The organism is Staphylococcus lugdunensis (assembly GCF_002901705.1).
Lineage (GTDB): Bacteria > Bacillota > Bacilli > Staphylococcales > Staphylococcaceae > Staphylococcus > Staphylococcus lugdunensis.
On sequence record NZ_PPPV01000016.1, the window covers coordinates 682,062 to 739,732 of the forward strand.

Sequence of the window (57,671 nt, forward strand, 5' to 3'; positions counted from 1 at the left end):
ACCTAAAATATAATTATGGCCCAAACTCTATATTTTAAAATCAGACATTTGTCCTGAATTATATTGATGACTTTTTATAAAAAGAGACAATCTTTCAAATTATCAACGCGATGATTGTTAGTACACCAACAACAAGCGCTATGATTACAGCTTTAACATACTGCTTATCAAACACTTCAGATATAATCCATAATAACATGCTAACAAATACAAAGTACATATTATACTGAGTATTAATGATATGATGGTTTACCGATATTCCAGCTATAAAATTGATGATATCACACAAAACCACAGCACTGATGATGATAACCGCTAATATCAATAATAAACTACTAATAATCGATCTACGTCGCTCACTCAAAATAACACTCCTTTTATGATGTTATTATTTCTTTTATAAATATAATTTCACTTTGTTACTCAATTAATCAGCGAAAATAATAATGATTGCTAACACAATCATTATTATACTTAACACCACAGCTTGAGTCTGACGCTGTATAATATTAATACTAACTTCAGCAAGCATGCCAATGATAAACAATACATATGCAAAATGATAAAATGGACGACCACCTACAATAAAATGGGCAATGATACTGATTAATAATGTTAAGACAGCTAACCCGACAAAGACAATCATAATGATATGCAGTACAGTTAATAATTTGGGATGTTGTTCTTTATTAAAAATAATATCACCTTTCCTAAGAATGTTTTTAACATCGCTACAATGATTGACCATTATTACATGATTTAATTGTTACTGTTCTGTTTTTACACCAGCACGCTGTCTAAGCTCAATTTCTATTTCTTCTAAGCTACGGCCTCTTGTTTCTGGCAAGAACTTAATAACAAAGATTAAGGCTACAACGCCAATTGCCGCAAAGATTAAGAATACCCATTCAACATCTAATGCTGCATTAATCATTGGGAACAATTGTGCCACGATAAGCGTACCAATATTCAATACTAAGGTTGCAATCCCTGTTGCAGCACCACGTGCACGCGTTGGGAATAATTCTGGTAACATTACCCATAACACTGGTCCCCAAGACGCACCGAAGAATACAATAAAGAGTGATAAGCAAACAATAATAATCCATGCAGATGATTGAATGCCTAACGTCCAAATCAAGATTGCCATAATTACTAAAGAAGCCACCATACCGATATTACCGACAACCAATAATTTTTTACGATCTATTTTATCGACAATAAATAATGCCAGAACTGTTACAAGCACATTTACTACACCAATGCCTACAGAACCTAAGATTGACGCTGATTCTCCAAAGCCAGCTTTTGTTAAAATAGGTGATGCATAGAAGATAACAGCATTAATACCAATAAACTGTTGTAAGATAGCAAACGTACAACCGATGATTAACGTCGGTCTTAACCATTTAGATTTTAATACCGACCAACTACTCTCCGTCTTTTCAGCAAGTTCTTTCATTTCTTTAATCTCACGGTCGATTTCTTCATCACTATATGTAATTTGCATTACGTGACGCGCTGCTTTTTCTGTTTTATTTTCTAATAGCCATCTTGGGCTTTCCGGCATAAAAGCAATACCTATTAATAAAATAATAGATGGTACCACTGCAAGTCCAAGCATCCAGCGCCATGCGCCCATATCTGCAAAGCCATAGCTTACTAAATAAGCTGCCAAAATGCCGATTGTAATCATCAGTTGGTTCAATGAACCCAATGAACCACGTAGTTCTGTTGGTGCTAATTCAGATAAATACACTGGCACTGTTGCCATTGAACCCCCTACAGCTAGGCCTATGACAATTCGTCCAAGAACTAATATCGTAACATTAGGCGCAATTGCTAAAATAAATGCACCTAATGCGAAGATAATCGCAATAAATAGTACTAAACGACGTCGTCCAATCTTATCTGATAGCGGCCCGCTACTACCTGCACCAATAACGGCACCAAACAGCATAGATGACACAACTAAACCACTTTGAAAGCTTGTTAACGGAATATCTTTAGGGATATAGGTTAAAGCACCTGAAATAATCCCATTATCGTAACCATAAAGTAAACCACCTAGCGCACCTATAATAAAAATTAAATATTTTTTAATATTCATGTAATTATCCACCTTTTTTAAAACTTATGTATATTATAAGCTCTGACTCCATATGATTCAATTTACTTCACTCATCACTATTATCGACTTTCACTATTTTTACAGCGAACTCTATTCATTGAGATAGACGTTTAAAATGAGCCTCCATTTTTCCTATAGCTTCTTGTGCTCCTATTCGTGTAGTCGCAAACTTAAACGTGCCATTTAATGTTACGAGTGTTAACGAAATATCTGGCGCAAATAACGTTGTATCCCCAAAGTATCGTCGTAATCTTACTTTATCAACATGTTTGTAATACCCTGTATATTGTTGGTTACCAATAATGAATTCGTAACGTTCATGTCCATATTGGTACAATGTAACTTCTTTTTCAAAGATTTTATTGTGTAAACCTTTAAATAAACTATATGAAACAACAAGCGCAATACCCCCACTAGCCACAAAGCTATATTGCCCAGTTATTATCGCTGAAAGAAACCCAAAAATGACAATAAACACGACTAAACCACATATAAACAAAATAACGCCAACTATAAATGGGAAAATGATATTTGACGTATATTTTAATATTTCATTATCAATAATTGTTACTTTAGCATGTGTATTATCTTGATGTATTGCATGGTTAAATTCCATGTATTCACTACCTTTACATATTTTGTAAACGCTACAATCTATTTAATATCCTACAAATAAAGCGATAGACATTGCTATGGCACATATTAACACCCAAATCACAATCAACTTCCAAGCAAATTTAATCCATTGTCCATAAGAGATACGCCCTACTGCTAATGCCCCCATCAAAATAGCAGATGTTGGAAAAAGCACATTGCTAATCGCATCACCATATTGGAAAGCTAATACCGTCAATTGGCGGTTGATGTGTAATAAGTCAGAGATAGGGACCATCAGTGGCATCGTTGTTAATGCCTGACCTGAACCTGATGGTATAAAGAAATTAAGCATAAATTGTAATATAAACATAGCAATAATAACGAACGACGCGGGTACATCAGCTAATAGTGATGTCATGCCGTGAACAATCGTATCGATAATCTTGCCATTTTCTAAAATAACGACGATACCTTTAGCAAAGCCCACAACCAACGCGCCAAACAGAATACTTTGCATGCCTTCAATTAAAGCATCAAATGTCCCATTTAGTCCTAAGCCAGAAATAAGACCAGCTAATATACCTGCGAGTAAAAAGTTAGCACTCATTTCACCAAACGTCCATTCAAACTTAAAAATTCCGACAACATTCAAAATAATTGCTCCAAGCATAAGTGCCAAACTTATCACTTGTCTCGGCGTAAAATGCTGGTATTGAATATCTTCTTTCATTGTCCCCTCTTGCTGTTCTAACTCATAAACAAGACTTTTCGTATGATCTTGTTTAACTTTACGTGCATATAACATCACTGTTGTAATGGCTGCAATTAAGATAAAAATGTAAATAATCGAACGTAAGCCCCAACCAGAGAACATTGGTAATTCAGCGACTGTTTGTGCCACACCGACCGTAAAAGGATTAAGCATGCCACCAATAAAACCACTAGCAGCACCCAAGATGACCATTGCAGCACCTGTCATAGCATCATACCCCAAAGTTCTAGCGATTAAAATACCTAAAGGAACAAAAATAATGGTTTCTTCTGCTAAGCCAATTGAAAACCCTAAAATTGAAAAGATTGTCATCGTTAAAGGAATCATCAATATTTTTGCATTCCCTAATGCACGCATCGCTTTGTTCACACCATTTTCAAACGAACCCGTTTTATGTACAATCCCAAATGCGCCACCTACGAGAAAAATATAAAATACAATTTCTGCCCCGCTTACTAAGCCCTCTGGTATAGCTCTAAATATATCTAGAAATGACGTTGCCGCATGCGGTACATGATGATATGTACCATCTACAACTAACGTCTGCCCACCTTTTTTGTGACGTTCATACTCTCCTGAAGGTATGATAAATGTCATAATCCAAGCAATGGTAATAATGATCATTAATAATGCATATGTATGTGGCGTTTTAAACTTTAATTTCCGTTTCGGTCGTTTATTGTACCCGCGTGCCATAACGTTTGTCTTCCTTCCTCAACCAGGTTTATTTTATATGTTGTTTTCATATTTTATCATATACCCTTATTCTAGCCGGTTAACATACCCTTTATTAATTCTAAATTTTATCTTGTTCATTAAAACAAATGATTGCTACAATTCAAATATACGATGCAATTTAGTAAGTATATAAATTTTTCATATATACAATGAGATTAAACACACTATATTAAAGTACATCTAGGACATAAAGTTCTTGGACAAATTAAAAAGGCAATTCCCATTGAAATAATTATAGAAACTGCCTTATTTTTAAAGCATTTAAAGGTAAAATTACATGTTAATACGTAGTATTTATGGCGAGACTCCTGAGGGAGCAGTGCCAGTCGAATACAGGGGTCCCAACAAAGAAGCATTTCGCCAAGCAAAGCAAGTTGGGGTGGGCCCCAACAGATAGGTTTTCAAAAAGAAAGCCATCGGACAAAGCAAGTTGGGGTGACTGAGACGGCACCCTAGGAAAGCGAAGCCATTCAATACGAAGTATTGTGAAAACTGTAACATTTTACACCTTATTATTATTTACTATTCAGACCTACTACAAATATAACTGCTACCATCACAATAAATCAGTTACTTAATTAGATAGCAAAATAATCCATATTGAAATTAACAGTTTAATAGAAACTATACATACTACGATAAACTACGCCATACAACACATTTTGATTTGTAGTTTTTATGTTTAAGTTTACATAAATGGGTTAAGTCAATAGTGACAATGTTTTTAAATTAATCGCATTTCGATACATTTTAGTGTACAAAGTTTAGAACATGTGATACATTATTTATATCAAATATACAAAATATATTAAAATAAAATTAGGAGGTATTTATTTATGACTCAATTTAATTTCGATAAAGTACACAGCAGTATTGAATTTCAAATCAAACATTTAATGGTATCAAAAGTAAAAGGAACATTTAATGACATCGATGTAACCGTTGAAGGTGACATTAATAATCTTAGCTCATTAAAAGCAACTGCTACAATTGACCCTAAATCTATAGATACAAAAAATGAAGATAGAGATAACCACTTAAGATCAGGTGATTTCTTCGCAACGGATGAATATGACAAAATCACTTTTGTAACTAAAGAAGTGAAAGACGATAAAGTTGTCGGTGATTTAACAATTAAAGGCGAAACACACGAAGAAACATTCGATTTAGAATTTAATGGCGTAAGTAAAAATCCTATGAACGGTGAACAAGTTACTGGCTTTGTGGTTTCTGGTAAAATTGATAGAGAAAAATATGGCGTTAGCTTTAACCAAGCTTTAGAAACTGGTGGCGTTATGTTAGGTAAAGAAGTGAAATTCGAAGCGTCAGCAGAGTTTAGTATTCAAGAGTAATTCAGTCATAAACATTTTATAAACTGAGATAACATCTCAATAGTATGTTTAGTTTGGTATATGCGTATATCCCAATAATAGATGGACTTGTTTTTAATAATTAATAAAAATTTTAACACTAAATAAAGCTATCGCTTGTGACACACTTCTCACAAACGATAGCTTTGACTTTTATCTATATATCGAAGTTACACATTTTTCTTTTTAAAAACAAAAACTAATAATACTAAGAAAATAACGATATAAACAATATTACCAATAAACAATTCATGTAATTCTAAGTGACTCATTTCCTTAAAATCATTATCTACAATTTGTTGAGGTAACATAATCATATTTAGCGGATTCCATTTAAACCATTCCCATTTGCCATTAAAATATGTTAATAATGCTGCGACAAATGACATTACAAAATAAAAAAAGATGCCTATAGTAATCGAAAGTGTCGGACCTTTCATCGCACATGAAATCAGTAAAGTCAAACTTAGCACAAGCCACATGGTTACAAAATCAGCTACTGCTAAAAGTAACATTTCATTTAACAGTGGTGGCTGACTACCGTGTGGAGCCAATAAATCAATATCATTAAAGCTAATAGCATATAGGAGTAACGTCACAGCAATGACCCCAATAAAGCAGATAAGTGAATATATTACTAATGTAATAACCTTACTAATAACAATGCTCGTACGTGAATAATTACGGTACAATACATTTTTAATTGTTTCATAATGAAATTCCATTGAAATAATCGTACTTGCTTGTACAATCATTAAAATGACCACCCAATAAAATCCTGAAAAACCACCTTGAATAAGGCCTTCGCTAGACATGATATCACTATTTTGGGAAATGAAAAGTAATGTAAACATTATTGCAATAATAACGATTGGCCAAATCCACGTCGATTTCTTTTTACTTAATTTGAAACATTCTTGTTTAATTAAAGAACCCATATTATGCGTCGCCCTCCTTATCAATAATGTCTAAGAGCACCGTTTCAAAATTTTCAGCATCATGTTGCTCAATTTCTTCCCGCGTTGTTTCTTTAACGATTTTACCTTCATCAATAATTAAAATAGCATCTGTTATCTTTACTAATTCGCTTAGCATATGACTGGAAATTAAGAACGTAATACCTTGCTGTGCTTTATCTAAAATAAGATTACGCACATCTCTAACTGCTCTAGGATCTAAACCATTCATAGGTTCATCCAATATAATCAGCTTTGGGTCATTTAAAAAAGCAATTGCGATGCCGAGCTTTTGTTTCATACCTAGTGAATATGTTTTGGCCTTATTATGTATATAATCTTTCATTTTCAGTTTAGTGACAATATCATCAATATCTGAATTATCCTTCGATTCATTTAACAATTTTAAATTATCGTATCCAGACATAAATGGGTAGACTCCAGGGCTTTCAATTAAAGCACCTATACTGCTTCTTTTACTGCCACTATCAACGACTTTATAGTGCCCTTTTTGGTAATTTGAATATCCAAGTATGACTTTCATTAACGACGTTTTACCTGCGCCATTCGCACCAACAAGGCCTACAATTTCACCCTTTTCCAAGTTAAAAGAAACATCTTGGAGAATCGTTTTCGAATTTATTTTCTTCGATATGTTATCTACTGTTAAAACGCTCACTCTGTCATCTCCTCCATTGAATAATAAGTAACACTTTAAGCCAATTCTCATATCATCATTTGCCACGTCTAAATAAAAAGTGATACAGTACGACCATAACATATAATATGTATTAAATTAATAATTAATTGTATATTTAAGGTTAATTTAAGAAAAATTATTTAAACCAAATACAACTATGTCATTTTACAATTTTTGTAATCGTTTGCAATTTTTGTAACTATTTTGTAATATGAAGGTGTAATAATTGCTATATCAAATTTAAGGAGTGAACGAACATGAATAAAATGACAAAGTTAGTATTATCTAGTACCCTTGTTTTCGGTTCTGTCCTCGGCGTAAATGCGATTAGTACGAATGCTCAACATGTATCCCATGCAGCAATAACTCCATATTATACTTATCATGGATATGCAGGTTATAACCCTAGTTTCTTGTTAACTCATGAGTTCAAAAATGGTATAAAATATAAAAATATTACCTTTAACGGCAAAAAAATTGTACCAACAAAAGGAACTAAAACTGTAAAGCTTTATGATCAAACCTTTTCTGGAGTTACTAAATCAGGTAAAAGTGCTTCAACCGTCTCATTTGATGTAACAGGTAAACTCACAACAGCACAACTCAAAAATGCTTACGGTAAAGCTTTAAAAAAGGTCGGTCCACCGAAACCTAGTAAAAAAGTAAAAGCAGTCTATGATTATCGACCATCTCTGGAGACACCACGTGTCTTATTTACCGTAAACCATAACAACAGAGTTACACATGTCGATATTACTTATGGTAGCATTGGTTATTAACCATCACCTCAATATATGTTTTATAATCAATAACTACTGACAAATGACGCGCGCTTACCCTCTCTGAGAATAAGCGCGCGTTCAATTTTTATTGTTAGTGACCATGCACAGTACGCGCACACAACCCGAAGTCTGACTTAATATTTTGTTAACCGTATATTATACGTATACTAAACCATTTCTGCTGTGTGCTTTTTTATTCATCTTTAAGGTGTTTTACATTTTTAAATCCTTGTCGATAGGAAGCCAATTCTTCCATAATCGCATACCAATCCGTACCAACTTTTTTTATTGTCTGCTGTATTAACTCATCTTGTGCTTTGTTTAAAGTTGCAATCAAGGCTTCACCTTCTTCAGTTGTATAAAGTTGTTTCACACGCCGGTCGTGTTTAGAAGGTTGTTCAAAAATTAATTGTTTATCTTTTAACTTTTTCAGTGTCGCATGTGAACCTTGCTTAGAAATTTCTAATGTCTGCAATAATTCTTTTATGGTAATACCGGGCAATTTATTAATAAAGAAAAGAAATCTATGGTGTTGCCGACTCATACCATATTGTTCGATAATTTCATTTGCAGTTAATGTGAAGGTTTTGTAGGCAAAATAAAATAACATGTGTTCATAATCATTTTTGTTCATCATTTTTACGTCACTTTCTATAAAGTAGAATAACGTCATTATAGTAAACTTTTGGTCTCACGTCATTAAAGTTCGAAATATTTTCGATAGGTCAATTATGTTGACCTATCAATAAAAAAGTATTATCATTCAAAGTGTAGAAAAAAGAGATAAAGGTGGAATGAATTATGAAACAACGTGTAGGACAATATTTAATGGACGCAATTTATCAAGCTGGTGCAGATAGAGTATTTGGTGTTCCAGGTGACTTTAATCTGGCATTTTTAGATGACATTGTTGCTCATGAACATTTGCAATGGGTTGGCAATACAAATGAACTCAATGCGAGTTATGCTGCAGATGGTTATGCCCGCCTCAAAGGTGTAAGCGCTTTAGTAACTACTTTTGGCGTTGGTGAACTTAGTGCTGTTAATGGCATTGCCGGTTCTTATGCGGAGCGTGTGCCTGTCATTGCCATTACAGGTGCGCCAACACGTGCCGTAGAACAAGCCAAAAAATATGTCCACCATTCATTAGGTGAAGGTACTTTTGATGATTATCAAAAAATGTTTTCACATATTACAACTGCACAAGGTTACATTACACCAGAGAACGCGACAACTGAAATACCAAGATTAATTAATGTTTCCCTTCAAGAGCGTCGACCTGTTCACATCCATTTACCAATTGATGTAGCTATGACAGAAATTGAAGTTACAGAACCATTTAAACTTCAAAATCCAAAACAACATGATGTTTCAGAATACATTAAACTCATTCAACAAAAACTACAATCCGCTTCAAACCCTGTCATTATTGCAGGTCATGAAATCAATAGTTTCCATCTTCATGATGCGCTTGAACAACTCGTGAATCAGACCAACATTCCTGTCGCTCAATTATCTTTAGGTAAAGGCGCTTTTAATGAAGAAAACCCTCATTACCTTGGTATTTTTGACGGTAAATTTGCTGAAGATAATGTACGTGACTATGTAAATAACAGTGATGCGATATTAAATATAGGTGCTAAACTTACGGATTCAGCAACAGGCGGTTTCTCTTACGACTTTGACATTGAAGATGTCGTCATGATTAATCATCACAATTTCAAACTAGGAGATACTCAAAATAACGAGGTCTCATTGCCTGATATGTTACATGGGCTATTAGAGATGGATTACCATAACAAAGGTACGTATTCATCATATGTAAGACCTAAAGCACATTCTTACACATTATCAGATGAGCCACTTACACAAGAAACATACTTTAATATGATTCAAGACTTCTTACAGCCTGATGATGTTTTACTTGCAGAGCAAGGCACATCTTTCTTTGGTGCTTACGACTTAGCATTATATAAAAATGTTGACTTTATCGGCCAACCGCTTTGGGGTTCTATTGGTTATACTTTGCCCGCTACAATAGGTAGTCAAATGGCTGATACAACGCGTAGAAATATCTTACTTATTGGTGATGGTTCTCTACAATTAACGGTTCAAGGTTTATCAACGATGATTCGTAACCAGTTAAAACCAATCATTTTTGTAATCAACAATGATGGTTATACTGTAGAACGTCTTATTCATGGCATGAAAGCACCTTATAATGATATCCATATGTGGGACTACAAAGCCTTACCAGCAGTGTTTGGTGGCGATAATGTAGCCATACATGATGTACACACTTCAAATGATTTAAAACGAACATTTGATGAGATAAATGCAGAAAGTGATGTCATGCATTATGTCGAAGTTACAATGGCAGCTGAGGATGCGCCTGAAAAACTTGCGAACATTGCAGAAGCTTTCGCCTCACAAAATAAATAAGCTAAATATAAAACAGTTTGAGCCATAATTATGTTTTAGGCTATAAACGATATATATTGGTAGTAGTTGACTGGATTGAAAATAAGCCTTATCCCAAGCTTTTTCAATCCAGTCAACCTTGCCGGGGCGGGACTATGAATTCATAGTCCCGCCCCCTTTTTCACGTGAAACAGTGAATAACTTTATTTATTATGTTAAAGAGAGATGCTGTGCTTCAAATTGTTGAATCACATAAGGGTCATGAGAAATAATCAGCAATTGTATATCCGTAAGTGATTGCAACATTTGTAAAATTAAGTCTTCATTAACAACATCTAAATTCGTTGTCGCTTCATCTAAAATCAATAGTTTAGGTTGAATGATTAACGCTTTGGCAATCCATACGCGCTGAAATTGACCACCACTCAATGTGGATACACGCTGTTGTAGCAATTGTGAAGATAATTGACATTGCGATAAAACGTTATCAACACGTGAAGCATGTAACGTCTTTGGTATACCAAACCGTTTTAACGGCTCGGTTAATACCGCTTCAACGGTTTGTCGTGGATCCATACTTGTACGCTGATATTGTGGCACATATTGAATATCACGCATCCATTGTTTCGTTTTGTAATCATGCATTAACCTTCCATCTAATCTTAAAGAACCGGTATATTGTTTATCTAATCCTGCAATTATATGTGCTAATGTCGATTTCCCACATCCGCTTGGTCCACTGATAATAAGATTCCCTTGTGCTAAATCAAAAGAAATATCTTCCAATATTATGCGCCCTTGTATCGTTTTATTAATATGATCAACCTGTAGCATAAGCTTCCCTCCGCTCTGCTGTACGAATCAGTGTTTGTGTATAGTGTCGCTCAGGATGATGCATCACCTGTTGCGCCTGCCCACTTTCAATAATTTGACCATGTTGCATAATACTGACATGCGTAGCGTAATCTTTTACTAAGCTCAAGTCATGTGTCACAAAAATAACCGTCATCTTTCTTTCTGAAATAATATGCATTAACTGCTGCATAAACTTAGTACGATTTTGCACATCCAAGGCACTTGTCGGCTCATCTAAAATCAAACATTGTGGATTACGAATTAATGACAGTATAAATGCCACGCGTTGAGCCATACCGCCACTTAGTTCGAACGGATAGTATTGTAAAAGTTGTTCAGGTTGTTCTAAACCTAAACGTGTCATCATTGTTTTTACCTCTTGATATTGTTCTGCTCGTGATAGTGTTGATTTTTTTGCATCATATAACATTGCAATATGCTGCTTGATTGTAATATTTTGAAACAAATTACTATTAGCATCTTGAAACATGGCATCGGCATGTAGTAAATCAATGTCCACATTACCTTGATATGTCAACTGATCATCAGTCATGTGTAAAATACTGCGAACCAATAGCGATTTACCACTACCACTTTCACCAACAATACAATGAAAACTGTACCGTTCTACCTCAAGCGATAACGATGAAATCAAGGTTTTATCTTTATGATAGATACTCAATGACTTAACTTGTATTATTCGATCTACTTGATGATTTTGTTGTTGATGATTTGAAATAATAAGGCATAACCTCCTAACAAAATACCAGGGAAGAAGAATAACCATGGTGCAATCGTTAAATAACTTTTACCGTCAAATAAAATAGTGCCAAGTTCGGGAATAGGCGGTTTAACACCTAAACCTAAAAAAGCTAATCCTGAAATACTCAGCATTATTTTTCCAAAATCTGCCGTTACTAACGCCATAATTTTACTTAATAAATGTGGTAACATATGCGCATACAGCGTTTGAACGTTAGAATTACCACTTAAAACTGCGTATTGAATAAATGGTTCTTTTTGAATATCACGTGTAAGATTACGAAAATAACGTAAATAGCGCCCTAGCCAGCCTATAACTAATGCACATAATAACCCAATCATTGAATCACTAACTAGCCCTAAAATAACGAGCGCAATAATGAATGAGGGTATTGCTAATAATAAGTCAGCTACGAACATACATAGTTTGTCGAACCAACGTCCCATTAGGCCTGCCATCATGCCAAAAATCAAACCTATACTGACACTTAAAACCACTACGACGACGGTTAAACCTAAAGTAACACCACTTCCTATAATCATACGTGTAAACATATCTCTGCCTAACTGATCGGTTCCCAATAAATGTTGCAAAGAAGGCGGCGCTAAGTGTTCACTAGGTTTACTATTCCACCCAAAAACAGCAATATACAGTGCTCCTATGAGACTGACACCTATGATCCTCCATTGCCAATTAACATGTGAATATTTCATCGTGCACCTCTCACTTTTGATTTATTAGCACGCAATCGCTGAATTCGAGGATCACTTTTTAATATCAATATATCTCCCAAATAATTAAGCAACATAATGACGACAATAATCAACATAATAATGCCTTGAATAAGTGGATAATCTCGTTGATTAATTGCTGTAATTAGCAGTTTTCCTAATCCCGACATACTAAAGATCACTTCTAAGATTACAGCTCTACTAAACAAATGAATAATACTATTGACGACAATCGTCATCAATGGCGCGAAGATAACTTTAAATTGGCAATAAATACGTGCCTTCCAAGTTGCTTGTCGTAACTTTATTAATTGGTAGGTATCATCCTGTCTAGTCTGCGCAATAAGATGCGCTGTCATCAATAAGAGATGACTTCCTTCTACTATAATCATGATGCCAACAGGCAATAGGTAATTTTGCCAAGATGCACTACCTACAAAAGGAAGTAACTGCCATTTGACACCCATATAATAAATAGCGACAATGGCTATCCAATATTCTGGCATCGATGTTATCACCTGGGAAATATAGCGTAAGCTTTGTGCTATACGAGCATGTGGCAGCATACCAACGCAGTAGCCTAATCCTACCCCTAAAGGTAACATGAGTACTGTAGCCCAACTCATTAATATCCATGTAGGTTTAAGTGCATTAGCAATGAGATTCATAACAGGTTCTTGCGTACTAAAGCTATACCCCAAGTCCCCAATTAATGCATGACCTAACCAATCCAAATAGCGCAACAAAATATGGCGTCCTAACCCCAAATGATGTTGTGCCATATCAATTTGTTGTTGTGTCATTTGAGTATAGCCATGGCGTTGTAAATATAAAATGGCTGGGTTACCTGCCGTTTGTTCTACTAAAATAAAAATGATAAGCGAACTTACAATAAGATAACCAAATAATTTATATGTACGCTGCCACATTATTGATTAACTTCCAGCTTTTTATAGTCTACAGGTGCATCCGTTAGACCTGAAAATTTAAAGGACTTTATTTTGTCACTTGTTACGAATGTTTCGTTTGGATACGCGATAGGCACACCATAATATTGTTGATTAAAGTGCTTAAAGATATGATTAAAAGCCTTTTTTTGTGATTGCTTATCTATTTCTTTAGGAAATGCTTCTAACTGTTGCGTTAAGACTTTATCATTAGCTAAAACGCCTGGTTTATCGCCATTATTTTTAAACACTGAGTTCATGAAGTTATATGGCATTAATGCATCCGAATACGTGCGATAGAAAATCAAATCATAATCTTTCTTTGTCCATAAAGTATCGTAATACGATTGGGCATCTAAGTGCTTAATATTTACTTTAACTCCAACCGCTTTAAGATTGGCTTGAACTTGTTCAGCTTTATCTTTCCAATTCGGAAATTCTGCAGTTTGAATCACTAGATTAAATGTTAATACTTGACCATCTTTTTCATACATGCCTTGCTTGTTGCGATGATAGCCTGCCTGTTCAAATGCGTGTTGTGCCGCTTTTTTATCAAAACGATGTTGCTGTTGATTTTGCGCCGTTACATATTGTACATCTCGTTGAAATAGGCCTTTTAATGGTTGAGATGATAGCGCTTTTGTCTGAATACTTTCACTAATAGCTTGTCTTAAATCTTTATGTTGCAATTGTTTATTTTCTGGATTAAAAGCCATAAAATGGCTGACTGTACTAGGATTTTCTGATACCGATAACTTTTGGGTAGATTTTGCTTGTTTAATTTGTGCATCAGTCAACATACCCAAGGCACCGCCAGTAATATCAACTGCCCCACTTTGAATAGCAGATTGACGAGCATCACCATCTTCAATTGTTTGGAAGACTAAATCATAATTTAGTGGTTTATTGCCTTTAAAATAAGGATTAGGTTTTAACGTTGTTTTTTCTTTGCCAGCGTCTCCTATTTTAAACGCACCCGTACCAATCGCTTCTTTAAATTGACCTGTTACCTTGCCGTCTTTTACCGCGTGTGGACTCATAATTCGTAATGGCCTTACTTGTGTCAATTCATTCAACACTTGGTTAGATGGTGTCTTGAGGTTGATTTCAACTGTATGTTTATTTTTAACGACGACACTTTTTAATTGTTGGAGTGTTTCAACTGTCGTCTCTTTATTCATTGCTTTGGCACGTTCAATTGAGAATTTTACCGCTTGTGCATCAAAGTCACTACCATCAGAGAATTTAACGCCTTTTTTCAAATGGAAACGATAAGTTTTACCCCCATCTTTAACCTCCCATTTTTGTGCTAATCCAGGTTTAAATGTTTTCTTTTTATCATACTGCACAAGGGCATCATACACAGCACTATAAACTGGCATTGCAGCATCATAGCCTTGTGCATCCAGCTTCGCAGCTTTTGCTTCAGTTGGCAATGACAACGTGACTTGTTTATGATTGTGCTGTGATTGCGAACAACCAGATGTTAATATTAATGCCCCAGTTACTAAAGCACATAATTGTCGTTTCATCATAATGACTATCCTTCTTTCACTGTTGCTTTAATCACGTAAGATTCTTGGAAAAGTGTACGCAAATAGTCACTCGGCGATAAATAAAAATCACTATAATGGGTTAAATCTATTTCGTCTGGCACCATTTCCCTCTTTACGCTAACTTGAAAGCCTTCCTGAACAAAACTGTCCACAATGTGTTTGAGCGAATGATTTTGTGAAGGCGTTACGCCATATGTATTAATGACTTGTGCCATATAATCACAACTTGGATTATCGGTTAAATCTGCAAACGTAGCATAGTAAACACCTTGAGGCTTTAATACGCGTTTTAACTCTTTTGCGTGTTGGGGAATATCATCGATAAGATACAATACAGACGTACTAATCGCTGTATCAAACTGTAGGCCAGTATCACTTGGCATATCGGTTAAGACATACGATAATGGTAAGTCTCCTTTTAGCAATTCTGCTTTCTGCAAAGATTTTCGAGCTAAGTCAATGCCTACACCTTGCTTGAATGGAACCTTTTGATATAGTTGTCGTAAAAAGCCACCTTGATTACACCCAAAATCTAAAATCGTTTTTCCAATAATATCTTCTTTAGCGATGACATCAATTGTTCTATCCCAAGCATCATGATGATCACGTGCCATCGTGTCATCATCTTCTTGTCCTTTATGCCACCACTGTTCATAACTGTTTTTCATATTCTTCTCCTTAATATTTCTTAATCGTAATTATTACGTTTTGTATTGTACTACAGTTTTCAATGAATAACAATGTCAAAATGGACTGACTAAATACAATTTATGTTGTCTAAATTTAATTAACATTTGTTCAAATGATGGGCAAGGCCTTTCTTAAATTATTAAAAATTATTTTAGATATATAAATGATACTAGAGTTAAATTGAATAGTCATTTATATAAATTAAGATTTTCTTTGTATACGAAATTTAATAAAAGTGTTACCTTTTAAAAACATCAATGGTATACTATTTTCGAAAACACATAAATAATACTACTTTAATACGATTTATTGTTTTCAGTCTTACATCATTCTATATAAGTTGGGGAGGATATATGAAGAGATTATTTAGTTTATTGCTCATTTCATCATTAGTACTTACAGCATGTGGATCAAAATCGCATTCAGAATCAAATAGTTCTGAGAAAAAATCATCTGAAAGCAAGTCGGCTACTGACAAATCAGAATCAGTTGATTCTTGTTTAGAAAAAGCCAAAAACAAACCTACAGCTAAATTCAAAGATAATAAATTTACATCAAATAAATTTGATATTGAAATTAAGGAAACAAAGGTTGTTAAACCAGATAAATATGCAGATAGTAAAAATCCTAATTTAGCCATTGTCTATAAGGTCAAAAATAAATCTAGCGAAAAAATTACGGCTAGTACGGCTTTTATTGAAGCATTTGACGTCTATAATGACACGAAAAACGTTCAAAAACGTTTAGAGACCGGTTTAGCTGAAGACTCAGACTTGTACAAAAAGTACGGCGAGGATATGCGCAATAACATTAACAAAGATGGTGAAGTAACAGGTGTGAGATTCTTTGAAATTAAAGATGACAAAAAACCTATTACGATTGAAGCCAAAAATCCTGATGGTTATACTACCAAGGAAATAGGCAAAAAAATCATTAAATTAGAACATTAATATAAGCTATTTAGGAGGCGCACAATGTCAAAAAAACTTAAAATTATTATTTCAGCAGTAGTGATATTGCTTATCGTTGCAGGTATTGGATTTGGTGCATATAAAATTTTTTCAAACACACCAAAAAATACATACTTACTGAGCGAACAAAAAACAGCAAAAAAATTCCAAAATTATTTTAATGACCGTTTTGATAATGAAGTTAAATTCCAAGAAAAGATGAAGGATAATTCTTATTTATCAAACATGTCATTGAGTGCAGATGCTTCTAAAGAACTCATTGAAAGTATGGGATTGCCTAAATCAGTCATTGATGCAACAAAAATTACAGCTTCTATTGGTCATGACGATAAAAATACTAAATCATTAATCAAAGTAAATCCTACAATTGCAGATAAAGAAGTGGGTAATTTCCAATGGGCTGCAGATAAGAATTTCCAATACTTTACAGCGCCATTATTTAAAGGTGACTACAAAGTTAAAAATTCTGAGTTAGTGAAACAATATGCAGAAATATCTGGAGAAGATGAAGAGCAGCTTAAATCATCAGGAGTGACGAATCAAAGTTTAAATCTAAATACACTTTTAGGTTCGACACAAACACAACAAAAAGATTTGGATACAATTATTAAACGCTATACAGATATTGTCTTTGATCATTTAAAAGATGATAACTTTAAAAAAGAAGGCAAAGAAGAAGTTAAAGTCGACGGTGAGACAGAAAAAGCAAACAAAGTCACATTAAAATTAGACCGTGCTGATACTAAAAAACTTACTTTAGCCATCCTTAAAAAAGCTAAAGATGATAAAGAACTACAATCACTTGTGAAAAATCAAATGTCTAAAGATGAATACAAAAAACAAATTGAAGATGCACTCAAAAAAGCCGAAGATGCAAAAGAAAAAGAATTTATTGAATTCACATCCACAATTTACGAAAAACATCATGAAATCTTAAAACGTGACATTACATTAACAGATAAAGATAACAAAAAAGTAAAAATCGTTGGTAACAATAGCATCACTGATGACAAACTTGCATTAGATTATAAATTCACTACTGACGATGGTTCATTCTCATTAAAAGGTAAATCTACTGGTAAAGACGATAACTATAAAGATAAATACGATGCTACATTCGATAACAACTACAATAAATCTACATTGACATTTGAAAACAAAGAAAAACAAGACGGTACAAAACGTCATGATAAAGGTACAATCACATTTGACAATGCTGGAACTAAACAAGACTTTACTTTTGACAACAGCTTAGATACAGATGTGAAAAATAACCAACAAAAACAAAAATTAACAGTTGGTATCAAACTTCAAGACGAGCCAATTAACTTTATTTTAAACAGTGATACGAAGTTAAAAGCAGACATCAGCTTTGATACGGATAAAGCCAAAGATATTGGTGAACTTTCATCTAAAGAACTTGACAAATTAGATAAAGAAATAAGCAAAAATGGCGAAAAACTATTAGAATCTATCATTAAAAAAGTAACAGATGATTAAACGTTTACGACCTACGCGTTAACTGTGATGAGCTGAAAAGCAAAGATGGTAGCGGGACACAATTTGTTATGAATTCGTAGTCCCGCCCTGGCAAGGTTGACTAGGATTGAAAAAAGCTTGGTATAAGCGATATTTTCAATCCAGTTAACTACTGCCAATTTAGAGTCTAGAGCCTAGTCCAAGACTCACATCTACTGCAATAATAAATCCCTACACAATCATATCGCAGTGCATGCTCACACGATGATTAAATATGGAAGGAGTGGTCAAATGAAGTCAATACAATTGTTTCATATCTACCACTCTTTTTTATTAAAGAAGTGGTATTTATTTGTCTATTTAATATTGATTGTCCTATCACTAGTCTTGGCTTTGACGGCAGTTCAATATGCCAATCAAGAAGATAAAGGTTTCCGTCTTGGCATTGTGGATAAGGATCATTCAAAAGAAACACAGCTTATTTTAGGTTCCGTGGGTAAAGGGAGTAATTTTGGGAAACATGTTACCTTAAAACAATACAGTGAGAAAACAGCTAAACAACGTCTATCCAAACATGAATTAGATGGCTATTTTGTTTTTGACAAAGGTATGACACATGCCTTTTATCATCAAGGACAATTACCTATCACAGTATATACATACGACCAACAGTCTACAAAGAGTGTCGTTATTAGCCAATTAACCCATTCAGTTTATGATCGCTTAATGTTATCTATGGGAGGTATTTTAAGCTACACACACTTAACTGAGAAGCCATCATCTCAAGACATGGTTATGCTAATGACTGATTTACTATTTACCGGATTGAATCGTGTTAATGCTTTTAATTACGAACCAGTAAAGGTTTATGATACAGGCAGTTACTATGTCGTTACTGGATACTTACTATCCATTTTTATACTTTGTCTATCGTTATTTTCTGTGCTCAAAATGAATCAAGAAACGGCATTGAAAGAACGATTGCAACTCTTTCACTTCTCATTTGAAAAGTTAACATTTGTTCGTGGTGCGATTGCATGGTTCTATTCAATGATTTGGGCAATCCTTGGCTTTCTATGGATTAACCATACATTAGACGGGTCTTTTGAAAGTTATAATTGGCCAACCGTAGCAATTCAGCTCACTTATTTCGTGACTTTCTTAGTCATGCTGCTCATCTTAATTGAGCTTATTAGTAAAAACTGGATGAATTTACTTTTAAAATGCGTATTAACGCTTATCTTTATCGTATTCTCAGGCATAACGGTGCCAACAATCTTTTTCCAACATAGCTTTAACAGTATATTGGCAACACAACCGTTTAGTTTAGTAACAAATCAAATGTTGGAAATCACATTAAATAACTTTATTTTAGATACACATCCAGCCTTTTATATCAGCTTTATTGCTGTGGCATTGGCACTCTGTGTGGTCGCTGTTTGGAGGTATCGTCGATGAAACCTTACATTCAACTTGTCATTCGAAAACAATGGCTACAATATGTTCTTCTGCTCATCATTATTGGTGCAGCACTAAGCTTATTATATGCCGGACAAAAAATGGCTAGTCAAAACTTTAAGATACCTATTGCTATTCAAGATATGAGTCATAGTAATGACTCAAAACAACTGATTAAGCACATTTCGGATACACGATTTGTTTCGGTTAAATCCATATCTGCAGACGATATTTATATTGATGATGCAGTTAAGAAAAAGGAAGCTATGATCAGCTTACAAATTCCAAAAGATTTTGATAAGCGCTTAGTCGAAAACCGTTTGAAGTCATCGATTCAACTCTATGGACGAGATGATTTTATTGGTAATATTGCATTAGAAATCGTTAGTCGTTCATTATATGAACAACAAATACCGCACATCATTCAAGAACACTTAGATAAAAATCATCACCACCAAAGTATAGACAAAATTAAAGAAGCCTATAAGAATAATACACCAACATCAAAATTCAAAAATGTTGCGATTCATTCATCAGCGAATCACTCGCTTTCGATTAGTTTAATATTTGCATGGGTACTCATGATCAGTGCAATTCAAATTGTACTTCATCAAAGATTAAAACAAAATGCGCCACTTGGGCGATTATTCCAATTTAATCACAGTCGACTCAAACTTTATGGCACTTATATCGTGACACATACATGTTTGCTTTTATTCGTAATGATGATGATTCAGTGGTTGATGCACCAGCCATTAAGTTTATTCTTTTATGCTAAATCATTCGCTGTTATTTTTATCTATGAATGGGGTATCGCAAGCTTATTATTTAAGGTTAATACACTCAGCCATAGATTATTTATGGCTATTGTCTGGTCAATCGTGATAGCTATTCTATTTATTAGCATTCAAATGTAAAGGAGTGAGACACATTGATCGAATTACATGCTATTTCTAAAAGTTATAAACGTAAACACATTTTTGAACAGCTAAATATGCAATTTGCTGACAATCAACTGACTGTCTTGCTCGGAGAAAATGGTGCTGGGAAATCGACATTATTGCGTTTGATTTCAGGGATTGAACAACCAAATTCAGGTACCATTGATTACTTTGGTAAGACGCTATCAAAACGTCAAATTAGAAATATAGTAGGCTACGTGCCACAGGATATTGCTTTATTTGAACATATGAGTGCACAAGAAAATATTCAATTTTTTAAATCATTGTGTGACAAACCTGTTGATGATGATACCATAGCCCACTATTTGAAATTATTAAACTTTACTGACATGAAGGCACGTGTATCTACGTTATCAGGCGGGAATAAACGCAAAATTAATATTTTAATTGGTTTATTAAGTCAACCTAAAATACTAATTTTAGATGAGCCTACTGTTGGTATTGATTTAAAATCACGTTATGATATTCACCAACTGTTAAACCAAATGAAATCCAGTTGTTTAATTATTTTAACGACACACCATTTAGATGAGGTAGAAGCATTAGCTGATAACATTAAACTCATCGGTCAACATCCATTTTATCGAGATGTTTTAAATGATAAACAATGGACTTATGAACATTATCATAATGCTTTATAGTATTAATAAACGCCTATCACAAAAGGACAATTTCTAACTCCTTTCGTGATAGGCGTTTTCGTATAATGCAGTTGTATCTTAAACAATTTCAAAGTAATATTCTTGCCAATTGATTATATTTAACCTTCATTCAATAGTTAGATTTGTAAAATACATATCTTGCCAATGCTGTGTTTTAGCAGCTGATGGATTAAGGTCCTCTTCCCATGTTGGATAGACACGTAAAGCCATTTTCCCCTTATGTGATGTTGTCGATATGATATGTTGTTTAACTAGAACCTCTCGAGGAAATACGAACTGTCCAAACCGTTGTCCATCAATAACATTGACGACTAAAAACATTGGAAATTCAGCATCTTGATATGGTCTGTTGTTATTATCGTCATCTTTACACCACATCGCAAAGAAATATCCTCGTTTTTTAGGTGTTTTATGTGCGCGTCTACTCATATAAGTTTGCCCATTTAACTCGCACCTAAATGCTTCATAATCCGCATTCCACGGTTCTGTCTTGATTTCGATAGATGTATTACTATGATTAACTTGTAGTAGTTCTTTAACTAGATCTAAAGATTGCATGTTTTGTATGTGTTTTGTCATATATACCTACCTTTTTGGCATAACCACATCTGCTTTATGATGCTGAATCATTTTTGATTGGTGCCGATTTGACTTGATTACCATTTTGATCTTCTTTAATCATTTTTTTACCTTGCAATTTATAAGTACCTAGAATTTCACCATCTTGATTCCGATAATTGATTGACCAACTATCTTTCGTCATTTTAATATTATCCCACAGATAATCTTTATTAGCAGGCGCTCCTTCAAGTTGAGCAATTTGGTCAAATATCTGACTACGTGCATGTGCCATTTCAGTGCCGCTTTCTTTTAATTCGCGCTGTTTTCTCTCAGTATCTGATTCATCCATACGTGGATCCTTTTGTGTTATTTTAATTTTATTCTCCATCTCAGGTAATGAACGATTATTTTTATTCTCTGTATATACTTTATTTAAATCGTATTCATCCCCAGATTTCAAAGCATCTTGATAATTGCGAATTGGACTTTGTGTAGCACCAATATAAATCTTATCATTATTTACCCCTACTACTGTGCGATAGCTACCTTTATCAGGATAAACCATGTAGAATTTCATTCCATCAGGTGCCTGACTTATATTTTCATAAGGAACTAGACCAAAGTCAACAATTTGCTTCACATCATTGTCACCTGTCCCTTGTCGCTTATATTTGCCTGTTAATATTTCATTTTTGGTTAGTGAATATTTACCTTTTGGATCAGCATAAAAAATTAATGCAAGTTTCGTTTTATCTGATAATTGTCCTGCTGACGATTTAGTTTGTCCCTTATCTTCTTTATCACTGTGTTGTTGGCCTGATGTTTTATTTTGTTTCTCATTGTTCTCCGTTTGATGTTTAGATGTGTGCTTTTCATCTTTCTTATTATCAGCTTGTGACGTCTTTTTTTGATTTTCTTGTTGTGATGAATCACTGTTTTGACAAGCCGTCAATAACATGAGTGCCACCGAACTTGCTAGAAATACTTTTTTCATATTCCTCATCCTTTCTTTGTTTAATAACACTTTTTAAAATATATAATTAACTTATACTTTAAACATATCATAAAATGTATTATAAAAAAATATGGTATATGCTTCACATCCTACGCGCTTAATTCAACCTACTTTACATAACTTCGAATGGCAAACGTATGTCAAAGTCGAAACTGAACAAGAAACAACGAATTCAAACACTTTATATACAAAAAACTGAATAGCGCACAGAACAAAGAAATATCATAAACATTTCTACAAACAATGCAAGATGGAGATGAATTGTCTAAATTGACTTTGTTGTCAGTTTTCTTCTTTTAAGATTTACTTACTTCTTTGAATTTTTTTACTATTGCCTCTTTTTAATGTGGCCTTTAGAAAAGTCATGAAACGTGGGATAATATGAACATTGCGAACAATTTAATATTTGAAAGGAGTTAAATGATGACACCATCATTGAAATATAATCAAATTACAACTATTTTCTTCATCACCGGCATCGCTGTGATGTGTAGTTTATATACAGCGCTTCCTTTAACCGTAGCATTCGCTAAAGACTTCGATATTCCAAAATCGATTGCTACATTAAATGGTGTTGTTTTCTCAATTACCTATTCTGTAAGCTGCTTATTTTATGGCACTATTTCAGAAAAATTTGGTCGTATTCGTACCATTTTATGTGGCTTAGTGGGCTTAGTCATTATTTGCTGTCTGATTGGCTTTGTGCGGTCATTTATCTTATTAATTATTCTACGCGCACTGCAAGGCATCTGTGCTGCAGCATTTTCTCCAGTATCTATTACCTATGTAACTGAGAACTATTCACCAGTGAAGCGTGTAACAGCCATTAGTTTTATTAGTACAAGCTTTATGTTATCTGGTGTAATTGGTCAAAACTTAAGTGAAATTATTGTACGTTATACACATTGGCATAGCGTGTATTTTACCTTAACAATACTTTATCTCATTTTAGCTGTGGCCATTTATAAAAAAGTTCCTGAAAGTCCAGTCTACCATCCTCATATTCGTTTGCTTAGCTTTTTCACTAATTTTAAAGCCTTTAAAACGAACAAAATGGTCTTACTATGTTATTTTGTATCACTAACCTTGTTAACGATGTTTATTAGTATGTATGATATATTTAATGCCTATATCACTTCAGATATTGTCGGCGGGAACCAAACAACTGCGATTAATGCAAAGCTATACGGCATCTTCGGCATGCTATTAGCTTTACTTGCAGGACGTTTAAGCGATCGTATCGGCGTCAAAAATGTCATCCTCACATCATTAATGATTAGTATTATATCGTTATTAGGTATGGCATGTACTACAAATGTTACTTTACTTGTGATGTGGAGTGTCATGTTTATTGCAGGAATTGCATTTTGTGTCCCTTCCGTCATCTCAAATGTAGGTATTGTAGTCAACGGTAATCAAGGATTCTTTTTATCTGTAAATACCTTTATTTTATTTTTAGGAACTGCACTTGCACCAATTATTAATATTTATATAGCACGCATACAAAGCTTTTCACTTCAATTTATTATTATCGCTTGTATTGGTATCATTTCTCTTTGTGTTGCACTTTTTCTACCTAAAACTAAACGCTATTAATTAACAATGGTATGTGTCTGGGGCATAATTATGTCTCAGGTTCTGAACTCTATATAGACAGTAATTGACTGGATTGAAAATACACTTATCCTAAGCTTTTTCAATCCGAGTCAACCTTGCCGGGGCGGGACTACGAATTCACAATGAATTCTAGCCCGCTCTAATTCTTTTACTATATACCTGCTGCAATATCTTTCAATATTTCTTCAACAGTAATCTTTGCACTGGTTAAAACAATAGGCACACCTGCACCTGGATGTGTACTTGCACCTGCAAAATATAGATCGTGATAGTCACGAGCGACATTTGGCGGTCGGTAATAATTACTTTGAGCGAGCGTTGGCATTAAGCCAAATGCTGCACCATACTGCGCATGATAGTCTCGTTGAAAATCTAACGGTGTAAAAATTGTTTCTGATACGATATGCTGTTTAATATTTTCAAGGGCTTCTATCGTTCCTAACTTGTGATAAATGATTTCCTTGATGCGAGCTACTATCGATTCATCCTGCCAATCTATTTTTGTTGTTTTCAACTCTGCAGTAGGCATAAGTACATATATACCTGTTTGTCCCTCAGGTGCTAGCGTCGTATCACCTACTGCTGGAACATAAATATATAATGATGGATCCTTTGACAATTGACCATTAAATATTTCTTTCACATTTTGTTCAAAATCTGCCGAAAAAATCACATTATGTAATAACAGGTTGTCTCTCAAGTCTTGATCTATACCAATATACATTAGGCATGCAGAACATGAATAATCTAATTGTGCTATTTTTTGTGGCGGATACTTTTTAACAGGGCTATGTTCAGGCATAAGATGTTGTGCTGCATATGGAAAATCAGCAGTACATAATACCTTATCAAAGCGCTCAACAAGACCATTGCCTCTTATTCCATCGGCTCGTTTATATTTTGGGTCTATAATAATTTCATCGATTTGTGCGTTTAAACGAATATCGACACCCAAATCTTGATTTAAACGTGTTAAACCTTGCGCCATGCCGTACATGCCGCCTTTAATAAAATGCACACCAAACATCATTTCAATCATCGGTATAATAGAATATAGTGATGGCCCACGCTTGGGATCGATGCCAATATATAACGTTTGAAAAGCTAAGAGTTTTTGGATTTTATCATTATCAACATATTGTGCAATTAAATCATCTGCATGATTTAATGTCTTTAATTTAGCACCTTGCACTAATGACGTTAAGTTATAAAAATCACTAGGCTTACGAAACGTACGCTCTAAAAAATATTTGCGTGCAATTTCATAACGCTTATAAATATCAGTAAGAAATGACATAAAGCCATGTGTTGAACCTGGCTCGATGTGCTCTAACATTTGTTGTAATTGAGCTAGATCAGTAGGTACACGAACTTTGTCATCCTTAGCAAAATAGACATCATAAATATAAGGTAATTGTGTCATCTCTACATAATCTTCAAAGTTTTTGCCACATGCTTCAAATACTGCTTTATAGACTTCAGGAATCATCACAATTGTAGGGCCCATATCGAAAGTAAATCCATCTTTAGTAAACTGACTCATACGCCCACCAAGTCGATCATTTTTCTCAAACAATGTCACTTGATGACCTTTTGCTGCCAATCTTGCCGCGGATGCTAAACCAGTCACGCCTGCACCAATTACTGCTATATTCATTGCTATTCCACCTGTCCTTGATATTTCTTTTTTATACGTCGATAAAATTTTGCCTTATCTACTTTGGATACATACACGCGTTGATGTAATGTGTACCCTGCCTTTCTAACTTCATCAAGAATGCCCGCATAAATCACTGCAGCTAGCTCAATAATAGGTTGCGCTTGCTTATTAAACACATGAATATTCGACAGCGCATCATGGTAGGCTTGTTCTGCTATATAAGCTAATGCTTCCCACATCTTAATATAATTCGATGTCACACCTTGCTGATATTGTTGTTTAATATCAATATTAAAGTGCGCCAACCGTTCTTTACTAATATAAATACGTCCCTGTTCAAAGTCTTCTCCAACATCACGTAAAATATTAGTTAATTGTAAAGCTTCTCCTAATTTTCGTGCGACTCGAAACGTTTCTGTAGTTGGCTGTTGTGCTAAAATAGGTGTTAAAACTTCTCCAACAGTTCCCGCAACCCCATAACAGTAATCTAACATAGCTTCATCGGTATCAAATTTCTCAAAATATTGATCTTTGCGTACTGTATCAATAAGCTTGTAAAATGCTGGGTATTCCATTTTAAATGTATGTGCGACATTTGAAAATGCGTGCATGATTCGCGCATCGCTTTGAAATTCAGGATGCAACTGTTGTTGTTCAATGGCCATAATATCTTGTCGTATGTACTGCAAATATTGTGGATCATGATGAACATCGATACTATCATCAATCACACGGCATACAGCATAAATCGCCCATACTGCACGTCTTTCTCTATCTGGTAAATAATCAAAGGCATAGGAGAAACTTTTAGAATGATGCTTCATCAGTTGATGGCAGTATTGAAAATGGTCATCTAGTGTCATCTCGTGCACCCTCCTTGTATTAAATATTTATAACATCACAAATGATACGTTCGGCCTTTCCATATAACGCTTCGCTTACAGTAAGACTGTATCCATGATGATAAAAACACACCACTAAAAAAGATAAATAAGATAGGGTGCAAACATAACATCCAACGTGAAAAATGACCTACTCGTCGATGTATGCGTATAAATTGCATTGTATAAAGAATATATAATATCCCCATGTTAACTTTAGATATCGGCTTTACTAACAAACTAAGTATTAAGCCTGATGCTGTAATAATCGATCCCATTAACCATATAACAATACTTGTCATAACCTTTGGCGAAGTTGCAGTAGCACCAACAGAAAAATGTTTAACCCATCCATGAACGAGTGACTGAATGCCATCTTCATACATTCGGAATTGAATATCTTGCTGTCCTTCATATAAATTTACTGGTAAGCCTTGTTGTGAATATGCTTGACCTAATGCGAACCCTTCAATAATATGATGTTTAGCTTGTTGATGTCCTTGTGTGGACTTATAATCAGTTGAATTAGTCAAGACAACAGGCCCAAAGGCCACGCGCGTAGTCTGCTGTCCGTCTATTAATGAAAATTGATTCGTACCAACTACTGTCAATGTATTAAATAGCGCCGATAAACTTTCATAAGGTCGTATAGTAGAATGATAAGGTTGGACACTTAACAAACCTCGGTAATCTTGTTGGTAGTAAGTATCAATGAGTGCTTGAATTGCTCTAGGGGATGTTAATGTCACATCGGCATCAACAAACAACAATAGTGGAGTTGATGCGTAGGTCGCACCTTGATAACAAGCCAATGACTTACCTTGCCATAATGACGGTTTATCAGCTTGAACTGAATAGACAGAAGCTCCAGCTGCGCGTGCGATTTCAGCAGTTTGATCTGTGGATCCATCATCCATCACAATTATTTCTACAGAAACGGTTTGTTGTGCTAATGACTTTAATAAGCGTGGTAAGCGTTGCGCTTCGTCACGCGCTGGAACAATAACGGATAATTCCAATTGTTTTGATGAATGAATCTTACTATGTGTCAATGGATGGCGTCGACCATACATGACTTTACCACTAATGATAGAAAAGAACGTAAATAGCATAGTTAATGAACTAATCCATTTCACTTTAGTCTCTCCTTTCACCGTGTTCGATAGCATTAATTTTATCCGCTACTTGTTGCCCGCTTAAAGTAACCATAGGCATGCCCCCACCCGGATTTACAGAACCACCAACAAAAAATAGATTATTAAAATAAGCACATTGCTTTGGAAACTTGAAGCCCTTATTTTTCTTTTTATCTGCCACAACGCCATAAATAGCACCACGATTAGAACGATAATGATGTTCTATATCTTCAGGCGTCCACATATCCTCAAACACAATGTGCGCTCTTAAATCATCTAATCCCATAGCTTCTAACTTATCCAAAACACGTTCTTTTAATTGCAGATAATCTTCCTGAGAGAAAGGTTGATTTTGAATATATGGAATATGCGGTAAAACTTTAATGCTCTCATAACCTTGAGGTGCCTGAGTTGGATCGGTTTTATTCGCATTCACTAAATAAATTGTTGGATCATACGGTAATATTTTGTCGTGAAAGACTTCACGATAATTACGCTTTGAATCTGCTGTGAAGAAAAAGTTATGATGTGCAAGCTGTGGAAAGTACTTATCAATACCTAAATGTAGTACGAGACCTGAACTTGCAGGTTCATAAATCATTTCTAAACGTTCAATCTTTTTATCACTAAAATGCAGTAATTCACGATATGTCGGAATAACTTCCATATTTGAAATGAGATAGTCCGCTTCGACGCTTTCTCCAGTTGTTAGTCTCACACCTACAACTTTGTCAAATGACGTTTGAATGTTTTCTACACCTACGCCAGTATGAATATGAACGCCTTCTTCACGCGCTAACGTTTCAAGTGCTTGAGCCAGATGATGCATTCCTCCTTTGACATACCACAAGCCTTGTTCTTGTTGCATATGATAAAGCATTGATAACACGGCTGGTGCGTCATATGAAGATGAGCCAACATATTTAATAAAGTACCCTAACATATCTCTCAATTGTGGATTTGATACACGTCTATTAATAGCTTGTTGCATAGTAGAAAAATAATCAAAGCCACGCAATGCTTTAAACGGCCCGTGGTAAGTCAAAATTTCTGGTAAGGTATCTAAACCTAAGCGGAAATAGCCTTGTTCCGTAAAACGATGAATGCGTTCTGCGTAATCATAAAATGACATTAATTCTTGTCGATCTTGTGCTGTCAGAGTTGAATTATTATCAATAGTATCAGCAACATTATCATATAAATCTATCATTTCCCCAGATGGAAAGAAACTACGCCATTGCAATGGCAATCGCTCTATATCTACGTAATCTCTCATTTCTTTACCACTGTGTTGAAAAAGCTGTTCAAAAATATAAGGCATAGTAAGAATAGATGGTCCTAAATCAAAACCAAATTGAGAGGTAGTTAGACGATTAACCTTTCCGCCGATATGGTCATTTTGTTCATATAAATCGACACGGTAGCCACTCTGTGCCATCCGAATCGCAGCGGAAATACCTCCAAGACCGCCACCAATCACAACTACTTTTTTAATTGGCATACACTCACTTCCTATCTGTTTTTCAATTTATGATAATAACGCTCGAGCTTAGGGCGATTATAACGTTGCACAATCATACATGGTACATTTGCTAATAAAGCATATGTCATATGTGGTATTTTTATATATTTTGGCGCAGCAAGAAATACAAACATTGGTAACATCGCTATTCCATGAACAAATTCTGCACGCCGTGTTTCTATAATAAAATCATATATATCTTGCGCTGACGGTTGCGCCATTAGAGTCGATTTATTATAAATTGCCGGATTTAAACGATGTCCCTTTGGCAAATGATCTTTCCAGCGTTTGACTTGAAAGACATCATTCCAAAAATCTCCTTCACGTTCGAATGCGAATGACTTAAAACAGAAACCATACTTCATTAAAAATGTAGTACTTAAACGTGTTCCCCACACGGCAACCAACATCTGAAGCACAAACCAATAAATACCACTGCCTATGATGAGCCAAATAACGGATTTTTTACGCATGGTGTCCTGCCGTATAATCTGGATTATCTTTATTGAGTAACCAATTACCTGTCGCCAAGTATGAAGCAAACGCTGACCAACAAATATAAGGAATTAATAAATAACCCGCAATTCGATGTTTTTGATAGAATTGGACGGCGGTCGCAACAACTGCACTAAATAAAATATAACTGTCAATGAGGGCTGCACCACGTAATTTATATTTAAAATAAAGTAATGACCATAAGTAATTTAAACCTAACTGCAAATAATACGTGGCTTGTGCTGCTTGATGCTGTTTTTGTTGTGAAATGATGTCATGAGCAATACCCATACTTAAGTAAAGTGTTGGCCAGACAATCGGAAAAACATAACCTGGTGGTGATAATGGTGGTTTAACATTTTTACTATAATCCCGACGTGCATTTTTTACGGTGATTTTGCCAATAATTTGGCCACCGATTAAAGGTAAAGCAATACGACATAGCTTATTGCTCACTTTGATACCGTTCATCTTCACATCCTCCTTTATGTTGAATAACGTAAATTTATAAAAGAATTAATTACATTTAGTTAATAATTCACCTATTCCCTTAAAACATATGCATTAACCACTATATAACAAATTGGTACCTTTAATATTTAAGGAAGAATTAAGCTGCATTTAGTTTTATTTTTATGTGTGTACGTTATGGTATGGGAGAGGTGAATAATATTGAAACGAATTAAAGTTGCAGATGCACTAAGAGGATTTAGCTTATTAGGGATTTTTATAGCTAATTTACTTATATTTCAATTTGATTTAACTGGCCAATTATATATTGATCATTTTCATTTAAGTCCATTCAACCACGGTGTTTTTAATATTATTAATATTCTTTTTGTAGGTAGTTTTATGCCTATCTTTGCTATGCTTTTTGGCTTTTCTATGGATAAATTATACCAATCCATGAAACGAAAAGGTGTTAAACGTCCGAAACTAAAACTCTTTCGTCGTGCTTTTTTCCTGATGATTATTGGAGGTTTACATGCATCTTACATATGGGGTGGAGATATATTATTTGGTTATGGCTTCTCTATGCTATTTGTCATTCCTTTCATTCATATGGGGAAACGTGCTTTTAAATACTTTACGCTCATTATTTTTGGATTATTGCTCGTACTATTTATTGTCATGCCATTTTCCGGTGATAATGGTATGCAAACAACACCTAGCAAACATGACACAGCAAATTATGTATCAAAGATTACAAAGATTTACAGTGAAGGTAGTTATTCAGATATTCGTCATGTTGATGAAACAGTTGAAGATCCAAAATTTGCTTTATTCGAAGATCAACTAGGGTCAATCTTTTTCCTACTCATTTTTATTCTTATTCCTTTAATGGAAGTGCCATTATTTACATTAGGTGTCTATTTATCTAAAAGTGGTTGGTTCGAAAAAGATGCGCTTGATTGGTGGTCCTCTAAATTATGGATATGGATTATCCCCCTAGCACTTATCGGCAAATCAGCAGTACTCTGGGTTCAACATCCAACAATTGCTGAAAATTTCACGGAAGTGTTCGGTATCATACTCGCATTTGGTTATATGAGTTTATTTAAATATATGTATCAAAAATTACCACAACATTTTACATTCCGAGGTTTAGAACATATTGGTAAAATGTCACTGACCTTTTACTTAATACAAAGTGTGATTGGCACTATGATTTTTTATGGCTATGGCTTAGGACAATTCGGCAGCGACCATGTAACAATGATGTTTGGTATCTTTATTATTCTTTATGTTCTTCAAGTGCTAGTTGCTTCTTGGTATCAACGTCATTGGCGGTATGGACCAATGGAATATCTATTACGTATGTTTACTTATTGGCAATTACGTGTCGGCAAGAAAAAACATGCGAGACATCATTCCTAGAAAAAAAGTTTAGGCCACAATTATGTATTAGGCTATGAACTATATATTGGCAGTAGTTGACTGGATTGAAAACCCACTGATACCAAGCTTGTTTCAATCCTAGTCAACCTTGCCGGGGCGGGACTACGAATTCGTTATGAATGCTGTCCCGCCCTTTTTTTATTTTATGTTTATCCCTTAATCTTCTAATAATTGATATGGAATTAATAGATGCGAGTCATACTTGCCACCTGTATATATGTGATTTAAACCATGATTGACTGTATCTTGATGTTCATAGCGTGTCTTCATTCCTAGTACTGGTGTGCTTGTGCCTTTAACGACTTCACTACCCTTTATCACAACTTGTAATTGTTCTCCGCTTTTAAATAGCGTACTAGATGGCAAAATTTCTACTTCAACAGCAACAATTTCTTGAGGTGCAAGTTTAAGTTCTTTCATATGATGATGCCAAGGTTGTAGTGCTGTTGATTTTTCAATATCTAATTCTCGATGTGATACACGTAACCATCCAGTTGCCACTTGTCCATTTTCAATATGATTAAAATCAGGAAAATGTACCTCTTCTCCTTGACGATTGATTTTCTTTATGCCAATGAACAAGTCCATATCATCTGCTTCTTCTGTTGCTACCCATAACTTGAGTTTCATATTTCCAGTTATTTCAGTATTGTGAGTAAAACGTTTACTAAATCTCACTTCATCATCAAGTGAATCATCACTTAAATAGCTTACTGAAACTGTTTCTTCTGGTAACTGCGCTTGTAATGACATATCTTGTGCATTTAAATATAACGGCTTTTCACTCATCTGTGGTAATGGATATGCTGTCGCTGTGTTGTGATAACCCTGATAAAATTTATCACGTACTTCATAACTTACACGCGGTGTTTCAGGCCAATCATTATCAATACCTTTAAGGTAGTAATCAAAGAACGATTTTTGTTGTTCTAGTGATTCACGTGCATAATATGTTTCCCATTCTTTACGTCCATGAATTTTCAACCATTTATGCTGTGATGATGCTTGTTTAAATCCTTCAAATGTGCCACGATTATGGAGGCCTTGTGTAGACCAACTCGCACAAACAAACATAGGTATTTGAATGTGAGCTAATGGCGCTTGTTTAGCTTGCCAGTATTCATCAAACAACGGATGATTTTGCTGTGCAGCAATTAAATCTTCAATATCCATGTCTGGCCATCTTTGCACTAAACCTTGATACCAAAAACGGTAAAATCCTGTATCTGGAATACCACCATGAAAGGCGATTTCTCTATACATATCGTTCAATCCTTCCCACGGTATCATAGCTTTTAAATGCGTTGGATTTAGAGAAGCAACCCACCATTGCGTCACCGCTAAATAAGATACGCCATTCGTCCCTACATTGCCATTGCTCCATCGTTGTTTGCCAGCCCAATCGATGACTTGAGCATAATCTTTAGCTTCTGATAATCCCCAAGGATAAAGTGCACCAACTGATTTAGCACTACCTCTTAAAGCTACTTTTACAACAACATAATCATTAGGTACCCAAAAGCCTGGATCCGGTGATTCTTCAGGTGTAAAGCTTGACGTTAGAATTGTACCTATTGTTGGCCACATAGGTCCCATATTTGTGATTTTAGGTTTATTATCTTTTCCATAGGTATCTGCAGATATAACAACAGGAAATTGCCCTTCTTTATTTGGTCTAAATATATTCACATATAATTGTGTACCATCTTCCATTGTCACTGGTCTATCTTTTTCCATTATCATTTCTTGATTTCCATATTGAACACTATCAACGACTATATGATTAGTTCCTTCTTTAATCTGTTCTAATGGCGTAACTGTTAATTGTGGATTACCTAACATATCTTTTTCTATCGTTTGTCATCCCTTTCATGTTTCTGCATTTTAATTACAATTTCATTCTAACCACTGTATCATTTTTAACAACAAGCAGACCATCGCAATTTGTTTGAAAATCAACATAGGAGTCAAAACTGTTTATAATTAGACTGGAATGAGGAGGGAGTATGTGGCACAAGATCGTAGAATTAGAAAATCTAAACAAGCGATACACCATGCCTTTTTACAATTACTAACAGAAACGTCGTTTGATAAGCTAACTATACAACAATTAACTGAAACTGCTGATATTAATCGTAGTACGTTTTATAGTTATTACGTAGATAAATATGATTTATTAGAAGAAATTGAGAATAAACTCATACAAGATTTACAATATTTTATTGCTGAACAACATCAACAACAACACAACATCATGCTTAAAAACATCATCACCTATTTAATCGAGCACATTGATAATCATAGAGATGTATTTAGCATCTTATTTAAAATTGGTAAAGCATCAATGATTCAAGAAAAACTTTATAACCTTATTTATAATCATTTAAGTCAATATAAAAATGAAGATGATACGATTGAAGGCATGCCATTTTCTTATTATATGAGCTATGTTTCAGGTGCAGGAATTTCTTTAGTCAAACATTGGATTCAAGATCCGCATCCTATAGATAAAGCACAACTTGAATATCACTTTTATCAAATTGTTAGCCATGGTGCAGCAAGTATGATTCGATTTGACTCATAAAAACATAAAAAAGCCTAGAACATTGAATGTTCTAGGCTCTTTCTATAATGGTTAGTTACATTACTACAACGTTAGTAGCTTGGTCGCCACGTTGACCTTCAGTAATGTCGAATTCAACTTTTTGACCTTCTTCTAAAGTTTTGTAACCTTCACCAGCGATACCACTGAAATGTACGAATACGTCATTTCCGTCTTCTCTTTCGATGAAACCAAAACCTTTTTCTGCGTTAAACCATTTTACTGTACCGTTATTCATATAGAATACCTCCGTGTGCTTTTGCACTAATATTTGTAACAAAATCATGTATAAAAAAGAGAGTATTCTAGATAAACACACTACAATTTCACGAACTTTTATTACGATAGACTAACTATAACGTATATTTCATGATAAGTAAAGCTTTTTACTAAAATAAATAATTATAAGTTTTAGTTATTTTTATTTTCAACTGGTAAAACCCTACTAAATCCTACAGTTATCCGCTTCACTTTGTAACTTATAATTTATCTATATACTAATCCACCATCTGTAAGAATAGCTTGACCTGTAATATAGTCTGAATCATCTGATGCTAAGAATGATACTAGATTAGCCACATCTCGTGGTTCTTGATAACGTCCTAATTTAATTGCAGCTGAAAATTCAGCAAAAGCTTCACCTGGTTGTAACTCGTCGTTATAGCGTACCATTTCAGCATCGATACGATCCCACATTTCTGTTTTAGCAACACCTGGACAATAAGCGTTCACTGTAATATGATCTTGCGCTAACTCTTTTGCTGCAGCTTGTGTAAATGAACGCACCGCGTGTTTTGAAGCTGAATATGTGCTTAACATTTCATAAGATTCATGTCCGGCAATGCTGCAGGCATTGATGATTTTACCTTTAGTATGTTGTTTTTTAAATTGTTCTGCTGCGGCTTGTGTGCCATAAACCATACCAAAAACATTAATATTAAACACACGTTGAAGTTGCGCTTCATCAACTTCTAAAAATGGACTTACTGCATCAACACCAGCATTGTTTACGAACACATCTAATTGACCAAATTCAGCTACTGCAAATCTAACCAATTCTTGTTGTTCTTTTTTCACTGATACATCACTTCTAAAAGCAACAACGTTATAGCCTTTACCTTTGAATTCTTCTTCTGTTTTTAATAAAACATCTCCATTAATATCTTGGATAACTACGTTAAAACCATCATTCGCTAAGCGTTCTGCAATGCCTTTACCTAATCCACCTGCTGAACCTGTAACTACTGCTGTTTTTGACATAATAAACAACTCCTTAAGATTATTAATCTATCTCTCACTTACTAGTTTAGCCTTAAGAAGTAAAATTACAATAAATACGCATAAAAACCAGCTCATTTTAACATATCTTTCAAACTTGTAAGCTGAAACTAATATTTTGAAAGATTAGATAAAGGCTCATACATATAACCATTTATATAATCAAATTATAATAAATCATTTGAGGTGAAGTACTATGACAATATTGAAAAATATCATTTCAACACTTTTCTGTCTCGCAATGGTGGCTTTGGGTTTATTCATCATCATGAAAATTGGTGGTCACTATTTCCCACAAGTTGACATGTTACGCACAATCAATGAATATAACCCGCTCTCTAATCTGGATATCTATTATTAACTATAAAAAAGCATTCCAACACGATAAACGAATTATACAGAGATAACATCATTTTTGAGATTATAGCCACTTCAAAGTGATGTATAAACCTATTAATGTGATAAAGAGGACAGGTAATGTAATCACAACCCCTGTCTTAATATACGTCCACCAAGAAATTTTCATCCCTTTTTGGCTTAAGACATGAAGCCATAACAATGTGGCAAGGGAACCAATAGGCGTCATTTTAGGTCCTAAGTCAGAACCAATCACATTAGCGTAAATCATGCCTTCTTTAACTATTCCTACTACAGCTGCTTGGTCGATAGCTATCGCATCAATCATCACGGTAGGCATATTATTCATCACAGAAGATAATATTGCTGACATAAAGCCCATACCCATAATGCTTGTAAAGAGGCCATGATGTGCTATCGTCACTAATACATGTGATAATAATGTTGTAATGCCTACATTTTTCAAACCAAAAACAACCAAATACATTCCTATGGAAAAGATAACAATATTCCATGGTGCACCTTTGACCACCTTTGTTGTATTAACAACATGCGATTGCAGTGCTAATGCTAAGAAAACAAGTGCAATCGTTCCAGCAATAAATGATATCGGTATAGGTAAAAATTCACTTAGTATATAACCTATAAATAGCACACTGAGTACAAGCCATGACCAACGAAATAATCGATAATCTTTAATCACTGCTGTAGGTTCTTTTAATTGTGAATGATCAAAATGTTTAGGAATTGTTTTTCTAAAATAAAGCCACAACACAATGATACTTGCAAAAAGGGAAAAGAAATTCGGTATTAGCATTCTAATTGCGTAACCCATAAAACTCAAACTAAAAAAATCAGCTGAAACGATGTTCACTAAATTGCTGACGGTAAAAGGCAATGATGTCGTATCTGCAATAAAACCACATGCAATAATAAATGGGAAAATGACTTTTTCTTTAAAGCCAAGATGACGTACCATAGCTAAGACAATAGGCGTTAAAATGAGGGCTGCACCGTCATTAGCAAAGCAAGCTGCAACGATTGCACCTAAAAGTAAAATATAGATAAACATCTTTACCCCTTTACCATTAGAAGCACGTACCATATGTAATGCTGCCCATTCAAAAAAGCCAATTTCATCTAAAATTAACGAGATGATAATCAATGCGACAAAAGTTAACGTCGCATTCCATACAATATCAGTAACTTTAACAACATCTCCAATGCTGACCACACCTGTTAATAAAGCAATGATGGCACCCATCAATGCAGTGATACCAATATCTAAGCCCTTTGGCTGCCAAATAATAAAAATAATCGTCACTATAAATATAAGGATCGCTAGCATAGTTATCATTGACTTCCACCTCGCTCAAGATCATTACAAATACACATCGGATTAGATTGGTGAATCTGATTTAGCTGCTGTATTAACTGTTGATAATGTTCTTGATTTAAGCGATACATTCGCTTATTACCTTCTTTACGTACTTCTACAAAATGATGTGCAACTAGCACTTTCATATGGTGGCTCAGTGTTGGTTGCGAAATATTAAAGTATTTTAAAATATTGTCTGCACACAACTCATCACATGATAGTAAGTCTAAGATTTCTAAGCGTGTCGCATCTGCACATACCTTTAATTTTACTGCTAACGATTGATATGACATGGCTATCCTCCTTTATCCATATATAGATTAACATCTATATAGATAGAGGTCTATATGTATTTTACATAAAATTAAACCTCTCTACATTACCAAATATTGGCAATATAGAGAGGTCATCATTCATTATAATTGTACTGGGATTTTACCTTTAAAGTTCACATACCGATATGCTGCCATTACCGCTTCCTCATCAGGGGGGTCAACATCTTCTAATTGGTAATGTACGCCTAACGTCTTCCATTTATGAACACCGAGCTGATGATAAGGTAAGATTTCAAACTTTTCTACATTATCTAGCGAATTAATAAATTCTCCTAGTCGTATCAAGTCTTCTTTATCGTCTGAGTAACCTGGAACAAGTACATGACGAATCCACACGGGTTGTTTCATTTCTGATAATTTTTGAGCGAATTTCAATATATGGGTATTGGGTCTTCCTGTTAAAGCCATATGCTTATCATTATCAATATGTTTGATATCTAATAAGATTAAATCCGTATACTGCTGTAGTGTGTCAAAATGACGATTGAAAGCAATGGTATCATTGGCACAACCTGCTGATGTATCAATACATGTATGAATACCATATGCTTTTAAAGCTTTAAATAGCGCTTCTAAAAATGGCATTTGAAGTAATGGTTCTCCACCACTTACGGTCACACCACCACCTGAGGCATCAAAGTATGGCTGATATGGTAATATTTCGTTAACCATTTCATCAACAGTCACTTCTCTTGATGGCTCGTTAATCTTCCACGTATCAGGATTATGGCAATATAAACAGCGTAATAAGCAACCTTGCGTGAACAATATATATCTTAATCCAGGTCCGTCGACAGTGCCCATACTTTCAACGGAATGTATGTGTCCTTTAATCATTTGACTCCCACCCTACTTCTATTACATTTGTTCATGGAATGTACGAGAAATAACATCTAACTGCTGTTCACGTGTTAATTTAATAAAGTTTACCGCGTATCCAGATACACGAATCGTCAATTGTGGATATTCTTCAGGATGTTCCATTGCATCCATTAATGTTTCTCTGTTAAATACGTTAATATTTAAATGGTGTCCATGTTGCATAGCATAACCATCTAGCATACTTGTCAAGTTTCTATTTTGATCGTCATCTTCTTTTCCAAGTGATTTTGGCACAATACTGAAGGTATTAGAAATACCGTCTTTACAGCAATCATATGGAATTTTAGCAACCGAACTTAATGATGATAATGCACCTTTTTGATCGCGTCCGTGCATTGGGTTAGCACCTGGTGCAAATGGTTCTCCTGCCTTACGACCATCTGGTGTGTTACCAGTCTTTTTACCGTAAACAACGTTTGAAGTGATTGTTAAGACACTCATCGTATGTTCAGAATCACGATATGTTTTGTGACTACGTAGCTTAGTCATAAAGCGCTCAACGAGTTCGACAGCAATATCATCAACGCGACTATCATTATTACCATATTTAGGGAAATCGCCTGTAATATCGAAATCAACCACTAAACCATCTTCATTACGAATTGGTTTCACTTGGGCATATTTAATTGCTGAAAGTGAATCAGCTGCGACAGATAATCCTGCAATACCTGTTGCCATCGTACGAATAATGTTCGTGTCATGTAAAGCCATTTCAATACGTTCATAACTGTACTTATCATGCATGTAATGGATGATATTTAACGAATTAATATAGACACCTGCAAGCCAGTCCATCATTTTATCAAACTTATCATATACTTCATCGTAATCTAATATTTCTGTATCAATACCTTTATATTCCGGTCCTACTTGATTGCCAGATTTTTCATCTTTACCACCATTAATCGCATATAATAATGTTTTTGCTAAGTTAGCACGCGCGCCGAAGAATTGCATTTGTTTACCAATCTTCATGGCAGATACACAACATGCAATACCGTAATCATCACCATAGCTTTCACGCATTAAATCATCATTTTCATATTGAATTGAACTTGTTTTGATACTCATTTTAGCACAATACGTTTTGAAATTATCAGGTAAGCGTACAGACCATAGCACAGTTAAGTTTGGTTCTGGCGCTGGTCCAAGGTTATCTAATGAATGTAAGAAACGGAATGAGTTTTTCGTTACGAGCGGACGTCCGTCAATGCCTACACCACCGATTGATTCAGTTACCCAAGTTGGGTCACCTGAAAATAGTTCATTGTAATCTGGTGTACGTGCGAATTTTACAATACGTAATTTCATGATGAAATGATCGATAATTTCTTGAACTTCACTTTCTGTGATTGTTCCATTATTTAAATCACGTTCAGCATAAATATCTAAGAACGTTGATGTTCTACCTAAACTCATTGCTGCACCATTTTGTTCTTTAATTGCTGCAAGATAAGCAAGGTATAACCATTGCACTGCTTCTTTAAAGTTTTCAGCTGGACGACTTAAATCGAAGCCATACGTTTGACCTAATTCTTTTAACTCTTTTAATGCACGATATTGTTCTGATAATTCTTCGCGCAAGCGGATAACATCTTCTGACATTTCTGTAGACATCGTATGGAAATCATGTAGTTTTTGTTCCATCAAGAAGTCTACACCGTAGAGTGCAACACGACGGTAGTCACCGATAATACGTCCACGTCCGTAAGCGTCTGGTAATCCTGTAATGACACCTGCTTTACGACAAGCAAGCATTTCTTTAGAATACGCATCAAAAACACCTTGGTTATGGGTTTTACGATATTCTGTAAATATTTTTTCTGTATCGGCATCTAATTCATAACCATAAGCTTCACAAGCTGCTTTAGCCATACGAATACCACCAAATGGTTGCATAGAGCGTTTAAACGGTTTGTCCGTTTGTACACCCACTATAGTTTCTAAATCTTTATCAAGATAGCCTGCATCATGAGAAGTTATTGTTGAAGCAACTTTAGTGTCCATATCCCACATGCCACCGCGTTCACGTTCTTCTTTAGACAGTTGCATCACTTGTTGCCATAATGTTTGGGTTGCTTCTGTAGGTCCTGTTAGAAACGCATCGTCTCCTTCATATAAATTGTAATTCAATTGAATAAATTCTCTTACATCTACATGTTTGTTCCAACGACCATTTTTAAAACCTTGCCAAGCATCAGTATGTTTATATGTTTCTTTCATACAGTTGCCCTCCATTTCTGTTGTAAGTGTTTTCAAGAGCATTGTAGCATGGTTATTGTGATTTTTTTCACATGATTTATGACTAATTTTCATCAAATATTTGTCTAAATCGTAAACCTGTATTAGTTTGTAAAACAGTTTAATGTTCATTTAGTTGTGTTATGCAACAGTTGTATTGTGCAATGTATAAATTATAGTTTTGAACTATCAATCATTCATATAATCAAGCATGAAACGCGAAGCAATTATCAAATTTGACTTTTGCTCCGCGTTTCTTATGTCAGCTTTAACTTCTATTTTTGATTGCCAACTTTTAATCGTCTTGTTGGTTGTCTATTACTTTACCTGTTTGCGCATCTACTGTGATATCACGTTGTTCTTTACCTTTTTGTAACGTGATATCATAGACTAACTTACCATCATCTTTACTGAGTGACCATTCTTTAATCTCACCATCAAATGCTCGTTGTGCTGCTTTAATAGCTGATTTATAGCTTTTCACTTCGCTATATTTAAACGTGTCTTGGTCATCTGAATGATCTTGATCACCTTTTTCTGATTTTTTATGCTCGACACGTTGGCTTTTATCGTTAACTATAACCTCAGATTCATTATGGTTCTGAGGGTTTTGCTGTTCGACTTTGTAAACCCATTCTCCATTTGATTTTTCAAAAGAGATTTCGGTCACTTGCTGATTTTTATAACTGTTCTGAGCTTTTTTAATCGCGTCTTCAGGTTTCGTTTTAACTTCTTTTAATGCAATTGTCCCCTGATGACTATCTTTTTGATGGTTCGATGTCGTGGTATGGTTATCTGATTGACTACAAGCACCTAAAAATAGTACCGATGCTGTAATCAATGTGATTGTTTTCTCTTTTTTCATGTTGTTGCACTCCTTTTTATGTGTTAATAGACGTTTCCCGCTGAACATCGAACAAAACACATTTTAAGAAATTTTATACATTAGATATTAAACAAATGGGAGCGTGATAGCACTCATTTTGAATTCGTAGTCCCGCTTCCAGCAAGGTTGACTAGAATTGAAAAAAGCTAGGGATAAATGTATTTTCAATCTAGACAACTACTACCAATATATTTGTTTAGACTGAGACAGCACACTGTGAAAGTGAAACCATACAATACAAATCATTAAATATAAAAAGGCACAAAGACGACTTTAATTTCAAATCATCTTTGTGCCATTATCTTTGAATTTATATTACAGCGTTGTATGAATCATTAATTATTTAACAAATCATATTGTACGATGCTGTCAAGTGCTGCTAAAATCGCTTCTTCTTGTGTCGCTATTGGTGTCCAGCCAAGATATTTCCTAGCTTGTTCATTACTAACATTACGATTAATATCAAGTAATAATTTGCCCTCTTTCGCTTGCTTATTCACTTTTGCACCTAACGATAATATAAAATTAGGCACGCGTTTTGTTGATACTTTCTGTGCTAGATTTGGGCGTTCTTTCTTAATAAGCGCTGCGATTTCCGGCATAGTAATCTGACCGTCTGCAGTGGCAATAAAGCGTTTACCGTCTGCTTCATTATGCGTCATTGCACGAATATGCAAATCGGCGACATCTCTCACGTCAACAATATTTAATGCAATATTTGGGATGCGCTTCATTGACCCATTAACTAAATTTTTGACTAAATCAAAACTACCAGAAATATGGGCATCTAAAGATGGGCCCATCATTGCTACTGGATTGATTGTTGCAAATTCTATTTTACGCGTCGCATTTTCAACATAATTCCATGCAGCTTTTTCAGCCAATAATTTAGATTTTTCATAAGCTGATAAGCCCGGTTCATGTTCATCTGTCCAATTACGTTCCGTCGTTATACTTGATTTATCCTTATTACTAAAACCAACCGCACCAAAATTTGATGTCATCACAACACGTTGAACACCTGCATGATCAGCAGCACGTAAAATACGTTGCACACCTTCGATTGCAGGACGTATTACTTCTGACTCATCGTCAGGAATTTCAAAAAAGACAGGCGAAGCGACACTTAGCACATATTGACAGCCTTGCATCGCATCATCCCAATGTTCATCACTAGATAAATCTGCTTCGACAAATGTGAGTCGTTCTGTTGGAATATCATTGGCTTTCATTGTATTTAAAATATTTGCTTGTTTATTGATAGAACGCACAGTTGTACGTACGTCATAACCTTGTTTCAATAGTTCCGAAATAATACGCATGCCTAAAAAGCCGGTACCACCTGTCACTAATACTTTACTATCCATGCTCATAACCTCCTGGCTACTTCTTTTTAAGAGTAAATTTTAACAGCTTATCACATTATAACGTTAATAAAATAACTTAATTCACTGTTTATTTAGCAGCTCATCTTATTAAAATACCCCTTAATCAACATGACCAAGCATCATATCAATTAAGAGGTATCTTTTTTTATTTCATCTATTTATGTTGCTGTTTTTTAGGACCTTTTAATGGCCACCAATTTCCTTTACCTAGCGTGCTTACTACGGCTGGAATAAACAATGGTAAGATGAATAAATTATATATAAGTAGCCCCAAAATGAGTATTGTCGCAATTTGCATCAGTGTGAGCATTCCTGATGTGTACAATGCCGCAATGGTACCAACGATAATAATGCATGCTGTCACAATAACCGTACCCATTTTCTTCATCGCAGTTATTAATGCATTATGAATATCATGTGTGCGTACTTCCTCATTAAAGCGGTTGAGTAAGAAGATTGCATAATCAATACCTAATGAGAATAATATAACTAGGCTAAAGAATGGTGCTACTAAAAGTACGCCTTTTTCACCAAACGAATAATCAAATAGCACATTGGCGATACCCATAGAAACGTAATACGTAATGAGTATTGAGAACATCATATACAACGGCATAATAATAGAACGTTTAAAGACGACAAGTACTAAGAATGTAACTAGAGACATTAATATAATCACTTTCGTCATATCCGTATTAATCGTGTGGTCTAAATCTGCGTTTTGTGAGGTAACACCGCCGTATTCAATCTTGCTATTTTTAAATACAGTACCATTTTTCTGATTATCTACTGTATTTTTAATGTTATTTAACGTTTTAAAGGCTGACTTAGAATAAGGATTTTGTTTTAATTCTACATTGAGCAAGACAACATTACCGTGGTTTGCACTATATTGGTCAATTGAGCGTTTCATATCTTTATTATTCAGCATATCTTGTGAAATATACATACCTGAACGGTTAACACTATCGTCTTGTGACATACCTTTCAAATAGCTTTGTATTTCTTTTTGACCATCGATGACTTGTTCATTACCTTGTTGTGCTTGTTGCAAGCCTTGGGATAATTGACTTGCTTGCTGTGTAATACTTTGAACACCAGCCTGTGGATTTTGACTTGCTTGTTGCATTTGTTGCTGTACAACTTGACTTTGTGTCAATGGCTGAACCTTTTGTTGCATTGTACCTAAACCATTGTTAACTTGTCCTAATCCTTTATTGGCTTTCGTCAATTGTTGTTGAATTTCATTTAATTGATTTGTGGCAGATAATTGCTTAATTGGGGTGCCTGTTGGACGAGTAATCGTATTAACACCTTTGACATTATCGATTTTATTTATACTTTTCGTTAACGTTTCTAAATCACTTAACCCTTTAGATGTTGTTAATTGATCATTATCTTTGATGGCAATGGTTACCGGGAAAGCTTCTCCTAATTCAAATTTATCTTTGATAATATCTAAGGCTTTAACAGAGCCATAATGATTACTTATTTCATTTGTATTATCGTATGTGATTTTATTTGGTGTGAAGTAAATAAGTGGTAAAAATACAGCTAAAATCACTAAAATGACAACGAATGCGTGTTTACTAGATAAATTTCCAAGTTTACCCCAAAATCGATTTTCTTTGTGCGATGTTGCTTTTTTACTTGGCCAAAATATTTTTTCGCCTAATAACACCATGATAAGTGGAAGTAATGTGTACATAATAATTAATAAACATACTACACCTACGCCGATACCCACCGCAGAGCGGAATAAATCGAATTGTGCAAACAAAATCACTAAGAAGCTGACAAAAATTGTACTTCCACAAATGAGTATCGTTTTACCGCCACTCACAAATGTTTCATAAACCGCTTTCGTCTTATCATCATGCGCGGCCAGCTCTTCTTTGTATCGATTCAATAATAAAATACAATAATCTGTACCAATACCAAACAATAAAGCTACTAAAAACGGCTGAATATATACTGATACTGGGAAATCGCCATATTTTACTAAGAATGCAATAATTGCAGAGCTAAATAAATAAGATAAACCTACAATAAACAATGGAATAAATGGTGTGACAACAGAGCGGAATACTACAAATAGAATGATCAGAATTAAAGCAACTGTTACAATTTCTGTTTTCTGTAGCCCTTTATCTGTCGCTTTATTAATATCATGTGTAACTAAATCATTATTAGTTAAGTACACTTTTCCAGGGTGATTGTCAATTTTATTAATCTTATCAGCCACTTTGACAGAATCACCTGTTGTCATTTCAACTGGAATCATTATTGTTTTTTTATCTTTTGAGACAACTTTTTTGAAGGTATCTTTATTGGTATACGGTGATATAACATGATTAACGCCATCTATCTTTTTAATTTCTTTAATAAAATGTTCTACTTTGTCATTGCCTTGTTCACTTAATGGTTCTTTCATTTTGATGACTGCAACTATGGAATTAGAATTTGCTCCTACGTCTTTCAACATATGTTCATATTTTTGTGACGATGTACTATCAGGAGGCTTAATTTCACCCTTTTCTTTTGCCAATTGAGACAAATTTGGTGCAAAAATAAGTGACAACACAATTACAATGATTACTAATATTGAAATCGGCCATTTAAATCTCAAAATTGTCTTCATTATCTCTTACTCCCTTTTTATTTTTTAGCAAGGTCATTATCTAACTAAGTGTTAACCATTGCTTTCTGTAGTATTTTCGTTTATCTTTTAATAGACAAATTGTCTATTATGTAAGATACCACAAAACATTTGATATTTCTCATTAAAAATTTCTAGATTTGCACTATAATAGACGTTTTTAAAATTTGTGTTGATTAAATTCCAAATGATAGACGAATAAGGAGGAAAACAACATGGACAAACGACAAAAACGGACGAATAACTATTTAAAAAAAGGCTTAACACAATTATTAAGCACTCAAAACTATTCAGACATTACCATACAACAACTTGCTGAAGCATCACATATCAACCGCAGTACATTTTACTTACATTATCAAAGTAAAGATGACTTTATTGTTTCAATCATTGATGAAACAATTACAGAGTTATTAGATTATGTAAAACGAGATTCATCCTCAGAAGATGCCATTTTCAGTTCAGAATTTAAAGTATCATTTTATAAGTTATTAGAATACATTGAAATGAATTATGAGTTTATTCGTGTTCTGTTTATCAATATGAATAATACAAGATTCCGTTCACTATTAGTTGAAAAGGTACGAGAAAATATTTTCCTACCTTTATTAGAGAAAAATCATGTTTCATTAACGTTTAAAAATGAAATTGCATTAAACTTTATTATTCATGGGCATTTAGGCGTTATTGAACGTTGGATTAATGACAATGTTCAATATAGCTCACATTATATCGCTCAAGTCATGCTTGAAATAGCTAACACTAATCCTTTTGAGCTATTAGGCATCGAGTCAGAACTAGAAGAGCGCTAAAGAAACAGAGAATAGAACATCCTTTTTAGAAAAACCAAGGAGCGGAACAGCATTCATGATGAATTCGTAGTCCCGCTCCTGCCAAGTTGACTAGGAGTGAAAAAGCTTGGTATCCAGCGTATTTGCACTCCAGTCAACTACTGCCAATATAGCATTCAGCGCCTAAAACATAATGTTGTCCCAGACTCTGGTTTCTTTATTGATAATACTTTGTATGATTGGCTTCTTAGGGAGAGAACTTCAGCCACCCAACTTGCGTTGCCTGGTGAATTTCTTCTCGAAATTCTCTTTGTTGGGGCCCCACCCCAACTTGCGTTGTTTGTTTATTTTACTTTATATTCTTTTTCTATTTTTGATTATAGTAATTGTAAAGATAAACGCTATAATTAGTCCACCACTTATACATAGACTGATGACTATGGGCCGTTTCATCCCGGATACTTTGACCACTTCTACTTTTGGCGGGTGTGTTCCCGGTAAAAATGAACGTTGATACGTTAAATGCACATATTTACCGTGATTGATTTTGAACTGATAACCTTTGTGATCTTTAGGTACAACATCATATAAATCTTTCTTCACATAATACATTTTCCCTTGAATACGATGCTGACCTTTACTAAGCACTTTGCGATAATCATAATTTTTGAAAGCACGTCGAACCATGATATTAGAAAGTTGTTGACGCACATGTTTTGCTCGTTCATCAGCAAATGGCTGTACTTGAAATAGCACTGAATGAATTCTTAAGTTATTTTGTTTAGCTGTTAACGCTAAGTTATAGCCGTGATTGCTGGTACCTGTTTTTAAACCATCAGCACCCGCTAAACCATCAGCTTGTGCGGGTAATGATAAATTAGTGTTTTTAAGCATATGACCATGTTGTTTATCGGACGTCAGTCTTGTAATCTTCAACACTTTAGGATGTTGCTTTACTAATTGTTGTGTTAATACAGCCATATCTTTCGCAGTCGTTTTAGAGAAATGTTGTTGCTTGTATTGTGACGGTGCAAAGGGCTTTATTAATCTATTATCTGCACCACTAGGATTATTAAAATGCGTATGTCTCATGTGCAATGCTTGCGCCTTACGATTCATACGATGTGTGAAATCAGATGAGTTGCCATCAATATGTTCTGCCAACACCAACATTGCTGCATTACTTGACGCTAATGCACCTTGTTTTAATAATTGCTTAATCGTATATGTTTTACCTTTAATCAATGGAAAGGTTGTTAATCCCGGTATGCGTGACATTTTGGCATATCGTCCTGAAACTTTTACTTCATCAGTTAATTTAATTTTACCTTTATCTATGTCGTCTAATACTAAATAAATAGTCATTAGCTTGGTAATTGATGCTGGATCTACGTTGTCATGCTGATGATAGTCGTAAAGAATTTGTCCTTGTTGCGTAGTTACAATCATACTTTTAGGATTGTAGTGCTGAGCGATATGTTGCTTTTCCGCTTCAGCGATTTGTGTGGGCGTTTTTGCTGCATAGGTAGTTAATGGACTAAACATCATACATAAGCATAATAGAAGTACAAAGCCTTTTATTTGTCTCACCGTTTAAATCCACCTTTTTTATCTCTTTTCTTTAAAATATCATGTTATATGCTGTGACACCATTTAAAAAGGATACAACTACCCTTGTTTTTCTAATTACTTTATCTATCTAACCACTCACGCAAGCCATAATCGTATCTATTAATGAAAAAACTGACGAATGCCCTTAAAGACTTCGTCAGTTTTTGAGTATGCGTACTATTCGGCTACTTTTAAATAATATATCGCTAAAATTAAACACGTCGCAATTGCTGTAACAATTACAAAGACATGTCCTACATTAATAAACACGATACTCATCATATATGCCACAATAATAATTATAATTTGATAGACAATTGGTTTTACTATTTTTAAATGTGCGTGAAAATATGATGAATTAAACCATAGTCCTGCTAAAAATAGCACTATACTTACATATAATAAGTTGATTTCAAAGAAACGATACAGCTCGTTACTATTACTATATACAAGTGCTGTATTTAACATACCTAATGCAATATTAATCACCAAATGTGTATACACAAGTAAAAATCCTATCGACTTATGCTGGTGATTGATATAGTTTTCAGTGACTAGCCAATAAATCCCAAATAGACTAACCAAAATTAGAAATTGAAATATATAAATAATGTCAAAATGTTTAATACTAAAGGTAGATGCTAAACCGACAAGCACTTCTCCAAAAATAATTATCGTTAGTAATGAAAAACGTTCAACTAAGTGCATCATATTGACTGGTGATTGATATAAATATTTTCTAAATGGAATTAAGCCTATGCCAGCTACAAAGACACCTAAAAAGGCACTATAATAATGAATATGTGTCGGTAAAATAAGTGATAAGCACGACAATGCTGCTACCGTAAATGCGACGATAGCAAAAGCTTTACACGTTTGGTAGTCATTAGGATAACGCGTATATCTTAGCTGCACTAAATATTGTAATCCAATGCTCATATACATGATTGTGACACATAAAAAGAATGGGAAAAATGTCTTTTCAAAACTTGGATATAAACTATTCGATAGAAAAATCAGCACAAACAAATTAAACATCATGAAGCACACATCGGTCTTAGACGTCTTACCAAAACGGTTCGTAAAGAATGTTTGGTGTGACCATAATATCCATAAGATTAAACTCATAATAATATATTTAAAAAACAAATCGGCAGAAATGGTACCGCCATGTGTGTGTAAAATAACATGCGCAATTTTTTGAATCGCATAGACAAAAATCAAGTCAAAAAACAATTCATGAAAGCCTGCGCGTTTCTCTTCTAAATGTCGTTGTATTGGTTGTCTTTCCATATATTAACTCCTTTATTTACTATTCTCATTATAATAGCACAAGTTAAATATCCATGTCTGACAAGCTCAATAAGAAACGATACTAAATTTACAGTGCTGTGATATTAACTATTTACTCATGTTAAAACACTTCCTTCAAACCACGTTTGAAAAACTTTTTAAAGTATCGCTGCCGATGAATACCACGCTTAGCTGTTTGAAATTTAAATGTCGACGTCTCGTTTGCTAAATCATTCGCTAATATTGCTTTTCCCAACAAACTGTTACCAACCATGTCTTTAACAATCTGTGTATGCTTAATGCCTTCTTTCATCCCTACATACCAGTAGACATGTACTGACGCATTAATCGCCTGCTGTTGCTTCATAAAATCTATGAATTCCGGATACCATACTGAAGGGGAAATCAAAATGTATTTCCCAAATTGTTGCGGCATGGTATACAATGCATAAAGTGACACAAGTCCACCATAAGATGCACCAGCAATGCCAATATCCTGATTATTTAATGATACACGATACTGTTCTCTCACATAAGGTAACAATTGTGTCGTTAACCAAGTGAGATACCTAGACGCTTGGCCTTGATTAAGTCTTGTGCCAACTTTTGCCGGCCACGGTGTAAAGTCTTTTGCACGTTCTTTAGAAAGAATGCCGATAAAAATCATATCTTTATTACACCGTTTAAATAACATATCGCCATCATGAACAATGAGTGCAGCATATCTTTTAACCTTCTGCTTACCATAATCCTTTGGTAATTGAATAGTAATTTCAAAGCCATCCATTTGAAAGACCTGTCGACGTTTATTCATGATAACTCCCCTTTAAAATTCTAATAATTAAATTTATTTAAAAGTTAAATATATTTAAAATTATGCTATAATTGATAACGATTATCAATACACATTTTTTAAAATAAAGGGTGATGAAATGAAAAGATTTATCATATTAACGTTATGTACCATATTATTTTTAGCTGCTTGTAACTCAAATGATAATCATGAGCGCGCTAAAGATCATAGCAATACGAAAGCCATGCGAACAGTAACGATGGATGACGGCAATAAAGTTAAAATACCTAAAAATCCTAAGCGCATCGCTGTATTACATCCCACATATGTAGGTGCTTTAGTAAAATTTGGCCATAAACCGATTGCCTTACCAAAATTTGTTGCTAAAAATAAAGTGTTAAACAAGGCCACAAAAGGCATTAAACGTATAGATAATACTAGTGTAGAGCAAGTTGCCAAAGTAAAACCCGATTTAATTATTACGTCAAAAGGCGATAAAAATTATGGGAAATTGAAAAAAATTGCCCCAACCTATGTGTTCGATGCGAATCAATCATCTTATAAAGACACTACTAAAAAATTAGCACAACTTGTTAACGAGCAACATAAAGCAAACCAATGGCTAAAACATTGGGAAAAACAATTAGCAAAAGATAAGAAAGCATTGGCATCTATGATTAAGGGGAAAACTGCTTCCGTCTTACAACAAACACCTAAAGGCATTATGGCTTGCAGCAATCACATGGGTCGTGGAACAGAGATTATATATGAGGGCTATGGCTTGAAACAGCCTAAAGCATTAAAACAAGCAACTCAGAAAAAAGTAGCAACACCAATCAATGAAGAACAATTCCCAGAATATATTGGTGATATTGCTGTTATTGCTCAACAAGGTAACAAGTCACCACAGTTTGAACAAACACAATTTTGGAAGAGTCTCAATGCTGTCAAAAAACATCGTGTCATTAAATTTGATGTCAGTGAAACACAATATAATGATCCTATTTCTTTAGAACGTCAACGAGATATTTTCTATAAAGCATTAAAAGCAATGAAATAGCACAACACTTTGGAACATCAATGTGACGGACTAAAGTTATAGCCCCAAAATCCTTTCTTCGGTATAGTTTCACCATAACATTTGAATATATTAAAACTAAAGGTTCTATTGGTAGCATATGTTGATTTTATACATAAATCACCTTGTTCATTTAGTTTAATGAGGTTCATTAAATGTTACGAAAATCTCTTATTTTTTTATAAGCATTTTAGTATAACTTCATATACGACTACACAGTATTGATTACAAAAGAAGCACAAAGACGATTTTTAATTTCAAATCATCTTTGTGCTATTATTTTGGAATTTAAATCCAATCCTGTTTTTCTATAAATGATGTTCAAACCGCTTTTATTTCAAGCTGTTTATTTAATGTTAAAAAGGTGGTCACCGAAATGGATACTGTTACCAGCTTTTACAGCTATATCTGTAATGTCACCTTTCGTCACAATAATTGGTGTAATTAAACTTTTCGCATTTTCACCAAGATAGTCTAAATCAAAGGTTACTAATTGTTGACCTTGTTCAATTGTTTGCCCCTCTTCGACATGCATTGTGAAACCTTGTCCTTCTAATTGAACTGTATCTAAACCAATGTGAATTAATAACTCTAATCCTTGATCAGATACTAAACCGATGGCATGCTTCGTTGGGAAAATCATTTGAACCTTACCATTGAACGGCGCTCGAACTTCACCACTAACTGGATTAATCGCTATGCCGTCTCCCATCATTTTCTCACTAAAGACCTGATCCGGAACATCAGCTAAATCGACTACTTTTCCTTCTAATGGCGCAACGACACTTTCACTATGTGTCTCCGCTTGTGCTTCTGTTTCTGTTACAACTATCGCTTCGTCAGAGTCATCTTCAGCTGACATAGGATGTTCGACAACTTCACCATTCATGATTTGTTGCATTTCATGTTTGATTTGATCTGATTTAGGACCAAAAATAGCTTGCATATTATTACCAACTTCTAACACACCTGAAGCCCCTAAATCTTTTAATCCTGCAACATCCACTTTCGCTTTGTCATTCACTTCAACACGTAATCGGGTAATACATGCATCTAAATGTTTAATATTCGTCTTACCACCCATTGCTTCTAATACTGCATATGGCAACTCGCTTGCTGCTGTTTGTTTAGCTGAAGCCATTTTGTCTTCGCGACCTGGTGTCTTAAAGTTTAACTTCTTAATGAGGAATCTAAATATAACATAATAGATAACTGCATAGACTAAACCAACTGGTATGACTAGCCACCAAGCTGTTTTATTAGGTAATACCCCTAAAAGTACGTAATCAATAAAGCCACCTGAGAATGTATAACCTAAGTGCAAATGAAGTAAATATAGAATTAAGAATGATAGTCCATCTAACAGTGCATGGATAACAAAGAGCAACGGTGCCACAAATAAGAATGAGAATTCTAGTGGTTCTGTGATACCTGTTAAAAATGATGTTAAAGCTGCTGAACCCATCAAACCTGCAACAACCTTTTTATTTTCAGGTTTTGCTGTATGATAAATCGCTAGCGCCGCTGCCGGCAAACCAAACATCATTACTGGGAATTCACCTTGCATAAATTTACCAGCAGTCAGATGTGCACCTTCACGAATTTGATCAATAAAGATTAGTTGATCTCCTCGTACTATATGCCCTGCCGCATTTTTCCAAGAACCAAATTCAAACCAAAATGGCGCATGGAAAATGTGATGTAGGCCAAATGGTATTAACAATCGCTTAATAAAGCCAAATAAGAATACGGCCAAACCTGTATTAGAGTCCAATAATCCTTCACTAAATGCATTCAATCCAGATTGAATCATTGGCCATACATATGCCATTGGAAACGCTAAAACAAATGACGTCGTTGCCATCATAATTGGCACGAAACGTTTACCCGCAAAGAAACCTAAGTACGATGGTAACGAAATATTGTAAAATTTGTTATAACACCACGCGGCTAAGCCACCTATAATAATCCCACCAAAGACACCTGTTTGCAACGTAGGAATACCTAATACACTGGCATAACCACTGGCAGCATCTTTTACTTCATTTGGGGTAACATTTAAGATAGCACCCATCGTTTTATTCATGACGATGTAACCAACAAATGCCGCAATCGCAGCTACACCATCACCACCGGCTAAACCGATAGCTACACCTAAAGCAAAAATCATTGGCAAGTTATCAAAGATAATCCCACCTGCCCCTGTCATCATTAGGGCAATATTTTGAATCACACCATTTTTAATAAATGGTAGATAATGCTGTAATGATTCACCCTGCATCGCAGTACCAAGTGCGAGTAACAACCCAGCAGCTGGTAAAATAGCAACTGGTAACATTAATGCTTTACCTATACGTTGCAATTGACCGAATAATTTCTTTCTCACCTTTCTAACCTCCAAGCAAGAACCCAATTAAAATAGTATTCATTATCGATTAACAACAATCTATTCAGACTGAACATGATGTATGGCCTAGCTAGATATATAAAGCACTAATGGTCCTAAAACATAAACATCACACTATCATCTGCACTAATTTGACTACTTTTGATTGAATTCGAATGAATTGTTCCCAGATATTTTAGCACGTTAAAGTAAGCGTTAACAATATAAATTTTAAATTTAATTTAAATGTTGTTGGTTTGACATAATTCAATGTAGTCATTGTTTCAAATAAATCAGTAATATTTCATTTTTAATGCTTGTTTCTATTGATATTTTGTTTATATATTAAATTTGCATAAAACAAATGTTATGCCATAATAGCTTTAAATTAATATAGTTTGGAGGGATTGTTTGATGAGTGAGTTTATTGCAGCCATTATCGGTGGTTTGTTCACGTTAGCTGGGACATTCATAGCATTAATATTCCAATTTAGAAAAGATGAGCGAGATAAAAGAGAAGATTATCATAATGATTTAGTCAGTTCATTAGATGTTATTGCATATAAAGCCGCAAAAGTACGCAATAATTATTTAGATTTCAATTATTCCAATTTCAACAAAGACAATACAACAGAGATTTACCAAGAGATTCACACAGATTTCAAAGGTTTAGACAAACAATTACAAAGTTTAATCTTATTGATGAGTCATCACAGTGACAATTCTAATAAAGTGCTAAGACGTTTATTAACCAGCTATGAACCAGTTGAAAATCAGTTTAATAACTTTAAAATTTCTTACAAAATCTATACTCAAAAATATGAGAGTCCTGATTTTAATAAAAACAATATTACTTTTTCAAAACGTAAGCTAGACATTAGTATTGAAGATTTCATCGCACATATTAAAAATTTTGCAAGCGAGAAATATCAACATGATTTATACGAACCTACTTTAAATAACTTAGTCGACCCAAATGATGCGATTAATAACGATAAATACTATCAGAAATAATATCACTATAAAGAGAGCGGGACTACGAATTCATAATGAATTTTGTCCCGTTCCGTTCTTCTACTTATTAAGAACCTGCTACAATCACTTATGTCATATTTTATAAATGGTGTATGTGTATGAAAGCATTGTTATGTTGCTATTTCTCAATATTCTTAGCTTTAATAGATGCATCTTCATCTGTTAATGCCTGTTTTAAAGCTTGTAGCGCCGCCGCTTTGGATTGTTTACTAATAGGTGCATCTGGCGCGATAGATTCAAATTCATGATAACAGCCTGGATATAAATGAAACTCAACGGGTACACCCGCTTGAGCCAACGCTTGTACATAATTGATGGTTTCATCTCGATATGGATCCAACGTTCCTACAGAAGTATATGTCGCTGGAAGTTGGCTGAAGTCTGTTTCACGTATTGGGGCTGCATATTTAGGTACATCACCTTTAATATTTTTCAGATACATCGACCAAGCAAATTGATTTAATTCCGAAGACCATACTTTAGAATCTAAAACTTCCTGACTTGAAGGTGTGGCGCACGTATCATCTATCATTGGAAATAACGGCATTTGAAATTTAATGTTAGGCCCTTTTCTATCTCTGGCTAATAGTGTTAAAGCTGCCGTTAGTCCTCCCCCAGTACTGCCCCCAACTACAGCTAATCTATCAATATCGATATTTAATGTTTCACGTTCGCTAACAATCCATTGTAATGCGAGATAACAGTCTTCTAGTGCTGCAGGATAGGGGTGTTCAGGTGCTAAACGATAATCTACAGAAACGACCACACACGGTACATGTTTAACATAACTTGCACATGTAGCATCGTTACCTTCTACCGTTCCAAAGAACGTACCTCCCCCATGAATATATAGCACGACAGGCAAAGGCTGTTGTTGTGCTTTAGGCGCATACACTTTCACTCTTATAGAGACGTTACTATCTGCATATGCAATATGATGTTCTGTAAACTGTAATGATTCATCCTTATAGGGACGAATTAACTTTTGATTAATACCTCTGATGAGTGGTAATCGCGCTTCAGTAAAAATCATTGGCGACAAGCGCTTAAATGCCGGTAATAAATCTTTATGAATATGTTTCTCCATAAGTACATCCTCCTATAAGATGATCCATAATCTTGCTTAAGACGATTTGATTGTCAGTTGGTATTTCGTGTTGCAAGATACTGTCACGTGTTTGTTGTAGTACATTCCCTTCAATATATTTGTAGTCAGCTGCAACAAGATCTTGTAATGTCTGAGACGTTGTTTCTAAATGAAATTGCAAACCAATCACACAATCTTTATAAATAAATGCCTGGTTTTCACAATAAGGTGAACAATAAAGTCGTTCTGCCCCAGGAGGTAATGAAAATGTTTCTCCATGCCAGTGTAAAACGTCTAACGTTTCAGGCAAGAAGTTATAACGAGATGTTGTTTTTTTAATATTTGAAAATCCTACTTCCTTACCTGCTGAATTGTTATAAATTGTTGCGCCGAGCACTTGCGCAATGAGTTGTGCACCTAAGCAAATCCCTAACATTGGTTTCTGTTGCTTAAGCATAGCAATAATAAGCGCTCTTTCTTCTGCTAACCAAGGAATATCGTCATTCACACTCATTGGCCCTCCTAAAATAATAAGCACATCAACTTGCTGAGCATCGGGTATACGGACTGGCGTTTCATATAATTTAATAATATGCGCATCTAAATAAGCTAAACTCCCAGGGGTCTCAAATGGGACATGTTGTAATATATAAATCTTCATTGGCGTTCCTTCTTATCATTTGAGTATATAATCGCATCATTGCGAATGCGACTCATTTCATATTCAAGTATACCATTTTTATTATATGTACTTTGAGGACTGCATTGACAGAAACTGGTTGCATACATTGAATTATCACTACAATTTTACTATAATTCTAATTGATAATGATTTTCAATTATAGGAGGTTGTTTATGGAAACAGTATACTTAGCAGGTGGTTGTTTATATGGCGTTGAAGCATTTATTCGAACACTCCCAGGGGTTATCAATACGACAAGTGGTCGCGCAAATGGCATTACAAAATCTCTAGATGGTGAGTACGACGGTTACGTGGAAGCTGTCAAAACGGAATTTGATCCAAACGTCGTGTCCGTTACAGATTTGATGGGCTATCTCTTTGAAATTATCGATCCTTATAGTCTTCATCAACAAGGTCAAGACATCGGGTTAAAATATAGAACTGGATTCTATAGTGAAAACCCTGAACATTTAAAAGAAGCTCAAGCCTTTATCGATGCTATTGAAGACCATCATCTTATTGCAACGGAAGTCTTACCGCTGACCAATTATATTAAAAGTGCCGATATGCATCAAAATAGAT

The 57,671-nt window shown here is 34.6% G+C and carries 54 protein-coding genes (1 of these 54 only partly in view); 16 read left to right on the forward strand and 38 right to left on the reverse strand.

The window, feature by feature from the left end; genetic code table 11:
- Window positions 1-94 precede the first annotated feature (94 nt).
- The 5 genes from CD041_RS09990 to CD041_RS10010 all read right to left on the reverse strand — a co-directional run bounded on the left by CD041_RS09990 (window position 95) and on the right by CD041_RS10010 (window position 4,196).
- Window positions 95-364 (reverse strand): hypothetical protein, encoded by a 270-nt coding sequence (locus CD041_RS09990; protein WP_002479052.1) that lies wholly within the window; start codon window positions 362-364, stop codon window positions 95-97.
- A gap of 63 nt (window positions 365-427) precedes the next feature.
- Window positions 428-748 (reverse strand): hypothetical protein, encoded by a 321-nt coding sequence (locus CD041_RS09995; protein WP_002460766.1) that lies wholly within the window; start codon window positions 746-748, stop codon window positions 428-430.
- 18 nt (window positions 749-766) lie between these two features.
- The gene (gene glcP / locus CD041_RS10000) at window positions 767-2,110 is read right to left on the reverse strand and encodes a glucose transporter GlcP (protein ID WP_002460768.1); all 1,344 of its coding nucleotides are present in this window, start codon (window positions 2,108-2,110) and stop codon (window positions 767-769) included.
- A 115-nt stretch (window positions 2,111-2,225) separates the two neighbouring features.
- Complete coding sequence (locus CD041_RS10005; protein ID WP_002460769.1) at window positions 2,226-2,747, reverse strand: hypothetical protein; 522 nt, start codon at window positions 2,745-2,747, stop codon at window positions 2,226-2,228.
- A gap of 42 nt (window positions 2,748-2,789) precedes the next feature.
- Entirely contained in the window at window positions 2,790-4,196 is a 1,407-nt protein-coding gene (locus tag CD041_RS10010) for a YfcC family protein (protein ID WP_070648108.1), read from the reverse strand.
- An 878-nt stretch (window positions 4,197-5,074) separates the two neighbouring features.
- On the opposite strand from CD041_RS10010, the gene CD041_RS10015 reads away from it, so the two are divergent.
- Window positions 5,075-5,590: a YceI family protein gene (locus CD041_RS10015; protein ID WP_002479056.1), complete on the forward strand. Its 516-nt coding sequence runs from the start codon at window positions 5,075-5,077 to the stop codon at window positions 5,588-5,590.
- A 188-nt stretch (window positions 5,591-5,778) separates the two neighbouring features.
- Here CD041_RS10015 and CD041_RS10020 read toward each other — a convergent pair whose 3' ends face one another.
- Both CD041_RS10020 and CD041_RS10025 read right to left on the reverse strand, forming a co-directional pair.
- On the reverse strand, window positions 5,779-6,546 hold the full coding sequence (locus CD041_RS10020) for a DUF2705 family protein (RefSeq protein ID WP_002479057.1): 768 nt from the start codon (window positions 6,544-6,546) through the stop codon (window positions 5,779-5,781).
- Window position 6,547: 1 nt separating this feature from the next.
- Window positions 6,548-7,243: an ABC transporter ATP-binding protein gene (locus CD041_RS10025; RefSeq protein ID WP_002479058.1), complete on the reverse strand. Its 696-nt coding sequence runs from the start codon at window positions 7,241-7,243 to the stop codon at window positions 6,548-6,550.
- A 278-nt stretch (window positions 7,244-7,521) separates the two neighbouring features.
- On the opposite strand from CD041_RS10025, the gene isaB reads away from it, so the two are divergent.
- Entirely contained in the window at window positions 7,522-8,043 is a 522-nt protein-coding gene (gene isaB / locus CD041_RS10030; protein ID WP_002460777.1) for an immunodominant staphylococcal antigen IsaB family protein, read from the forward strand.
- 196 nt (window positions 8,044-8,239) lie between these two features.
- Here the strand turns inward: isaB and CD041_RS10035 are convergent, their stop codons facing one another.
- The gene (locus CD041_RS10035) at window positions 8,240-8,683 is read right to left on the reverse strand and encodes a MarR family winged helix-turn-helix transcriptional regulator (protein ID WP_002492441.1); all 444 of its coding nucleotides are present in this window, start codon (window positions 8,681-8,683) and stop codon (window positions 8,240-8,242) included.
- Between the two features lie 164 nt (window positions 8,684-8,847).
- On the opposite strand from CD041_RS10035, the gene CD041_RS10040 reads away from it, so the two are divergent.
- The gene (locus tag CD041_RS10040; RefSeq protein WP_070648106.1) at window positions 8,848-10,488 is read left to right on the forward strand and encodes an alpha-keto acid decarboxylase family protein; all 1,641 of its coding nucleotides are present in this window, start codon (window positions 8,848-8,850) and stop codon (window positions 10,486-10,488) included.
- Between the two features lie 189 nt (window positions 10,489-10,677).
- On the opposite strand, the gene CD041_RS10045 is transcribed toward CD041_RS10040, so the two are convergent.
- From CD041_RS10045 to CD041_RS10070, 6 genes are read right to left on the reverse strand one after another with little or no spacing between them, the layout of a single operon-like run.
- Window positions 10,678-11,301, reverse strand: coding sequence for an ABC transporter ATP-binding protein (locus CD041_RS10045; RefSeq protein ID WP_002460781.1), 624 nt, complete (start codon window positions 11,299-11,301; stop codon window positions 10,678-10,680).
- Entirely contained in the window at window positions 11,288-12,004 is a 717-nt protein-coding gene (locus CD041_RS10050) for an ATP-binding cassette domain-containing protein (RefSeq protein WP_002479059.1), read from the reverse strand. Before CD041_RS10050 ends, CD041_RS10045 begins: the two co-directional genes overlap by 14 nt.
- 23 nt (window positions 12,005-12,027) lie before the next feature.
- Entirely contained in the window at window positions 12,028-12,798 is a 771-nt protein-coding gene (locus CD041_RS10055; RefSeq protein ID WP_002479060.1) for an ABC transporter permease, read from the reverse strand.
- Window positions 12,795-13,745: an ABC transporter permease gene (locus tag CD041_RS10060; RefSeq protein WP_002479061.1), complete on the reverse strand. Its 951-nt coding sequence runs from the start codon at window positions 13,743-13,745 to the stop codon at window positions 12,795-12,797. Before CD041_RS10060 ends, CD041_RS10055 begins: the two co-directional genes overlap by 4 nt.
- Window positions 13,745-15,298, reverse strand: a complete 1,554-nt coding sequence (locus CD041_RS10065) for an ABC transporter substrate-binding protein (protein WP_070648105.1) — start codon at window positions 15,296-15,298, stop codon at window positions 13,745-13,747. Before CD041_RS10065 ends, CD041_RS10060 begins: the two co-directional genes overlap by 1 nt.
- A gap of 5 nt (window positions 15,299-15,303) precedes the next feature.
- The gene (locus CD041_RS10070) at window positions 15,304-15,987 is read right to left on the reverse strand and encodes a class I SAM-dependent methyltransferase (protein WP_070648104.1); all 684 of its coding nucleotides are present in this window, start codon (window positions 15,985-15,987) and stop codon (window positions 15,304-15,306) included.
- A gap of 375 nt (window positions 15,988-16,362) precedes the next feature.
- Here CD041_RS10070 and CD041_RS10075 point away from each other — a divergent pair, with 375 nt between their 5' ends.
- The 5 genes from CD041_RS10075 (at window position 16,363) to CD041_RS10095 (ending at window position 21,520) form a co-directional block, all read left to right on the forward strand.
- Window positions 16,363-16,959, forward strand: a complete 597-nt coding sequence (locus CD041_RS10075; RefSeq protein ID WP_070648103.1) for a DUF5067 domain-containing protein — start codon at window positions 16,363-16,365, stop codon at window positions 16,957-16,959.
- 24 nt (window positions 16,960-16,983) lie between these two features.
- Window positions 16,984-18,480 (forward strand): DUF6583 family protein, encoded by a 1,497-nt coding sequence (locus CD041_RS10080; RefSeq protein WP_002460790.1) that lies wholly within the window; start codon window positions 16,984-16,986, stop codon window positions 18,478-18,480.
- 270 nt (window positions 18,481-18,750) lie between these two features.
- Complete coding sequence (locus CD041_RS10085; protein ID WP_002479064.1) at window positions 18,751-19,917, forward strand: ABC transporter permease; 1,167 nt, start codon at window positions 18,751-18,753, stop codon at window positions 19,915-19,917.
- Window positions 19,914-20,834 (forward strand): ABC transporter permease, encoded by a 921-nt coding sequence (locus CD041_RS10090; protein WP_070648102.1) that lies wholly within the window; start codon window positions 19,914-19,916, stop codon window positions 20,832-20,834. The genes CD041_RS10085 and CD041_RS10090 overlap by 4 nt, the downstream gene beginning before the upstream one ends.
- Before the next feature lie 14 nt (window positions 20,835-20,848).
- Window positions 20,849-21,520, forward strand: a complete 672-nt coding sequence (locus CD041_RS10095; RefSeq protein ID WP_002460794.1) for an ABC transporter ATP-binding protein — start codon at window positions 20,849-20,851, stop codon at window positions 21,518-21,520.
- Between the two features lie 126 nt (window positions 21,521-21,646).
- On the opposite strand, the gene CD041_RS10100 is transcribed toward CD041_RS10095, so the two are convergent.
- Window positions 21,647-22,120, reverse strand: coding sequence for a MepB family protein (locus CD041_RS10100; protein WP_070864863.1), 474 nt, complete (start codon window positions 22,118-22,120; stop codon window positions 21,647-21,649).
- 34 nt (window positions 22,121-22,154) lie between these two features.
- The gene (locus CD041_RS10105) at window positions 22,155-23,096 is read right to left on the reverse strand and encodes a hypothetical protein (RefSeq protein WP_070648100.1); all 942 of its coding nucleotides are present in this window, start codon (window positions 23,094-23,096) and stop codon (window positions 22,155-22,157) included.
- 444 nt (window positions 23,097-23,540) lie between these two features.
- Between CD041_RS10105 and CD041_RS10110 the strand changes: the two genes are divergently transcribed.
- Window positions 23,541-24,713 carry an MFS transporter gene (locus tag CD041_RS10110; protein WP_012990677.1) on the forward strand — a complete coding sequence of 391 codons (1,173 nt, stop codon included), beginning with the start codon at window positions 23,541-23,543 and terminating at the stop codon, window positions 24,711-24,713.
- 172 nt (window positions 24,714-24,885) lie between these two features.
- Here the strand turns inward: CD041_RS10110 and CD041_RS10115 are convergent, their stop codons facing one another.
- From CD041_RS10115 to CD041_RS10140, 6 genes are read right to left on the reverse strand one after another with little or no spacing between them, the layout of a single operon-like run.
- The gene (locus CD041_RS10115) at window positions 24,886-26,391 is read right to left on the reverse strand and encodes a phytoene desaturase family protein (RefSeq protein WP_070648099.1); all 1,506 of its coding nucleotides are present in this window, start codon (window positions 26,389-26,391) and stop codon (window positions 24,886-24,888) included.
- A 2-nt stretch (window positions 26,392-26,393) separates the two neighbouring features.
- Window positions 26,394-27,257: a phytoene/squalene synthase family protein gene (locus CD041_RS10120; protein ID WP_070648098.1), complete on the reverse strand. Its 864-nt coding sequence runs from the start codon at window positions 27,255-27,257 to the stop codon at window positions 26,394-26,396.
- Between the two features lie 35 nt (window positions 27,258-27,292).
- Window positions 27,293-28,411, reverse strand: coding sequence for a glycosyltransferase family A protein (locus tag CD041_RS10125; protein ID WP_070648097.1), 1,119 nt, complete (start codon window positions 28,409-28,411; stop codon window positions 27,293-27,295).
- Window position 28,412: 1 nt separating this feature from the next.
- Window positions 28,413-29,912 carry a phytoene desaturase family protein gene (locus CD041_RS10130; RefSeq protein ID WP_070648096.1) on the reverse strand — a complete coding sequence of 500 codons (1,500 nt, stop codon included), beginning with the start codon at window positions 29,910-29,912 and terminating at the stop codon, window positions 28,413-28,415.
- Window positions 29,913-29,923: 11 nt separating this feature from the next.
- Window positions 29,924-30,406, reverse strand: a complete 483-nt coding sequence (locus CD041_RS10135) for a glycosyl-4,4'-diaponeurosporenoate acyltransferase CrtO family protein (protein ID WP_070648095.1) — start codon at window positions 30,404-30,406, stop codon at window positions 29,924-29,926.
- Window positions 30,399-30,899, reverse strand: a complete 501-nt coding sequence (locus tag CD041_RS10140; RefSeq protein WP_070648094.1) for a TspO/MBR family protein — start codon at window positions 30,897-30,899, stop codon at window positions 30,399-30,401. Before CD041_RS10140 ends, CD041_RS10135 begins: the two co-directional genes overlap by 8 nt.
- Window positions 30,900-31,100: 201 nt before the next feature.
- On the opposite strand from CD041_RS10140, the gene CD041_RS10145 reads away from it, so the two are divergent.
- A complete protein-coding gene (locus CD041_RS10145; RefSeq protein ID WP_002479075.1) occupies window positions 31,101-32,306 on the forward strand; it encodes a DUF418 domain-containing protein in 1,206 nt (401 codons plus the stop codon).
- 177 nt (window positions 32,307-32,483) lie between these two features.
- Here CD041_RS10145 and CD041_RS10150 read toward each other — a convergent pair whose 3' ends face one another.
- A complete protein-coding gene (locus CD041_RS10150; protein ID WP_060795095.1) occupies window positions 32,484-34,181 on the reverse strand; it encodes a CocE/NonD family hydrolase in 1,698 nt (565 codons plus the stop codon).
- 154 nt (window positions 34,182-34,335) lie between these two features.
- On the opposite strand from CD041_RS10150, the gene CD041_RS10155 reads away from it, so the two are divergent.
- Complete coding sequence (locus tag CD041_RS10155; protein WP_062078282.1) at window positions 34,336-34,911, forward strand: TetR/AcrR family transcriptional regulator; 576 nt, start codon at window positions 34,336-34,338, stop codon at window positions 34,909-34,911.
- Between the two features lie 55 nt (window positions 34,912-34,966).
- On the opposite strand, the gene CD041_RS10160 is transcribed toward CD041_RS10155, so the two are convergent.
- On the reverse strand, window positions 34,967-35,167 hold the full coding sequence (locus tag CD041_RS10160; protein ID WP_002479078.1) for a cold-shock protein: 201 nt from the start codon (window positions 35,165-35,167) through the stop codon (window positions 34,967-34,969).
- Window positions 35,168-35,415: 248 nt separating this feature from the next.
- Complete coding sequence (locus CD041_RS10165) at window positions 35,416-36,189, reverse strand: acetoin reductase (RefSeq protein WP_002460813.1); 774 nt, start codon at window positions 36,187-36,189, stop codon at window positions 35,416-35,418.
- A gap of 214 nt (window positions 36,190-36,403) precedes the next feature.
- Between CD041_RS10165 and CD041_RS10170 the strand changes: the two genes are divergently transcribed.
- Window positions 36,404-36,568, forward strand: a complete 165-nt coding sequence (locus CD041_RS10170; protein ID WP_002460814.1) for a hypothetical protein — start codon at window positions 36,404-36,406, stop codon at window positions 36,566-36,568.
- A gap of 60 nt (window positions 36,569-36,628) precedes the next feature.
- Here CD041_RS10170 and arsB read toward each other — a convergent pair whose 3' ends face one another.
- The 7 genes from arsB to CD041_RS10205 all read right to left on the reverse strand — a co-directional run bounded on the left by arsB (window position 36,629) and on the right by CD041_RS10205 (window position 46,315).
- Window positions 36,629-37,918: an arsenite efflux transporter membrane subunit ArsB gene (arsB, locus tag CD041_RS10175; RefSeq protein WP_269146989.1), complete on the reverse strand. Its 1,290-nt coding sequence runs from the start codon at window positions 37,916-37,918 to the stop codon at window positions 36,629-36,631.
- A complete protein-coding gene (locus CD041_RS10180; protein WP_002460816.1) occupies window positions 37,918-38,235 on the reverse strand; it encodes an ArsR/SmtB family transcription factor in 318 nt (105 codons plus the stop codon). Before CD041_RS10180 ends, arsB begins: the two co-directional genes overlap by 1 nt.
- Before the next feature lie 123 nt (window positions 38,236-38,358).
- The gene (gene pflA / locus CD041_RS10185; RefSeq protein ID WP_070648093.1) at window positions 38,359-39,114 is read right to left on the reverse strand and encodes a pyruvate formate-lyase-activating protein; all 756 of its coding nucleotides are present in this window, start codon (window positions 39,112-39,114) and stop codon (window positions 38,359-38,361) included.
- 21 nt (window positions 39,115-39,135) lie between these two features.
- On the reverse strand, window positions 39,136-41,382 hold the full coding sequence (gene pflB, locus CD041_RS10190; protein ID WP_012990671.1) for a formate C-acetyltransferase: 2,247 nt from the start codon (window positions 41,380-41,382) through the stop codon (window positions 39,136-39,138).
- A gap of 313 nt (window positions 41,383-41,695) precedes the next feature.
- Window positions 41,696-42,265: a PepSY domain-containing protein gene (locus CD041_RS10195; RefSeq protein WP_070648092.1), complete on the reverse strand. Its 570-nt coding sequence runs from the start codon at window positions 42,263-42,265 to the stop codon at window positions 41,696-41,698.
- A 356-nt stretch (window positions 42,266-42,621) separates the two neighbouring features.
- A complete protein-coding gene (locus tag CD041_RS10200) occupies window positions 42,622-43,653 on the reverse strand; it encodes an SDR family oxidoreductase (protein ID WP_002460821.1) in 1,032 nt (343 codons plus the stop codon).
- A gap of 175 nt (window positions 43,654-43,828) precedes the next feature.
- Window positions 43,829-46,315 (reverse strand): MMPL family transporter, encoded by a 2,487-nt coding sequence (locus CD041_RS10205; protein WP_070648091.1) that lies wholly within the window; start codon window positions 46,313-46,315, stop codon window positions 43,829-43,831.
- Between the two features lie 233 nt (window positions 46,316-46,548).
- Between CD041_RS10205 and CD041_RS10210 the strand changes: the two genes are divergently transcribed.
- Window positions 46,549-47,145: a TetR/AcrR family transcriptional regulator gene (locus CD041_RS10210; protein ID WP_002460823.1), complete on the forward strand. Its 597-nt coding sequence runs from the start codon at window positions 46,549-46,551 to the stop codon at window positions 47,143-47,145.
- Window positions 47,146-47,478: 333 nt separating this feature from the next.
- On the opposite strand, the gene pbp4 is transcribed toward CD041_RS10210, so the two are convergent.
- From pbp4 to CD041_RS10225, 3 genes are all read right to left on the reverse strand, one after another.
- On the reverse strand, window positions 47,479-48,714 hold the full coding sequence (gene pbp4 / locus CD041_RS10215; RefSeq protein ID WP_070481915.1) for a penicillin-binding protein PBP4: 1,236 nt from the start codon (window positions 48,712-48,714) through the stop codon (window positions 47,479-47,481).
- Between the two features lie 198 nt (window positions 48,715-48,912).
- Complete coding sequence (locus CD041_RS10220) at window positions 48,913-50,028, reverse strand: low temperature requirement protein A (RefSeq protein ID WP_080606664.1); 1,116 nt, start codon at window positions 50,026-50,028, stop codon at window positions 48,913-48,915.
- A 121-nt stretch (window positions 50,029-50,149) separates the two neighbouring features.
- Window positions 50,150-50,842 carry an alpha/beta hydrolase gene (locus CD041_RS10225; RefSeq protein ID WP_002460826.1) on the reverse strand — a complete coding sequence of 231 codons (693 nt, stop codon included), beginning with the start codon at window positions 50,840-50,842 and terminating at the stop codon, window positions 50,150-50,152.
- Between the two features lie 118 nt (window positions 50,843-50,960).
- Here CD041_RS10225 and CD041_RS10230 point away from each other — a divergent pair, with 118 nt between their 5' ends.
- On the forward strand, window positions 50,961-51,881 hold the full coding sequence (locus CD041_RS10230; RefSeq protein ID WP_080606663.1) for an ABC transporter substrate-binding protein: 921 nt from the start codon (window positions 50,961-50,963) through the stop codon (window positions 51,879-51,881).
- A gap of 364 nt (window positions 51,882-52,245) precedes the next feature.
- Here the strand turns inward: CD041_RS10230 and ptsG are convergent, their stop codons facing one another.
- The gene (gene ptsG / locus CD041_RS10235) at window positions 52,246-54,285 is read right to left on the reverse strand and encodes a glucose-specific PTS transporter subunit IIBC (protein ID WP_070648088.1); all 2,040 of its coding nucleotides are present in this window, start codon (window positions 54,283-54,285) and stop codon (window positions 52,246-52,248) included.
- 414 nt (window positions 54,286-54,699) lie between these two features.
- Between ptsG and CD041_RS10240 the strand changes: the two genes are divergently transcribed.
- Window positions 54,700-55,299 carry a hypothetical protein gene (locus CD041_RS10240; protein ID WP_002460829.1) on the forward strand — a complete coding sequence of 200 codons (600 nt, stop codon included), beginning with the start codon at window positions 54,700-54,702 and terminating at the stop codon, window positions 55,297-55,299.
- A gap of 139 nt (window positions 55,300-55,438) precedes the next feature.
- On the opposite strand, the gene CD041_RS10245 is transcribed toward CD041_RS10240, so the two are convergent.
- Both CD041_RS10245 and CD041_RS10250 read right to left on the reverse strand, forming a co-directional pair.
- Window positions 55,439-56,407, reverse strand: a complete 969-nt coding sequence (locus tag CD041_RS10245; RefSeq protein WP_060795097.1) for an alpha/beta hydrolase — start codon at window positions 56,405-56,407, stop codon at window positions 55,439-55,441.
- Window positions 56,388-57,068, reverse strand: a complete 681-nt coding sequence (locus CD041_RS10250) for a type 1 glutamine amidotransferase (RefSeq protein WP_002479091.1) — start codon at window positions 57,066-57,068, stop codon at window positions 56,388-56,390. The genes CD041_RS10245 and CD041_RS10250 overlap by 20 nt, the downstream gene beginning before the upstream one ends.
- Window positions 57,069-57,262: 194 nt before the next feature.
- On the opposite strand from CD041_RS10250, the gene CD041_RS10255 reads away from it, so the two are divergent.
- On the forward strand, window positions 57,263-57,671 hold the 5' portion of the coding sequence (locus CD041_RS10255) for a peptide-methionine (S)-S-oxide reductase (RefSeq protein ID WP_002460833.1). The gene runs 71 nt beyond the window's last position; only the first 409 of its 480 coding nucleotides appear in the window; its start codon is at window positions 57,263-57,265; its stop codon lies beyond the right edge, outside the window.

Bases quoted from the DNA above. Each gene is read 5' to 3' on its own strand.
- CD041_RS09995 (WP_002460766.1), bottom strand. From the start codon at position 748: ATGGTCAATCATTGTAGCGATGTTAAAAACATTCTTAGGAAAGGTGAT.
- glcP (WP_002460768.1), bottom strand. From the start codon at position 2,110: ATGAATATTAAAAAATATTTAATTTTTATTATAGGTGCGCTAGGTGGT.
- CD041_RS10005 (WP_002460769.1), bottom strand. From the start codon at position 2,747: ATGGAATTTAACCATGCAATACATCAAGATAATACACATGCTAAAGTA.
- CD041_RS10010 (WP_070648108.1), bottom strand. From the start codon at position 4,196: ATGGCACGCGGGTACAATAAACGACCGAAACGGAAATTAAAGTTTAAA.
- CD041_RS10015 (WP_002479056.1), top strand. From the start codon at position 5,075: ATGACTCAATTTAATTTCGATAAAGTACACAGCAGTATTGAATTTCAA.
- CD041_RS10020 (WP_002479057.1), bottom strand. From the start codon at position 6,546: ATGGGTTCTTTAATTAAACAAGAATGTTTCAAATTAAGTAAAAAGAAA.
- isaB (WP_002460777.1), top strand. From the start codon at position 7,522: ATGAATAAAATGACAAAGTTAGTATTATCTAGTACCCTTGTTTTCGGT.
- CD041_RS10035 (WP_002492441.1), bottom strand. From the start codon at position 8,683: ATGATGAACAAAAATGATTATGAACACATGTTATTTTATTTTGCCTAC.
- CD041_RS10040 (WP_070648106.1), top strand. From the start codon at position 8,848: ATGAAACAACGTGTAGGACAATATTTAATGGACGCAATTTATCAAGCT.
- CD041_RS10045 (WP_002460781.1), bottom strand. From the start codon at position 11,301: ATGCTACAGGTTGATCATATTAATAAAACGATACAAGGGCGCATAATA.
- CD041_RS10055 (WP_002479060.1), bottom strand. From the start codon at position 12,798: ATGAAATATTCACATGTTAATTGGCAATGGAGGATCATAGGTGTCAGT.
- CD041_RS10060 (WP_002479061.1), bottom strand. From the start codon at position 13,745: ATGTGGCAGCGTACATATAAATTATTTGGTTATCTTATTGTAAGTTCG.
- CD041_RS10065 (WP_070648105.1), bottom strand. From the start codon at position 15,298: ATGATGAAACGACAATTATGTGCTTTAGTAACTGGGGCATTAATATTA.
- CD041_RS10070 (WP_070648104.1), bottom strand. From the start codon at position 15,987: ATGAAAAACAGTTATGAACAGTGGTGGCATAAAGGACAAGAAGATGAT.
- CD041_RS10075 (WP_070648103.1), top strand. From the start codon at position 16,363: ATGAAGAGATTATTTAGTTTATTGCTCATTTCATCATTAGTACTTACA.
- CD041_RS10080 (WP_002460790.1), top strand. From the start codon at position 16,984: ATGTCAAAAAAACTTAAAATTATTATTTCAGCAGTAGTGATATTGCTT.
- CD041_RS10085 (WP_002479064.1), top strand. From the start codon at position 18,751: ATGAAGTCAATACAATTGTTTCATATCTACCACTCTTTTTTATTAAAG.
- CD041_RS10090 (WP_070648102.1), top strand. From the start codon at position 19,914: ATGAAACCTTACATTCAACTTGTCATTCGAAAACAATGGCTACAATAT.
- CD041_RS10100 (WP_070864863.1), bottom strand. From the start codon at position 22,120: ATGACAAAACACATACAAAACATGCAATCTTTAGATCTAGTTAAAGAA.
- CD041_RS10105 (WP_070648100.1), bottom strand. From the start codon at position 23,096: ATGAAAAAAGTATTTCTAGCAAGTTCGGTGGCACTCATGTTATTGACG.
- CD041_RS10110 (WP_012990677.1), top strand. From the start codon at position 23,541: ATGACACCATCATTGAAATATAATCAAATTACAACTATTTTCTTCATC.
- CD041_RS10115 (WP_070648099.1), bottom strand. From the start codon at position 26,391: ATGAATATAGCAGTAATTGGTGCAGGCGTGACTGGTTTAGCATCCGCG.
- CD041_RS10120 (WP_070648098.1), bottom strand. From the start codon at position 27,257: ATGACACTAGATGACCATTTTCAATACTGCCATCAACTGATGAAGCAT.
- CD041_RS10130 (WP_070648096.1), bottom strand. From the start codon at position 29,912: ATGCCAATTAAAAAAGTAGTTGTGATTGGTGGCGGTCTTGGAGGTATT.
- CD041_RS10135 (WP_070648095.1), bottom strand. From the start codon at position 30,406: ATGCGTAAAAAATCCGTTATTTGGCTCATCATAGGCAGTGGTATTTAT.
- CD041_RS10140 (WP_070648094.1), bottom strand. From the start codon at position 30,899: ATGAACGGTATCAAAGTGAGCAATAAGCTATGTCGTATTGCTTTACCT.
- CD041_RS10160 (WP_002479078.1), bottom strand. From the start codon at position 35,167: ATGAATAACGGTACAGTAAAATGGTTTAACGCAGAAAAAGGTTTTGGT.
- CD041_RS10165 (WP_002460813.1), bottom strand. From the start codon at position 36,189: ATGTCAAAAACAGCAGTAGTTACAGGTTCAGCAGGTGGATTAGGTAAA.
- CD041_RS10170 (WP_002460814.1), top strand. From the start codon at position 36,404: ATGACAATATTGAAAAATATCATTTCAACACTTTTCTGTCTCGCAATG.
- CD041_RS10180 (WP_002460816.1), bottom strand. From the start codon at position 38,235: ATGTCATATCAATCGTTAGCAGTAAAATTAAAGGTATGTGCAGATGCG.
- pflA (WP_070648093.1), bottom strand. From the start codon at position 39,114: ATGATTAAAGGACACATACATTCCGTTGAAAGTATGGGCACTGTCGAC.
- pflB (WP_012990671.1), bottom strand. From the start codon at position 41,382: ATGAAAGAAACATATAAACATACTGATGCTTGGCAAGGTTTTAAAAAT.
- CD041_RS10195 (WP_070648092.1), bottom strand. From the start codon at position 42,265: ATGAAAAAAGAGAAAACAATCACATTGATTACAGCATCGGTACTATTT.
- CD041_RS10200 (WP_002460821.1), bottom strand. From the start codon at position 43,653: ATGGATAGTAAAGTATTAGTGACAGGTGGTACCGGCTTTTTAGGCATG.
- CD041_RS10205 (WP_070648091.1), bottom strand. From the start codon at position 46,315: ATGAAGACAATTTTGAGATTTAAATGGCCGATTTCAATATTAGTAATC.
- CD041_RS10210 (WP_002460823.1), top strand. From the start codon at position 46,549: ATGGACAAACGACAAAAACGGACGAATAACTATTTAAAAAAAGGCTTA.
- CD041_RS10220 (WP_080606664.1), bottom strand. From the start codon at position 50,028: ATGGAAAGACAACCAATACAACGACATTTAGAAGAGAAACGCGCAGGC.
- CD041_RS10225 (WP_002460826.1), bottom strand. From the start codon at position 50,842: ATGAATAAACGTCGACAGGTCTTTCAAATGGATGGCTTTGAAATTACT.
- CD041_RS10230 (WP_080606663.1), top strand. From the start codon at position 50,961: ATGAAAAGATTTATCATATTAACGTTATGTACCATATTATTTTTAGCT.
- CD041_RS10240 (WP_002460829.1), top strand. From the start codon at position 54,700: ATGAGTGAGTTTATTGCAGCCATTATCGGTGGTTTGTTCACGTTAGCT.
- CD041_RS10245 (WP_060795097.1), bottom strand. From the start codon at position 56,407: ATGGAGAAACATATTCATAAAGATTTATTACCGGCATTTAAGCGCTTG.
- CD041_RS10250 (WP_002479091.1), bottom strand. From the start codon at position 57,068: ATGAAGATTTATATATTACAACATGTCCCATTTGAGACCCCTGGGAGT.